Here is a 42,085-nt window from a genome sequence, read left to right as displayed (position 1 = left end):
ACGCCTTATCCGGCCTACGGATGGCGCGGGAATTTGTAGGCCTGATAAGACGCGTTAGCGTCGCATCAGGCATCTGCGCACGACTGCCGGATGCGGCGTGAACGCCTTATCCGGCCTACGGGTGGCGCGAGAATTTGTAGGCCTGATAAGACGCGTTAGCGTCGCATCAGGCATCTGCGCACGACTGCCGGATGCGGCGTAAACGCCTTATCCGGCCTACGGATGGCGCGGGAATTTGTAGGCCTGATAAGACGCGTTAGCGTCGCATCAGGCATCTGCACACGACTGCCGGATGCGATAAACGTCTTGTCCGGCCTACATTTCGCCCGTAGGCAGTCATTAAATAGTTCTGATTACGCGGCTGGCAATGTATCAGTCGCGATTCACCTGCACTCGCAACGAGGTTCATCTTATGTCGACTCGTACCCCTTCATCATCTTCATCCCGCCTGATGCTGACCATCGGGCTTTGTTTTTTGGTCGCTCTGATGGAAGGGCTGGATCTTCAGGCGGCTGGCATTGCGGCGGGTGGCATCGCCCAGGCTTTCGCACTCGATAAAATGCAAATGGGCTGGATATTTAGCGCCGGAATACTCGGTTTGCTACCCGGCGCGTTGGTTGGCGGGATGCTGGCAGACCGTTATGGTCGTAAGCGTATTTTGATTGGCTCAGTTGCGCTGTTTGGTTTGTTCTCACTGGCAACGGCGATTGCCTGGGATTTCCCCTCACTGGTCTTTGCGCGGCTGATGACCGGTGTCGGGCTGGGGGCGGCGTTGCCGAATCTTATCGCCCTGACGTCTGAAGCCGCGGGTCCACGTTTTCGTGGGACGGCAGTGAGCCTGATGTATTGCGGTGTTCCCATTGGCGCGGCGCTGGCGGCGACACTGGGTTTCGCGGGGGCAAACTTAGCATGGCAAACGGTGTTTTGGGTAGGTGGTGTGGTGCCGTTGATTCTGGTGCCGCTATTAATGCGCTGGCTGCCGGAGTCAGCGGTTTTCGCTGGCGAAAAACAGGCTGCGCCACCACTGCGTGCCTTATTTGCGCCAGAAACGGCAACCGCGACGCTGCTGCTGTGGTTGTGTTATTTCTTCACTCTGCTGGTGGTTTATATGTTGATCAACTGGCTACCGCTACTTTTGGTGGAGCAAGGATTCCAGCCATCGCAGGCGGCAGGGGTGATGTTTGCCCTGCAAATGGGGGCGGCAAGCGGGACGTTAATGTTGGGCGCATTGATGGATAAGCTGCGTCCAGTAACCATGTCGCTACTGATTTATAGTGGCATGTTAGCTTCGCTGCTGGCGCTTGGAACGGTGTCGTCATTTAACGGTATGTTGCTGGCGGGATTTGTCGCGGGGTTGTTTGCGACAGGTGGGCAAAGCGTTTTGTATGCCCTGGCACCGTTGTTTTACAGTTCGCAGATCCGCGCAACAGGTGTGGGAACAGCCGTGGCGGTAGGGCGTCTGGGGGCTATGAGCGGTCCGTTACTGGCCGGGAAAATGCTGGCATTAGGCACTGGCACGGTCGGCGTAATGGCCGCTTCTGCACCGGGTATTCTTGTTGCTGGGTTGGCGGTGTTTATTTTGATGAGTCGGAGATCAAGAATGCAGCCGTGTGCCGATGCCTGACGCGCCTTATTAAGCAGGGGCGAAAGGGACTTGCCCCCAATACACCCACGGCGTTTACAGGTATACTCGCTAAAAATTATTCAGCGGGTTTGGAAACAAAGATGGCAAAACTTACCTTACAAGAGCAGTTGCTCAAAGCAGGATTAGTCACCAGCAAAAAAGCGGCGAAGGTGGAGAGAACGGCGAAAAAATCGCGCGTTCAGGCGCGTGAAGCTCGGGCGGCGGTAGAAGAAAATAAAAAGGCACAGCTTGAGCGTGATAAACAGCTTAGCGAACAGCAAAAACAAGCGGCGTTGGCGAAAGAATATAAAGCCCAGGTGAAGCAGCTCATTGAAATGAACCGAATCACCATTGCCAATGGCGATATTGGTTTTAACTTCACTGACGGCAATCTGATTAAGAAGATTTTTGTCGATAAGCTCACACAGGCGCAGTTGATTAATGGTCGTCTGGCGATTGCCCGCTTGTTGGTCGATAACAATAGCGAAGGTGAATACACCATTATTCCCGCCAGTGTTGCCGATAAAATTGCTCAGCGTGATGCCAGCAGTATTGTGTTGCACAGCGCGCTCAGTGCCGAAGAGCAGGATGAAGACGATCCGTATGCCGACTTCAAAGTGCCTGATGATTTGATGTGGTAAACATAGATAAGTCGTGCGCAGATGCCTGATGCGACGCTATGCGCGTCTTATCAGGCCTACGGTTTATGGGCGAAGTGTAGACCGGATAAGGCGTTCACGCCGCATCCGGCAGTCGTGCGCCATGCCTGATGCGACGCTTTGCGCGTCTTATCAGGCCTACGGTTTACGGGCGAAGTGTAGGCCGGATAAGGCGTTCACGCCGCATCCGGCAGTCGTGCACTATTATCAACGCATATTCAGTTTATTGGCGTGGTAGGCAATATGCTCGCCAATAAAACTGGAGACAAAATAATAGCTGTGATCATAACCCTCGTGATAACGGATTAACGTCTTGATATTCATCTCCTGGCAGATCTTTTCAAGATTTGGAGTCCGCAGCTGTTCTGCGTAAAAATCATCACTCAACCCCTGATCAACCATGATTTCCGCAACGCGTTGACCTTGTGAAATAAGACTCACCGGGTCGTAATCCAACCAGGCATCTTTATTTTCAGCAAGATATGCAGCAAAGGCTTGCTGTCCCCACGGCACTTGCGATGGGGAGACAATGGGCGAAAACGCCGAGACGCTGACATATTCATCTGGGTTACGTAACGCCAGCACCAGCGCGCCCAGCCCGCCCATAGAATGACCAGAGATAGACTTTTTGGCCGTTGCCGGAAAATGATGCATCACTAAATCCGGCAGCTCGTTGCGGATATAGTCATACATTTTGTAATGTTCATTCCACGGCGCTTGCGTCGCGTTCAGGTAAAACCCGGCACCTTGCCCGAGATCGTAACGGTCAGCATCTGCGACATGACTGCCTCGCGGACTGGTGTCCGGCGCAACAACAATAATGTTGTGCTCAGCCGCGTAACGCTGCATCCCCGATTTAGTAATGAAATTCTGCTCGTTGCAGGTCAGGCCTGAAAGCCAGTACAGCACCGGCAATTTTTCATTCGCGGCTTTTGGTGGGAGATAGACGCCGACATTCATTTCACATTTCAGTGATTGGGAATAATGCCGATACACATTTTGCCAGCCGCCAAAGCTGGCATGTTTTTCAATGAGTTCCATCAGTCATTATCTCACGGTTAATCCCCCGGACGGCTGCCCGGGGAGAGTATTAAGAACCCCGTCTGAAGTGGACGGGTATACCTGCGGGAAATCAGTAACGAATTACGGTTCGAATGGATTTGCCTTCATGCATCAGATCGAAGGCGTCATTAATTTCATCCAGGCTCATGGTATGCGTGACAAACGGTTCCAGATCGATATCACCTTTCATCGCATCTTCAACCATGCCCGGTAACTGGGAACGACCTTTCACGCCGCCAAACGCGGAACCTTTCCATACGCGACCGGTGACCAACTGGAATGGTCGGGTGGAGATTTCCTGACCGGCACCTGCTACCCCGATGATCACCGACTGACCCCAGCCGCGGTGCGCACTTTCCAGCGCCGCACGCATCACGTTGACGTTACCGATGCATTCAAAGGTATGGTCGATACCCCATTTGTTGATATCCAGCAGGACATCTTTAATCGGTTTGTCGTAGTCATTCGGGTTAATGCAGTCGGTAGCACCGAAGCGACGCGCCAGATCGAATTTCTTCGGGTTCGTATCAATAGCGATAATCCGACCCGCTTTCGCCTGACGCGCGCCCTGAACCACTGCCAGACCAATCGCGCCAAGACCAAACACGGCAACAGAATCACCTGGCTGGACTTTAGCTGTGTTGTGCACCGCGCCAATACCGGTGGTCACGCCACAGCCCAGCAGGCAGACGTGTTCATGGTTTGCTTCTGGATTAATTTTGGCCAGAGACACTTCCGCGACCACGGTGTATTCACTGAATGTAGAGCACCCCATGTAGTGATAAAGCGGCTGCCCGTTGTAAGAAAAACGGGTGGTGCCGTCTGGCATCAAGCCTTTACCCTGGGTTTCGCGAACCGCAACACAGAGGTTAGTTTTGCCAGAACGACAGAACTCACACTCGCCGCACTCCGCGGTGTAAAGCGGGATCACATGGTCGCCAGGTTTGACGCTGGTTACGCCTTCACCGACTTCAACCACAACGCCGGCCCCTTCGTGACCGAGAACCACCGGGAATACACCTTCCGGGTCATCCCCGGAGAGGGTAAATGCGTCGGTATGGCAAACGCCGGTATGGGTGACTTTAATCAGCACTTCACCTTTTTTCGGTGGTGCAACGTCAATTTCAACGATTTCCAGCGGTTTACCGGGAGCAAATGCAACGGCAGCACGTGATTTCATCTCTCGCTCTTCCTCAATATGGTAATAGATTCAGCTATTTAAGATAGGCTCGAACCAGTTCAATAGTGTCGTCAACGGATTGGCTGACTTCGCGGCTGTAGCAGTCATTTCGGTCAAACGTTTCCCGGATATGGCTTTCAAGCACTTCTGCCATCAGCCCATTAGCCGCGCCCCGAACGGCAGCGATCTGTTGGAGTATGGCACGGCATTCGGCATCACCCTCCAGCGACCGTTCCAGAGCATCAATCTGCCCTCGAATACGACGAACTCGAGTAAGGACCTTTTTCTTCTCTTCCGGAGTACTGGGCATTTCGCACCTCATTATCTGCACGCAATATACTATAGGGGGGTATGCTATATGTCAATGCATACCCCCCTATAGTATATAACACTGGAGAATAAAATTTATCCGGTGAATGTGGTCGGAAAACAAAGAGGAAAGGGGGGGGGCTAATCGGCAGGGAAGGCCGCCCCGGATAGCGGGCGGCAGAAGGAATCAGAATTTCCAGGTCAGATGGGCTGCAAGTTGCAGACCGTTATAATCATCGGTTGGGGTGTCGTACCACACTTTACCTGCCGTCAGCCCGAGATTAAGTTGCTCAGTCAGCGGTTGAATACGTTGCAGACTGACGCTCTTCATGCTGCCGTAGCGTGTTTCTGGCGTCCAGTCATAGGTGTAAGCGCCTGTTCCGCGGCTTAGCCATAGTTGCGTATAACCAGTGCCGCGCGGGTCATTCAGACGCACGGAAATCATATTGCTATAACTACCACCTGCATCGCTGGAGTCATAATGGGTATAGCGGTAGCTGGTGATCACCGGGCCAGTATAGAGTGATACGCCGCCTTGCCAGACATCGACTTCGACATCATCGTAATATTTAGTGTAGCGATAACCGGTCGTGAAAAGCGTTTTTGGCAACAGGGCCAGGTTAATATCCTGACGAAAATCCTGGCGGGCAAAGACCGGCGTATTATCCGCAAAGGCAATACCCGTTCGGGTTGTCAGCCAGTTATTCCATTTATACCAGACCGCACCCTGACCGCGAGTGGCATTGAAATGTTCAGTTTCATAATCACGACGCCCCTGGGAAAGATTAAAAAGCAGCGTTGCGTTTTCAACTTTCGCCACCAGTTCAGCATACGCTAAATTACGGTTGCCATGATCGCCAGAATAATCGGTAAAATCGTAGCCCGCGGTAATGGAAGTTAACCCGGAATAAGCGGGCAATGCGCTAAAAATGGCCGCCGCTAATAACGTCCGTTTTATCATTTTAATCTCCTGTACGGATAAGTTCTTGTCGGAGTGAATAAGTTCCGGCAGGTAAATTACGTTCTACAATCACGCGCGGGCCAAGTTGCGTGTTCGGGGAAATAATTCGCCCAGGCAAAATTATAACTTGTACGCCAAGGCGTGAACGCTGCCCGATATAACAACCTAATTTATCGCATCCGGTAGCGATAATTCCCTCTGGAGTTCGAACAGACACAGGCTGTTCATCCAGACGATGATTACTGGTACGTACTTGTGCGCCCAAATATGCCTGGTTTGCAACTACCGAGTCGGCAATAAAACATTGCGGACCAATCGTTGCTTCCGCTTCAATAACCGCATTTTTAATTTCGGTGGCAAAACCAATTTTTACACCATTGCTGATTATTGTGCCAGGACGAATAAACGCATAATTACCTATCAGGCAGTTTGCGCCAATCACTACCGGACCCTGAATAACGGCACCATGACAAATACGGGTATTCGCGCCGATAACAACTTCACCTGCAGTTTCATCAATAATTACCTGGTCTGCAATCTGAATATTTTTCTCTTTAACATTAAGCTTCAGATAGTTTTTCAGTTCCTGTGACAGAAGGTTGGGAATAAGCGGTTGACGCTTCCACCAGTGCGGAATGCGGGTGGGTTTGTCGCGCTGAGGTTCGCGTCCAGTAAAAAAGGCAATAAGTCCATAAATAATCCAGATGGCATAAGCTAATAATACATACACAACGGAAAGCGGCGCTAAAGGCACCAACAACCAGCAACGATGAAACCAGGCGCTAAAAGCACCAATAACACAAACTACGCCGACCCAAATAAGCGGAAACATTGCCAACACCACACCATGCGGCCCGGTGGTGATGAATTCATTAAACCAGGTAGTGAGATAAATCCCAACGCCATAAATCACAACCAACAGCATAGGAAATATACTGAAGATACCGAAGCGGCTAAATAAAAGCCTTTTATGCAGGCGCATACAGACCGCGTAGCCCACAATCCAACGCCGCCAGCGACGCCACTCCTCACGCGGACTGTTGCATTCCTGTGGGTATACGATGCAGCGATTCGCCTGCCGAATACGGTAGCCGTTTGCCACTAATGTCCAGGTGAGATCAAGGTCTTCGACTTTAGTACGATCTGAGAAACCGAACTTACGCAATACATCAGTACGGAACATTCCGCAGGCACCGCTGATAATAAACGGTGCGCCGCCCAGGAGCTGCTGTAGCGTGCGCTTCATAACAATCATCGGCAACTTTACGGTCGCGCGGATGTGCGGTAACAGCCCCGCGCCTTTCAACGCAGTAGAGGGAATGCCGCCTACGGCATCAGCACCGCGCTCAATTTCTGCCAGCATATAGCCCATTCCGTCTTGATCGGGCGGAACATAGGTGTCGGCATCACTTAAAAAAACCTGGTCGCAGGTGGCATAATTGAGGCCATTCATCAGCGCACCACCTTTACCGGTATTTTTTTGCGTGACGGCAACAAAGCGGTCGCCCCATTTGCGTTTGACTTCCGCCATGACCGCTTCGGTATTGTCCGTGGAGCCGTCGTTAACGCAAATTACCCGGCAAAAATAAGGGTTACGCAGTAGATTATCCAGTGACTGCGCCAGACACGGGCCTTCGTTATACGCAGGTATAATGGCGTCAATACAGCCTTTCTTTTGACTGGGTTTACGTCTTAGCGTACTTAAAAACCATAGCAACATTGCTATGGACATACAGATAAATATCCAGGTTTTCATGCAATTTGCTCAAAGAATCATTTTATGAATTACAAAGCCTTCACCCAGATCGCTATTGACCTGTTGCCCGCGAAATTGTGCAACTGCACGCAGGCGATCATGACGCATATAATCGCGTCGTTCCTGGCTTTTATGTTTTTTTAATGCAGCAAGTTTGACTGTGAAATATTCTTCTTTAACGGATTCAAAAAACTGAGGCATAAATGAAAGCCAGGTACTTGGGGTTTCGTAGCCGAGAATTTGTGGAATAGTGCGGCAGGCAACCATTGAAGCTTGATAAACAGCGAGATGATCCTGATGGCGGTCGGCATCATGCATGGTATATACCCGCATGATTTCAACATCAGAAGGAATTTGATTTTTAATGATGTCTTCCAGGGCGGAAATCATATCATTGAGCTGTAAATGAGCGCGGGTGTCAGCAAAATTAAGATGAATAGTTTGGTGGCACCCTAATATCTTTAGGGCGTTGCGCGATTCTTCATGGCGATCGATTATTCCATCTGTGCCAGAGTTGCCGGTAGTCATCACCACGGCTGCGATATAAATTCCTTTTTGCGCAAGACGAGCAAGCGATGCGCCACAGCCTAATTCTATATCGTCAGGATGTGCGCCAATAGCAAGGATACCCTTTCTTTTATTTGCCGAAGAAAGGAGGGCTGAATCTAAAACCTTATCCACTTAATGACACTCCATTTTATTTATTATACTACAAGCACAACGATGCACTCAGAGACGTAATCTCTGGCGCAGCCAGATGTTAATTTATAAATGTTAAATGTTGCTAATAACTGAAAAGCAAGGGCTTTCAGACCCGCGGGTTCGACTGGGTAATGTTTCTATGCAATTCATATGTTAAGTGTTTGTATGTTTGGTATGTATAGTTATTTTGTTTTATACATTGTATTTAGATGTGATTTAGTTTGTCAATTAATTGCATTTAAAAAATATGTTCTGTGAACAAGCATTGTTTATATACATTATGTGAATGTAATATGCGAGTGATTGAGAATGATACAGTGATATATACAATGCGAATATAATAGTTTTATTATATGTATTGATATTGATAGAAATAATGAAGTAATAAATCTCGTAATGTGGTTGTTTATGCATCACTAAAATGAAGTGTAGTAATTTTCCCAATTGTTAGAACGGAGTAATTGCATATTTAATCTTTCCTTAGCCGTTTTTTTGCTAAGAATAAAATCATCTGTGCGATAACGACTAATTCTTTTAATGAATGTTTTTATTCCTGAATACTGCTCCCATAACAAGACAGGGGAGCAGACAATCATGGCAATTTCATCGCGAAACACACTTCTTGCCGCACTGGCATTCATCGCTTTTCAGGCACAGGCGGTGAACGTCACCGTGGCGTATCAAACCTCAGCCGAACCGGCGAAAGTGGCTCAGGCCGACAACACCTTTGCTAAAGAAAGCGGAGCAACCGTGGACTGGCGTAAGTTTGACAGCGGAGCCAGCATCGTGCGGGCGCTGGCTTCTGGCGACGTGCAAATCGGCAACCTTGGTTCCAGCCCGTTAGCGGTTGCAGCCAGCCAACAGGTGCCGATTGAAGTCTTCTTGCTGGCGTCAAAACTGGGTAACTCAGAAGCGCTGGTGGTAAAGAAAACTATCAGCAAACCGGAAGATCTGATTGGCAAACGCATCGCCGTACCGTTTATCTCTACCACCCACTACAGCCTGCTGGCAGCGCTGAAACACTGGGGCATTAAACCTGGGCAAGTGGAGATTGTGAACCTGCAGCCGCCCGCGATTATCGCTGCATGGCAGCGGGGAGATATTGATGGTGCTTATGTCTGGGCACCGGCGGTTAACGCCCTGGAAAAAGACGGCAAAGTGCTGACCGATTCTGAACAGGTCGGGCAGTGGGGTGCGCCAACGCTGGACGTCTGGGTGGTGCGCAAAGATTTTGCCGAGAAACATCCTGAGGTGGTGAAAGCGTTCGCCAAAAGCGCCATCGATGCTCAGCAACCGTACATTGCTAATCCAGACGCGTGGCTGAAACAGCCGGAAAACATCAGCAAACTGGCGCGGTTAAGCGGCGTGCCTGAAGGTGACGTTCCGGGGCTGGTGAAGGGGAATACCTATCTGACGCCGCAGCAACAAACGGCAGAACTGACCGGACCGGTGAACAAAGCGATCATCGACACCGCGCAGTTTTTGAAAGAGCAGGGCAAGGTCCCGGCTGTAGCGAATGATTACAGCCAGTACGTTACCTCGCGCTTCGTGCAATAAAAGGAGGCGCAGATGCTGCAAATCTCTCATCTTTACGCCAATTATGGCGGCAAACCGGCACTGGAAGATATCAACCTGACGCTGGAAAGCGGTGAGCTACTGGTGGTGCTGGGGCCGTCCGGCTGCGGTAAAACCACCCTGCTGAATCTGATTGCCGGTTTTGTGCCTTATCAGCACGGCAGCATTCAACTGGCGGGTAAGCGTATTGAGGGGCCGGGAGCAGAGCGCGGCGTGGTTTTTCAGAATGAAGGGCTGCTACCGTGGCGCAATGTCCAGAACAACGTGGCGTTCGGCCTGCAACTGGCAGGTATAGAGAAAATGCAGCGACTGGAAATCGCGCACCAGATGCTGAAAAAAGTGGGGCTGGAAGGAGCAGAAAAACGCTACATCTGGCAGCTCTCCGGCGGTCAACGTCAGCGGGTGGGCATTGCTCGCGCGCTGGCGGCAAATCCCCAGCTGTTATTACTCGACGAACCGTTTGGTGCGCTGGATGCCTTCACCCGCGACCAGATGCAAACCCTGCTGCTGAAACTCTGGCAGGAGACGGGCAAGCAGGTGCTGTTGATTACCCACGATATAGAAGAAGCGGTGTTTATGGCGACTGAACTGGTTCTGCTTTCACCCGGCCCTGGCCGCGTGCTGGAGCGGCTGCCGCTCAACTTTGCTCGCCGCTTTGTTGCGGGAGAGTCGAGCCGCAGCATCAAGTCCGATCCACAATTCATCGCCATGCGCGAATATGTTTTAAGCCGCGTATTTGAGCAGCGGGAGGCGTTCTCATGAGTGTGCTCATTAATGAAAAACTGCATTCGCATCGGCTGAAATGGCGCTGGCCGCTCTCGCGTCAGGTGACCTTAAGCATTGGCACGTTAGCGGTTTTGCTCACTGTATGGTGGGCAGTCGCAGCGCTGCAACTGATTAGCCCGCTGTTTTTGCCGCCACCGCAACAGGTACTGGCAAAACTGCTCACCATTGCCGGGCCGCAGGGATTTATGGACGCCACGCTGTGGCAGCATCTGGCCGCCAGCCTGACGCGCATTGTGCTGGCGCTACTCGCGGCGGTGGTAATCGGTATTCCGGTCGGGATCGCCATGGGGCTAAGCCCGACGGTGCGCGGCATTCTGGATCCGATAATCGAGCTTTATCGTCCGGTGCCACCGCTGGCTTATTTGCCGCTGATGGTGATTTGGTTTGGTATTGGCGAAACCTCGAAGATCTTACTGATCTATTTAGCGATTTTTGCGCCGGTGGCAATGTCGGCGCTGGCGGGGGTGAAAAGCGCGCAGCAGGTTCGCATTCGTGCCGCCCGGTCGCTGGGTGCCAGCCGTGCGCAGGTGCTGTGGTTTGTCATTTTGCCCGGCGCGCTGCCGGAAATCCTCACCGGATTACGCATTGGTCTGGGTGTGGGCTGGTCTACGTTGGTGGCGGCGGAGCTGATTGCCGCAACGCGCGGTTTAGGATTTATGGTTCAGTCAGCGGGTGAATTTCTCGCGACTGACGTGGTGCTGGCGGGGATCGCGGTGATTGCGATTATCGCCTTTCTTTTAGAACTGGGTCTGCGCGCATTACAGCGCCGCCTGACGCCCTGGCATGGAGAAGTACAATGAGTGAACGTTTGAGCATTACCCCGCTGGGGCCGTATATCGGCGCACAAATTTCGGGTGCCGACCTGACGCGCCCGTTAAGCGATAATCAGTTTGAACAGCTTTACCATGCGGTGCTGCGCCATCAGGTGGTATTTCTGCGCGATCAAGCTATTACGCCGCAGCAGCAACGCGCGCTGGCCCAGCGTTTTGGCGAACTGCATATTCACCCTGTTTACCCTCATGCCGAAGGGGTTGACGAGATCATCGTGCTGGATACCCATAACGATAATCTGCCGGATAACGACAACTGGCATACCGATGTGACATTTATTGAAACGCCACCCGCAGGGGCGATTCTGGCAGCTAAAGAGTTACCTTCGACCGGCGGTGATACGCTCTGGACCAGCGGTATTGCGGCCTATGAGGCGCTCTCTGTTCCCTTCCGCCAGCTGCTGAGCGGGCTGCGTGCGGAGCATGATTTCCGTAAATCGTTCCCGGAATACAAATACCGCAAAACCGAGGAGGAACATCAACGCTGGCGCGAGGCGGTCGCGAAAAATCCGCCGTTGCTACATCCGGTGGTGCGAACGCATCCGGTGAGCGGTAAACAGGCGCTGTTTGTGAATGAAGGCTTTACTACGCGAATTGTTGATGTGAGCGAGAAAGAGAGCGAAGCCTTGTTAAGTTTTTTATTCGCTCATATCACTAAACCGGAGTTTCAGGTGCGCTGGCGCTGGCAACCAAATGATATTGCGATTTGGGATAACCGCGTGACCCAGCACTATGCCAATGCCGATTACCTGCCACAGCGACGGATTATGCATCGGGCGACGATTCTTGGGGATAAACCGTTTTATCGGGCGGGGTGATACGAGAGTGGACGGTCACCTCGAGCGGCGAAAGAACGGTGATATAGATGAAGCGAGCACGGACAGTCCCTTCGCCCCCTTGGGGAGAGGGTTAGGGTGAGGGGGCGTTCACCGTACTTTCAACAGGTTAACTCCCCCTTTCTGAGAGGAAACAAAATTAACGCAGAATCTTCTTCTCAGCCAAATCCATCGCAAAGTAGCTGAAAATCAGATCCGCACCCGCACGCTTAATTGAACCTAAGCTTTCGAGCACGACTTTCTCTTCATCTATAGCACCCGCCAGCGCGGCGAACTTAATCATCGCGTACTCACCGCTCACCTGATACGCGCCAATCGGCAATTCAGTACGTTCACGCAGCTCACGCACGATGTCGAGGTACGCTCCGGCAGGTTTAACCATCAGACAGTCTGCGCCCTGGGCTTCATCCAGCAGTGACTCACGAATCGCCTCACGACGGTTCATTGGGTTCATCTGATAGCTTTTGCGGTCGCCTTTTAATGCGCTTCCGGCAGCTTCACGGAACGGACCATAAAAGGAAGAGGCGAACTTGGTCGAATACGACATAATCGCCGTATCTTTAAAGCCCGCAGCGTCCAGCGCCTGGCGAATCGCCTGTACCTGGCCGTCCATCGCGGCAGAAGGGGCGATGAAGTCTGCGCCTGCAGCAGCTGCAACCACGGCTTGCTTGCCTAAATTTTCCAGAGTCGCGTCGTTGTCGACGCCATGCTCGCACAGCACACCGCAGTGACCGTGAGATGTGTATTCGCAGAAGCAGGTGTCTGACATGACGATCATTTCTGGCACGGTCTGCTTGCAGATGCGCGACATTCGCGCCACCAGTCCATCTTCCCGCCAGGCATCGCTGCCGGTTTCATCGGTATGGTGAGAGATGCCGAAAGTCATCACGGAACGAATACCGGCGTTGGCGATGCGTTCAATTTCGCGTGCCAGATGTTTCTCTGGAATGCGCATCACACCTGGCATGGCTTCAACGGCTTTGTAGTCGTCAATTTCTTCTTCAACAAAGATCGGCAACACCAGGTCGTTAAGGCTAAGTGTTGTCTCTTCAAACATAGCGCGCAGCGCAGGAGATTTGCGCAGGCGACGAGGGCGTTGGATTAAGTCTGTCATGGTCTGCCTGATGTTTGTGGAATTAAGGTGCACAGTATACCTGAAGCGGGGCAGGAGTGTTTTACGAAAGTTGTCGTGATGTTGACAAGAAGAGAATGAAAGAGAGACCAGGACATCTTTGTAATAGAAATAGCAATAATTTCATATTCACTGAAAATATTTTTAATCTTTATTTATAGCTCTTGGTTATTATTTTTTTTTGCGTTTGGTTGTGCTGCTATAAATTGAATAATTAAAACTTTGTTGCATATTGATAGGATATTTGTCTGGTTTGTGTCTGTGATATTTATGATGCGTATGTTTCAAAAATAACATTATCTGCAACATATTGAAATATGGTGTTTTTATCAATTTGATGTGTATTTTTCTCCATAAATTATATATGTCCACATTCGGACTTAGGGGAAAGAATAATTGAACCATTCGTCTGTAACGCAGCATAATCGTTAGCGCGAAACATAATATGTTTTCTATGCATTGATAATTGATGGATCAACTTATTACGTCCCTGAGGAGGGATGACAAATGCACTCCTGGAAAAAGAAACTTGTAGTATCACAATTAGCATTGGCTTGCACTCTGGCTATCACCTCTCAGGCTAATGCAGCGACCAACGATATTTCTGGTCAAACTTACAATACTTTCCATCACTACAACGACGCCACCTATGCTGATGACGTTTACTATGATGGTTATGTAGGCTGGAACAACTATGCCGCTGATAGTTATTACAACGGCGATATCTACCCGGTCATTAATAACGCTACTGTTAACGGCGTGATTTCTACCTACTATCTGGACGACGGTATTTCTACCAATACCAACGCCAATAGTCTGACAATCAAAAACAGCACTATTCACGGTATGATTTATTCCGAGTGCATGACAACTGATTGTGCTGAACGTGCGAATGATTATTACCATGACCGTCTGGCGCTGACTGTTGATAATTCAACGAGCGACGACAACTACGAACACTACACATATAACGGCACCTACAATAATGCCGCTGACACTCATGTTGTAAATGTATTTAACATCGGTACTGCCATCACTCTGGATCAGGAAGTTGATCTGTCCATCTCTAATAACTCTCACGTAGCGGGTATTACGCTGACTCAGGGTTACGAGTGGGAAGATATCGACGACAACACGGTTAGCACTGGTGTTAACAGCAGCGAAGTGTTTAACAACACCATCACTGTTAAAGACTCTACTGTGACCTCTGGTTCATGGTCTGATGAAGGTACTACTGGTTGGTTCGGTAATACAGGTAATGCCAGCGATTATAGTGGTAAATCTAACTTTGTCACCGTAGATACTGACGGAGATGGTGTTGCTGATAGCACTATTGCAAGCTGGGATGATGTTGCATTAGCTGTAGTTGCACATCCGAATGCTGATAATGCTATGCAGACCACCGCTGACTTTAGTAACTCTACTTTGATGGGCGATGTAATCTTCTCTAGCAACTTTGATGAAAACTTCTTCCCACGTGGTGCAGATAGTTATCGCGATGCTGATGGTGAAGTAGACACCAACGGTTGGGATGGAACAGATCGCCTGGATCTGACATTAAATAACGGTAGTAAATGGGTAGGGGCAGCACAATCTGTTCATCAAACTGGTTCTATTGATGTTGATGGAGATGGTAAAGGTGACATCGCTACATACGGTGTTGGCACCGAGGCAACTGCAACTCTGATTGATATTGAGGATAATAGCCTGTGGCCGTTATCAACCGTTGGTGTTGAAAACGATGATACAAGTTACAGTGAATTCGATCATATTACTGGTAATCAGGTTTACCAGAGCGGTCTGTTCAATGTGACCCTGAATACCGGTTCACAGTGGGATACCACCAAAACTTCTCTGATTGATACTCTGAGCATCAACAGTGGTTCAACTGTTAATGTTGCTGATTCAACGCTGATTTCTGACTCTATCTCTCTGACAGGTCTTTCTGCGCTGAACATCAACGAAGATGGTCATGTTGCAACTGATTCACTGACTGTCGACAACAGTACCGTAACCATTTCTGATGAAGTTTCTGCTGGTTGGGCTGTAGGTGATGCTGCTCTGTATGCCAACAACATCAAAGTGACTAACGACGGTATTCTGGATGTAGGTAACACTGCGTCGAATGCTCTGCAGGTTGATACTCTGAACCTGACCAGCACTACTGATACCAGTGGTAACATTCACGCTGGTGTGTTCAACATCGAAAGCAACCGCTTCGTACTTGATGCAGACCTGACCAACGACCGTACCAACGATACTACCAAGTCAAACTACGGTTATGGCTTAATCGCAATGAACTCTGATGGTCACCTGACCATTAACGGTAACGGCGATAACGACAACACTGCTTCTATCGAAGCTGGTCAGAACGAAGTTGATAACAACGGTGACCATGTTGCAGCTGCAACCGGTAACTACAAAGTTCGTATCGACAACGCTACTGGTGCTGGTTCTATCGCTGACTACAACGGCAACGAGCTGATCTACGTCAACGACAAAAATAGCAACGCGACCTTCTCTGCTGCTAACAAAGCTGACCTGGGTGCATACACCTATCAGGCTGAACAGCGCGGTAACACCGTTGTTCTGCAACAGATGGAGCTGACCGACTACGCTAACATGGCGCTGAGCATCCCTTCTGCGAACACCAATATCTGGAACCTGGAACAAGACACCGTTGGTACTCGTCTGACCAACTCTCGTCATGGCCTGGCTGATAACGGCGGCGCATGGGTAAGCTACTTCGGTGGTAACTTCAACGGCGACAACGGCACCATCAACTATGATCAGGATGTTAACGGCATCATGGTCGGTGTTGATACCAAAATTGACGGTAACAACGCTAAGTGGATCGTCGGTGCGGCTGCAGGCTTCGCTAAAGGTGACATGAATGACCGTTCTGGTCAGGTAGATCAAGACAGCCAGACTGCCTACATCTACTCTTCTGCTCACTTCGCGAACAACGTCTTTGTTGATGGTAGCTTGAGCTACTCTCACTTCAACAACGACCTGTCTGCAACCATGAGCAACGGTACTTACGTTGACGGTAGCACCAACTCCGACGCTTGGGGCTTCGGCTTGAAAGCCGGTTACGACTTCAAACTGGGTGATGCTGGTTATGTGACTCCTTACGGCAGCATTTCTGGTCTGTTCCAGTCTGGTGATGACTACCAGCTGAGCAACGACATGAAAGTTGACGGTCAGTCTTACGACAGCATGCGTTATGAACTGGGTGTAGATGCAGGTTATACCTTCACCTACAGCGAAGACCAGGCTCTGACTCCGTACTTCAAACTGGCTTACGTCTACGACGACTCTAACAACGATAACGATGTGAACGGTGATTCCATCGATAACGGTACTGAAGGGTCTGCGGTACGTGTTGGTCTGGGTACTCAGTTCAGCTTCACCAAGAACTTCAGCGCCTATACCGATGCTAACTACCTCGGTGGTGGTGACGTAGATCAAGATTGGTCCGCGAACGTGGGTGTTAAATATACCTGGTAATATTCTTCACTCCGAAGAAATTCTGGTAATTTAATCTAAATAATGCCCGTCAAGGATTTGACGGGCATTACTGCAAAGGACGCGCAAATGTTATCTGTAGTTAAACCTCTTCAGGAATTTGGTAAGCTCGATAAATGTTTGTCCAGATACGGTACGCGCTTCGAGTTTAATAATGAAAAGCAAGTTATATTTTCCAGTGATGTCAATAGCGAAGATACTTTCGTTATTTTAGAGGGAGTTATCTCTCTGCGTAGAGAAGAAAACGTACTTATCGGTATTACCCAGGCTCCTTATATTATGGGGCTGGCTGATGGTTTAATGAAAAACGATATACCATACAAATTAATATCAGAAGGAAATTGTACGGGATATCATCTACCAGCCAAACAAACCATTACGCTTATTGAACAAAATCAACTCTGGCGAGACGCTTTTTACTGGTTAGCCTGGCAAAATAGAATTCTGGAATTACGCGACGTGCAGCTCATTGGGCATAATTCCTACGAACAAATCCGCGCAACATTATTATCAATGATTGACTGGAATGAAGAATTGCGATCACGTATTGGTGTGATGAATTATATCCATCAACGTACACGCATATCGCGTTCTGTCGTCGCAGAAGTTCTCGCTGCTTTGCGTAAAGGCGGCTATATCGAAATGAATAAAGGCAAACTGGTCGCTATCAACCGTTTGCCTTCAGAGTATTAATCAGGATGCGGGGATAACCAACGGTTTATTCCCGCTTAGCTCGGTCACCAGATCATTGATGCCATCGCTCATATTTTTAAAGCGCGTCAACGGCGAACGAGTGACCACCACAAACGCGCCAATATTCTTCTGCGGGATCATCGCCATATAGGTAATGAAACCGCCACCACCGCCTGTCTTCTGAATAATCCCCGGACGACCCTCTTTCGGGGCCATATATACCCAGCCTAAACCAAGCGCATCCGCTTTGCCGGGGACATCCATGCCAATCACTTTCGTAAACTGCGCGCGCGGATAAATCAACGTCTGCATGCGATCTGCCTGGTTACTGCGCTGATAAAAATCAGATGACAAATACTGCTGCATCCAGCGCATCATATCGCCAGGCGTGGAATAGACGCCGCCGCTGCCAATTGCCGCCAGCGTGTTATTGCACGGACTGGCACCGCGCTCAGCAACCATTAAACGGCGGCACTGATCCGGTGAGGGGGTGTAGGTGGTGTCTTTCATCCCCAATGGACGGGTAATCTGCTCTTCAAACAACTGGGTATAAGGCTTGCCGGACGCATTCGCCAGTGCATCTGCCAGCAGGTCGAACGCAAGGTTAGAGTACGCCGCCTGACTGCCTGGCGCGGCTTTCAGCTTCGCCGTAGAAAGGTATTTCCAGCGTTGCTCGCGCGTTGGCCAGACAAACACCGGACGATGTGCCGCGCCACCGGGCTGTTCACGGGGCAGGGCGCTGGTATGGGTTGCCAGATTCACTAGGGTAATGGGCGTCCCATTGTAGGTCGGCACGCGTGCGCCTGGCGGAGCATATTTACTTAGCGGATCGTTTAACTTTACGGTCCCCTGGTCGAGCAATTTCACCAGCATTTCACTGGTCATTAGTTTGGTGAGGGAAGCAATACGCACGACCGAATCCAGCTGCGGGCGAACGTTATTACCAGGTCGCGTTTCGCCATAACTACGAAAGACGCGCTGGTTACCGTCGATAACAACCAGCGCCATCCCCGTGGCACCGCTGCCGTAAAAAATATGATCGGCATAACGATCGACAATATCAGAGGCAAACTCCGGTTCAGTGATCGGCTGCGCCGCATGGACGGAGGTCAATGACGCCGCACACAGCACGGCAGAAAAAAGCAGACTACGTTTCAACGGTGGTGTCCATAAATTGAATGAAGGTAACTGAGCGTATTTATACTACTCATTGATGGATTGCAAAGGGCGAATTAGTGCAATAATAGTGTTAAAAACGTAACGGCGCGTAAACACGATCTTTTTCCTGCTCACCAATGCCTGCATTTGTGATCCTGCGCGTGTTAATCCGCTTATGTAAACAATCTTTGGTTTGTGAAATCCGTCGAAACAATTCTTATGGTCAGGCTGGCGAACTAAGCACCTTGCTATGGGTCACAATGGGCGGTTTCATTTGGCTGACGCTTTGTAGTGGTCATGCGGTTAATACACAGCAGTTGTTAAAACGATAAGAAGTTAGCAGGAGTGCATATGTTTAAGTCTTTTTTCCCAAAGCCGGGAGCGTTTTTTCTCTCGGCCTTTGTTTGGGCATTGATTGCCGTTATCTTCTGGCAAGCCGGTGGGGGAGACTGGGTGGCGCGTATCACTGGCGCTTCCGGGCAGATCCCGATTAGCGCCGCGCGTTTCTGGTCGTTGGATTTCCTGATTTTTTACGCTTACTACATTGTTTGCGTAGGACTTTTTGCATTTTTCTGGTTTATCTACAGCCCGCACCGTTGGCAATACTGGTCAATACTCGGTACTGCACTGATCATCTTCGTCACCTGGTTTTTGGTGGAAGTCGGGGTCGCCGTCAACGCCTGGTATGCACCGTTCTATGATCTGATTCAAACCGCGCTAAGTTCGCCGCATAAAGTCACTATCGAACAATTTTACCGCGAAGTGGGCGTCTTTCTGGGGATTGCGCTGATCGCTGTGGTGATCAGTGTGCTGAACAACTTCTTTGTCAGTCACTACGTGTTCCGCTGGCGTACGGCGATGAACGAATATTACATGGCGAACTGGCAACAACTGCGTCATATCGAAGGGGCCGCACAGCGTGTGCAGGAAGACACCATGCGTTTTGCTTCAACGCTGGAGAATATGGGCGTCAGTTTTATCAACGCCATCATGACGTTGATCGCCTTCCTGCCGGTGCTGGTAACGCTCTCCACGCATGTGCCGGAGCTGCCGATTATCGGGCACATTCCGTATGGTCTGGTGATTGCCGCTATCGTCTGGTCGCTGATGGGGACCGGATTGCTGGCAGTGGTAGGGATCAAACTGCCGGGGCTGGAGTTTAAAAACCAGCGAGTAGAGGCCGCCTACCGTAAAGAGCTGGTTTATGGTGAAGACGATGCCACGCGTGCGACGCCGCCTACGGTACGCGAGCTGTTTAGCGCCGTGCGGAAAAACTATTTCCGCCTCTATTTTCACTATATGTATTTCAACATCGCCCGCATTCTCTATTTGCAGGTCGATAACGTTTTCGGTTTGTTCTTGCTGTTTCCGTCAATTGTTGCCGGTACGATTACGCTCGGCCTGATGACGCAGATTACCAACGTTTTTGGTCAGGTTCGCGGTGCTTTCCAGTACCTGATTAACTCATGGACCACACTGGTTGAGTTGATGTCTATCTACAAACGTCTGCGCAGCTTTGAACATGAACTGGATGGTGACAAAATTCAGGAAGTAACCCATACCTTGAGCTAAAAAGGAGAAGTAATGTCGCGCGTCAATCCTCTATCTTCGCTGTCATTGTTGGCGGTTCTGGTTTTAGCGGGGTGTAGTAGTCAGGCTCCGCAACCGTTGAAAAAGGGCGAAAAAGCGATAGATGTGGCGAGCGTCGTGCGGCAGAAGATGCCTGCGAGCGTGAAAGACCGCGATGCCTGGGCGAAAGATCTCGCCACCACCTTTGAAAGTCAGGGGCTGGCACCGACGCTGGAAAACGTCTGCTCGGTGCTGGCGGTGGCGCAGCAGGAGTCAAATTATCAGGCAGATCCGGCCGTTCCGGGCTTAAGCAAGATCGCCTGGCAAGAGATTGACCGTCGTGCTGAACGGATGCACATTCCTGCTTTTCTGGTTCATACCGCGCTAAAAATCAAATCGCCAAACGGCAAAAGTTATAGCGAACGGTTAGATTCGGTGCGTACAGAAAAGCAATTGAGCGCGATTTTTGACGATCTGATCAGCATGGTACCAATGGGGCAGACGCTGTTTGGTTCGCTTAATCCGGTGCGCACCGGTGGGCCGATGCAGGTCAGCATTGCTTTTGCCGAACAGCATACCAAAGGGTATCCGTGGAAAATGGACGGTACAGTTCGTCAGGAAGTCTTCAGTCGCCGCGGCGGGTTGTGGTTTGGTACTTACCATTTACTGAATTATCCCGCCAGCTATAGCGCACCGATATACCGCTTTGCTGATTTTAACGCTGGCTGGTACGCCAGCCGTAATGCCGCGTTTCAGAACGCAGTCAGTAAGGCCAGCGGCGTGAAGCTGGCACTGGACGGTGATTTAATTCGTTACGACAGTAAAGAACCCGGGAAAACCGAACTGGCAACGCGCAAACTGGCGGGAAAACTGGGGATGAGCGACAGCGAAATTCGCCGTCAGTTAGAGAAAGGTGACAGCTTCTCTTTTGAGGAGACGGCGCTGTACAAGAAAGTTTATCAACTTGCCGAAGCGAAAACGGGTAAATCACTACCCCGCGAAATGTTGCCTGGCATTCAACTGGAAAGCCCGAAAATCACCCGCAACCTGACTACGGCCTGGTTTGCGAAGCGCGTAGACGAACGGCGGGCGCGTTGTATGAAACAGTGATCAAACAGGAATGTCATGCCAGATAAGGCGTTTTAGGCCGTATCTGGCAACGTAAATCTTACTGGCGGCGATGTCGCCAGTGCAGCCATAGCGCCACCACTGCAAAAATGAGGCAGCCTACTAAAAACGGGATCAGCCCGAAAATGGTGCCGACACCTAAACCAATTTCCACCCGTGGGCGACCTGTTTCCTGGACCTGCATTAAACGCTCATAGACGCCGGGCGCATGCACTAACAGGTTCAGCAATTGCGCCCCAGCCCAAAAGCAAAACAGCACAAACAACGCATAGGCAATGTTGCCAGGCGTTGAAGAGGCATTGCGATATTTTCCGCTAAACAGCGATTTTGACAGGGTGAAATCAGCCATAAAAACCTCCGGAAGTCATCTGCTTCTCTTCTGGTGTGATACCAGCGGCTTATGGCAAGTCTGACAGGTCATTTAGATTGTCAATATCAGAATCATGGTAAATTGATGTTGGGAATATTCCCGAAGCGTGAATCTTCGTTGTGAGTCACAAAATGGCAACCTTAAGTTAAATTTATTAACAATTACGAAAATGTTGTCTACACCACAGACGGTTGTTACAGAATATGCAAGGATGTTGTTTTTCGTTAACGGAGCTGCCATGAATCTGCCTGTAAAAATCCGCCGTGACTGGCACTACTATGCGTTCGCCATTGGCCTTATATTCATTCTTAATGGCGTGGTGGGGTTACTGGGATTTGAAGCAAAAGGTTGGCAGACCTATGCCGTCGGTCTGGTGACGTGGGTGATTAGTTTCTGGCTGGCGGGGTTGATTATTCGTCGTCGCGATGAAGAAACTGAAAACGCCCAATAAGAATATTATCGGGCGTTAAAATATTACATTGTGGTTTTCAATGCGTTATCCGCAGCGTGACGCTCCAGCGCCAGCTCAATCAAACGTGTGATCAGATCGGTGTAACCCAGACCGCTGGCTTGCCACAGCTTCGGATACATACTGATGTTGGTGAAGCCAGGCAGTGTGTTGATCTCGTTGATCACCACTTCGTTCTCTGGGGTTAAAAACACGTCTACACGCGCCATGCCTGCGCATCCCAACGTCTGATAAGCCTGAACGGCAATCGCCCGGATCTTATCGTTGATCTCTGGTGCAATGGCTGCCGGAACTACCACTTTCGCGCCATCTTCGTCAATGTACTTGGTGTCGTAGGCATAGAAATCGCTGGTGAGTACGATCTCGCCACAGGTGCTGGCTTGCGGATTGTCGTTGCCCAGAACTGCGCATTCGATCTCACGACCTTTGATCCCTTGCTCAACGATCACTTTATGATCGAACTCGAACGCCAGATCGACGGCAATTGCGTATTGTTCTTCACTGGTTACTTTGCTGACACCAACAGAAGAGCCCTGATTAGCCGGTTTTACAAACAGTGGTAACCCCAGTTTAGACTCCACTTCGGCAAAACTGATGTTGTGACGATTAGCGCGCGTCAGGGTAATAAATGGCGCAATGTTCAGCCCGGCATCGCGTAGCAGACGTTTGGTGACATCTTTATCCATACAGGCTGCTGAAGCCAGAACATCAGAACCTACAAACGGTAAATTGGCGACCCGCAGCATTCCCTGCAAGGAACCATCTTCGCCCAGCGTACCGTGGACAATCGGGAAAATGACATCCACCGTCGGCAACGGCTGACCGTTTTGCGCGTCGATAAGCTGATGCTCATGTTTACCTGGCACCTGCGCAAGGCTGGTCGCCGAAGGGCGCAACGCAATATGGGCAGGATCGTCTGCATTTAGCAGATAATTGCTGGCATCGCTGACGTGCCATTGCCCTTGTTTATCAATGCCCAGCAGCACAACGTCGAAGCGACTTTTATCAATGGCATCGACAATGTTTTTTGCCGATTGCAGAGACACTTCATGTTCCGCTGATTTACCACCAAAAACGATTCCTACCCGCAGTTTTTCCATCTTAAAAACCTATCCCGTCTAACACAAAGTGCATACATTACCACGACAAAACGGGGGATTCGCGGCCTTCTGAAAGATTGTTGCAATCTTCTGCTGACAAAGCGTGCAACGTACTGGTGAAGAAACTGCGTTATCTCAAAGATGTGCGCAAGATCACAAAAATGATGAACGGGAAGCTAATTTATTCCTGGCTTAAATGGCAATGCGGTGAGTTTTTTTCTCTTAATTATAAGTTAACGAAGAGAATATATTTCATAACTTTTATTTATAATAAAGGTTGATAATTAAAAGCCTATATTTTGTGTGGGTAGTTATTTAAATAAGAGAAACGTTTCGCTGGTAATCAAACAAAAAATATTTGCGCAAAGTATTTCCTTTGTCATAAAAATAATACTTCCAGACACTATGAAGTTGTGAAACATAATGTTAACTTCTCCATACTTTGGATAAGGAAATACAGACATGAAAAATCTCATTGCTGAGTTGTTATTTAAGCTTGCCCAAAAAGAAGAAGAGTCGAAAGAACTGTGTGCGCAGGTAGAAGCTTTGGAGATTATCGTCACTGCAATGCTTCGCAATATGGCGCAAAATGACCAACAGCGGTTGATTGATCAGGTAGAGGGGGCGCTGTACGAGGTAAAGCCCGATGCCAGCATTCCTGACGACGATACGGAGCTGCTGCGCGATTACGTAAAGAAGTTATTGAAGCATCCTCGTCAGTAAAAAGTTAATCTTTTCAACAGCTGTCATAAAGTTGTCACGGCCGAGACTTATAGTCGCTTTGTTTTTATTTTTTAATGTATTTGTACATGGAGAAAATAAAGTGAAACAAAGCACTATTGCACTGGCACTCTTACCGTTACTGTTTACCCCTGTGACAAAAGCCCGGACACCAGAAATGCCTGTTCTGGAAAACCGGGCTGCTCAGGGCGATATTACTGCACCCGGCGGTGCTCGCCGCTTAACGGGTGATCAGACCGCCGCTCTGCGTGATTCTCTTAGCGATAAACCTGCAAAAAATATTATTTTGCTGATTGGCGATGGGATGGGGGATTCGGAAATTACTGCCGCACGTAATTATGCCGAAGGTGCGGGCGGCTTTTTTAAAGGTATCGATGCCTTACCGCTTACCGGGCAATACACTCACTATGCGCTGAATAAAAAAACCGGCAAACCGGACTACGTCACCGACTCGGCTGCATCAGCAACCGCCTGGTCAACCGGTGTCAAAACCTATAACGGCGCGCTGGGCGTCGATATTCACGAAAAAGATCACCCAACGATTCTGGAAATGGCAAAAGCCTCAGGTCTGGCGACCGGTAACGTTTCTACCGCAGAGTTGCAGGATGCCACGCCCGCTGCGCTGGTGGCGCATGTGACCTCGCGCAAATGCTACGGTCCGAGCGCGACCAGTGAAAAATGTCCGGGTAACGCTCTGGAAAAAGGCGGAAAAGGATCGATTACCGAACAGCTGCTTAACGCTCGTGCCGACGTTACGCTTGGCGGTGGCGCAAAAACCTTTGCTGAAACGGCAACCGCCGGTGAATGGCAGGGAAAAACGCTGCGTGAACAGGCACAGGCGCGTGGTTATCAGTTGGTGAACGATGCCGCCTCGCTAAATGCGGTGACGGAAGTGAATCAGCAAAAACCCCTGCTTGGCCTGTTTGCTGACGGCAATATGCCAGTGCGCTGGCTAGGACCGAAAGCAACGTACCATGGCAATATCGATAAGCCCGCAGTCACCTGTACGCCTAATCCGCAACGTAATGACAGTGTACCAACCCTGGCGCAGATGACCGACAAAGCCATTGAATTGTTGAGTAAAAATGAGAAAGGCTTTTTCCTGCAAGTTGAAGGTGCGTCAATCGATAAACAGGATCATGCTGCGAATCCTTGTGGGCAAATTGGCGAGACGGTCGATCTCGATGAAGCCGTACAACGGGCGCTGGAATTCGCTAAAAAGGAGGGTAACACGCTGGTCATAGTCACCGCTGATCACGCCCACGCCAGCCAGATTGTTGCGCCGGATACCAAAGCTCCGGGCCTCACCCAGGCGCTAAATACCAAAGATGGCGCAGTGATGGTGATGAGTTACGGGAACTCTGAAGAGGATTCACAAGAACATACAGGCAGTCAGTTGCGTATTGCGGCGTATGGCCCGCATGCCGCCAATGTTGTTGGACTGACCGACCAGACCGATCTCTTCTACACCATGAAAGCCGCCCTGGGGCTGAAATAAAACCGCGCCCGGCAGTGAATTTTCGCTGCCGGGTGGTTTTTTTGCTGTTAGCAACCAGACTTAATGGCAGATCACGGGCGCAAACGCTCATGGTTAAAACATGAAGAGGGATGGTGCTATGAAAATAACATTACTGGTTACCTTGCTTTTTGGTCTGGTTTTTTTTACCACTGTCGGCGCTGCCGAGAGAACTTTAACCCCACAACAACAGCGTATGACCTCCTGTAATCAGCAGGCGACGGCGCAGGCGTTGAAAGGGGATGCTCGTAAGACCTACATGAGTGATTGCCTGAAGAACAGCAAGTCTGCGCCTGGCGAAAAAAGTTTGACGCCACAGCAGCAAAAGATGCGCGAATGTAATAATCAAGCAACGCAACAATCTCTGAAAGGGGATGATCGTAATAAGTTTATGAGTGCCTGCCTCAAGAAAGCCGCCTGATACCTGATAGTGCTAACGGGTGAGCTACGAAAATGGCTCACCCGAAATTTCATACTTCTGCCTTTAGCTCCGTCTCTATAATTTGGGAAAATTGTTTCTGAATGTTCCCAAAAATAATGAATGATGAAAACTTTTTCAAAAAAGCGGCGGCGCATGGGGAGGAACCTCCTTTAACTCCTCAAAACGAACATCAGCGGTCCGGGCTGCGCTTCGCCCGTCGCGTCAGACTACCCCGCGCGGTTGGCCTGGCTGGCATGTTCTTACCGATTGCTTCAACGCTGGTTTCACACCCGCCGCCGGGCTGGTGGTGGCTGGTGTTGGTCGGCTGGGCGTTCGTCTGGCCGCATTTAGCCTGGCAGATAGCGAGCAGGGCCGTCGATCCGCTTAGCCGGGAAATTTACAATTTAAAAACCGATGCAGTATTAGCGGGAATGTGGGTAGGCGTAATGGGCGTAAACGTGCTGCCTTCCACCGCGATGTTGATGATTATGTGTCTGAATTTGATGGGGGCAGGCGGCCCCCGTCTGTTTGTCGCGGGTCTGGTGTTGATGGTGGTTTCCTGCCTTGTCACCCTCGAGCTGACGGGCATTACCGTGTCGTTCAATAGTGCGCCGCTGGAATGGTGGCTCTCCCTTCCCATTATTGTCATTTATCCTCTGCTGTTTGGCTGGGTCAGCTACCAGACGGCAACCAAACTGGCGGAACATAAACGCAGGTTGCAGGTCATGAGTACCCGCGACGGCATGACGGGCGTGTATAACCGACGTCATTGGGAAACTATGTTACGCAATGAATTTGATAACTGTCGGCGACATAATCGCGATGCAACGTTACTGATTATCGATATCGACCATTTCAAGAGCATCAACGATACCTGGGGCCATGATGTGGGCGATGAAGCGATAGTGGCGCTTACCCGACAGTTACAAATTACCCTGCGCGGTAGCGATGTGATTGGTCGGTTTGGCGGCGATGAGTTTGCAGTAATCATGTCCGGTACGCCAGCTGAGAGCGCTATTACCGCCATGTTACGGGTGCATGAAGGGCTAAATACATTACGTTTGCCGAATACGCCACAGGTAACTTTACGGATTAGTGTGGGGGTTGCGCCGCTGAACCCACAAATGAGTCACTATCGTGAGTGGTTGAAATCGGCAGATTTGGCGCTTTACAAAGCAAAGAAAGCCGGACGTAACCGCACCGAAGTGGCGGCCTGACGTCCGGCGAAAGTCATCAGGATTTGCTGAGTTTTTCTGATTTTTCCATACACTTCGTCATCGCTTCGATCACTGCGGCACGGAAGCCTTTCTCTTCCAGTACGCGTACCGCTTCAATGGTGGTGCCTCCCGGTGAGCAGACCATATCTTTCAGTGCCCCCGGATGTTCTCCCGTTTCCAGCACCATTTTTGCGGAACCCATTACTGCCTGAGCGGCAAATTTATACGCCTGGGCGCGTGGCATCCCGCCCAGCACGGCGGCGTCGGCCATCGCTTCGATAAACATAAATACGTAGGCTGGCGAAGAACCGCTCACACCGACCACCGGGTGGATCATCGGCTCAGCAATCACTTCCGCTTCGCCAAAGCAGCGGAAAATATTCAGCACATCAGCGGTATCTTCTGGGGTTACCAGCGCGTTTGGCGTTACGGAGGTCATCCCGGCATTAACCAGCGCGGGAGTGTTCGGCATGGCGCGGATAATTTTCCGGTCATGGCCCAGCGCGCGGGCAAGTTGGTCGAGCGTGACACCTGCAGCAATAGAAACGACCAGAGAGTCTTTATTCAGGCTGGAGGTGATTTCGCTAAGCACTTTAATCATGATGCCAGGTTTAACGGCAGCAAAAATGATGTCGGCGATTTGCGCCACTTCTTGCGCCGATTCTGCGGCGTTGATGCCGAACTGGTCATGCAGGGCGGCGACTTTATCCGGGGAGGGGGTATATACCCAGATTTGCCCTGGAAGCACCTGACCGCTGGCAATCAGACCGCCGAGAATGGCTTTTCCCATATTGCCGCAGCCAATAAAACCGATTTTCTTTTCCATTGCCTCACTCCTGCCGTGAAATTCATTGTTTTGATAATCGCTGGCAGAAGCATAAACAGAACTATGCCGGAAGGCAAAAGCGCGACACAATAGAGGATTACCCAACAAAGGATGACTTTATGACAATTTGGGTGGATGCCGACGCGTGTCCCAATGTAATTAAAGAGATTTTGTATCGCGCGGCGGAACGTATGCAGATGCCGCTGGTACTGGTAGCAAACCAGAGTTTACGCGTGCCGCCATCGCGATTTATTCGTACGCTGCGCGTCGCGGCAGGTTTCGACGTTGCCGATAACGAAATTGTCCGGCAGTGTGAAGCGGGCGATTTGGTGATCACCGCAGATATACCTTTGGCTGCTGAAGCCATCGAGAAAGGCGCTGCGGCGATTAATCCGCGCGGCGAACGTTACACGCCAGCGACCATTCGTGAGCGCCTGACGATGCGCGATTTTATGGATACCTTACGTGCCAGTGGGATCCAGACCGGCGGACCAGATAGTCTTTCACAACGTGACCGCCAGGCCTTTGCTGCGGAGCTGGAGAAATGGTGGCTGGAAGTGCAACGTAGTCGCGGCCAAATGTAATTTATTATTTACACTTCATTCTTGAATATTTGTTGGTATAGTAAGGGGTGTATTGAGATTTTCACTTTAAGTGGAATTTTTCCTTTACAATCGAAATTGTACTAGTTTGATGGTATGATCGCTATTCTCATGACACCGGCTTTCGCCGCATTGCGACCTATTGGGGAAAACCCACGATGACACAACCTCTTTTTCTGATCGGGCCTCGGGGCTGTGGTAAAACAACGGTCGGAATGGCCCTTGCCGATTCGCTTAACCGTCGGTTTGTCGATACCGATCAGTGGTTGCAATCACAGCTCAATATGACGGTCGCGGAGATCGTCGAAAGGGAAGAGTGGGCGGGATTTCGCGCCAGAGAAACGGCGGCGCTGGAAGCGGTAACTGCGCCATCCACCGTTATCGCTACAGGCGGCGGCATTATTCTGACGGAATTTAATCGTCACTTCATGCAAAATAACGGGATCGTGGTTTATTTGTGTGCGCCAGTATCAGTCCTGGTTAACCGACTGCAAGCTGCACCGGAAGAAGATTTACGGCCAACCTTAACGGGAAAACCGCTGAGCGAAGAAGTTCAGGAAGTGCTGGAAGAACGCGATGCGCTATATCGCGAAGTTGCGCATATTATCATCGACGCAACAAACGAACCCAGCCAGGTGATTTCTGAAATTCGTAGCGCCCTGGCACAGACGATCAATTGTTGATTTTCGAGCGCCTATACTTAACGTTCATCCCGTGAAATAAGGAAGAACGATGCCAACGAAACCGCCTTATCCTCGTGAAGCATATATAGTGACGATTGAAAAAGGAAAACCAGGACAGACGGTAACCTGGTACCAACTCAGAGCCGATCATCCTAAACCAGACTCGTTGATCAGTGAACATCCGACCGCTCAGGAAGCGATGGATGCGAAAAAACGCTATGAGGACCCTGACAAAGAGTGACCGCATCAGACTGCTTGGAAGGGATTCTGAGTGCCACTACAAGGGATCTGCGTCACATTTTTCATAATTCATGTTTTTCTAATAATTAGAATATTAAACAATAACAATCCATTACTGGAATCATTTGGAATCTTTACATTATGCCGTGCACGTCTGCTGCTACGCTTTTTGTCATTTGTAGCACAAGTAAGTGTCAGCAGTGGTGCTTCACACTTGCCCGGTAATTAACGACGAAAGAAAAGTAAGGTGGATGAACAATGAGTGCGTCGTTGGCGATCCTGACCATCGGCATTGTACCTATGCAGGAGGTTTTGCCGCTCCTGACGGAATACATTGACGAAGATAATATTTCCCATCATAGCCTGCTGGGGAAGTTAAGTCGTGAAGAAGTGATGGCGGAGTACGCGCCAGAAGCAGGCGAAGACACCATTCTCACATTATTAAATGACAACCAGCTGGCCCATGTTTCGCGTCGCAAAGTGGAGCGTGACCTGCAAGGTGTGGTTGAAGTACTCGATAATCGGGGTTACGACGTCATTATATTAATGAGTACGGCAAACATTAGTAGTATGACTGCGCGTAATACGATCTTTCTTGAGCCGTCGCGGATATTGCCACCGCTGGTTTCCTCTATTGTTGAAGATCATCAAGTGGGGGTTATCGTTCCGGTTGAGGAGATGCTGCCCGTTCAGGCGCAAAAATGGCAAATTTTGCAGAAATCGCCGGTATTTTCATTGGGTAACCCCATTCATGATTCAGAACAAAAAATCATTGATGCCGGGAAAGAATTACTGGCAAAAGGAGCTGATGTCATCATGCTGGATTGTTTAGGATTTCACCAACGTCATCGCGATTTACTGCAAAAACAGCTCGATGTTCCTGTCTTGCTGTCTAACGTATTGATTGCACGGCTGGCTGCGGAATTACTGGTGTAATTTTGCGTGACAGTCAGCGCCTCTGGCCCCTATAGTGAAGTAGATATTCAACTACCAGACAGGGCCAGTTTATGCTTCAAAGTAATGAGTACTTTTCCGGCAAAGTGAAATCGATCGGCTTTTCCAGCAGCAGCACTGGTCGCGCCAGTGTGGGTGTTATGGTTGAAGGCGAATACACCTTCAGCACCGCTGAGCCGGAAGAGATGACGGTAATCAGTGGCGCGCTGAATGTGTTACTGCCTGACGCGACCGACTGGCAGGTGTATGAAGCCGGTTCGGTGTTTAATGTTCCCGGTCACAGTGAGTTTCATCTGCAAGTTGCCGAACCCACCTCTTATCTGTGCCGCTATCTGTAATTCCTCGCCTTCCCCTTGAACGGGAGGGCATTTTTCTGAAATATCCTTTCTTTAACCCATAATAATATTTCCTTTGCTGCGATTTTTTCAATTTCCGATATATTCATAATTTATCAAGGTTGATATAAATATCAGTGAAGATCTCCAGATATTGTTGCGGAACTGGCTACGATAAAAGATAAATCAGATGATGAATGGTGGCGTGCATTGCTGCAAAGTCGCAATGATCATTTACGCCAAACGGCATTGCGCAACGCACATACCCCGGCGTTGTTGTTAACGACATTGACTGAGCCTCAGGATCGGTCGCTGGCTATTAATAATCCACAGCTGGCTGCCGATGTGAAAACGGCGTGGTTAAAAGAGGATCCATCATTACTCTTATTTGTCGAACAACCCGATCTTTCGCTGTTACGTGATTTAGTGAAAACCGGGGCAACGCGGAAAATTCGCAGTGAAGCGCGTCACCGGCTTGAGGAAAAACAATGACACAACGTTCATGGAGCAAGTTACAGCGTAAAACGCATAATATTGCTGCGCTAAAAATTATTGCTCGCCGTAGCGAATAATTATATGCCTGGTGTGGCTTCGTACGCCGGATAAGACGCGGCAGGCGTCGCATCCGGCATTAAAGGAAAATCAGCAATTAACGTTGTGCTTCGCCACCTAATCCTTCAATCAGGTTTTGAATTAACGCTGCCAGTTCACCAGTCATCAGGATGAAATCGGCATCAAAACGCTGGGCGAAATCTTCACGGTCGATATCTTCGTTTTGATCGCGCAGCTCGTCGCAGAACTTCAGACGCTTGAGCGAACCATCGTCGCACATCACAAACTGAATGCGCTGCTGCCAGTCGAGCGCCAGTTTAGTCACCACTTTTCCGGCTTCAATGTGATTGGTGATCTCTTCGCTGGTCAGATCTTGTTTCTTCGCGCGGATCACGCCGCCATCTTCCAGCAACGATTTCAGCTCGGCTTCATCAAGCAGCTGGAAGCCCTGTGCCGCACTACCGGAGCGAACCCATTCGGTCAGCGTCAGTTCAATCGGGTTTTCCATGCTCAATGGTACAACCGGTAACGACCCCAGGCTTTTACGCAGTAATGCCAGCGTATCTTCCGCTTTTTTGGCACTGGCGCAGTCCACCATAATCAAACCGTTAACCGTGTCGATCCACATCATTGTCTGGCTAAAACGGCTGAAAGCACGCGGCAGCAGAGAGTGCAGCACTTCGTCTTTCAGCGAATCTTTTTCGGTTTTCTTCAGCTTACGCGCCTGTTCCGCTTCCAGTTTGGCGATTTTCGCTTCCAGCGCCTGTTTAATCACCGGAGACGGGAGGATTTTTTCTTCTTTGCGCGCGCAGATAACAATTTGACCATTGGCAACGTGCGTTAACGCATCGCTGTGCGATCCCATCGGAGGAACCCAGCCCATCTTCGCCATGTCCTGGCTGCCGCATGGGGTAAATGCCATCGAGGCTAGCTGTTTTTCCATCTCTTCTGCACGCAGCGAAATCTCGCGGCTAAGACGGTAAACCATTAAATTTTTGAACCACAGCATGATAATTTCCACGGCCTTGTCGTTAAATTTAGCGGGCATGATAACGAATTGTCGGCGGCCTTGCATTGCCAATCCGGTTGTCCGTCTCTACGCTATTGATATTGAAAAAAATAAGGAGAGTACCGTGCGTATAGGTATCGATTTAGGCGGCACCAAAACTGAAGTGATTGCACTGGGCGATGCAGGGGAGCAGTTGTACCGCCATCGTCTGCCCACGCCGCGTGATGATTACCGGCAGACTATTGAAACGATCGCCACGTTGGTTGATATGACGGAGCAGGCGACGGGGCAGCGCGGAACGGTAGGTATGGGCATTCCTGGCTCAATTTCGCCTTACACCGGTGTGGTGAAGAATGCCAATTCAACCTGGCTCAACGGTCAGCCATTCGATAAAGACTTAAGCGCGAGGTTGCAGCGGGAAGTGCGGCTGGCAAATGACGCTAACTGTCTGGCGGTTTCAGAAGCAGTAGATGGCGCGGCAGCGGGAGCGCAGACGGTATTTGCCGTGATTATCGGCACGGGATGCGGCGCGGGCGTGGCATTCAATGGGCGGGCGCATATCGGCGGCAATGGCACGGCAGGTGAGTGGGGACACAATCCGCTACCGTGGATGGACGAAGACGAACTGCGTTATCGCGAGGAAGTCCCTTGTTATTGCGGTAAACAAGGTTGTATTGAAACCTTTATTTCGGGCACGGGATTCGCGATGGATTATCGTCGTTTGAGCGGACATGCGCTGAAAGGCAGTGAAATTATCCGCCTGGTTGAAGAAAGCGATCCGGTAGCGGAACTGGCATTGCGTCGCTACGAGCTGCGGCTGGCAAAATCGCTGGCACATGTCGTGAATATTCTCGATCCGGATGTGATTGTCCTGGGGGGCGGGATGAGCAATGTAGACCGTTTATATCAAACGGTTGGGCAGTTGATTAAACAATTTGTCTTCGGCGGCGAATGTGAAACGCCGGTGCGTAAGGCGAAGCACGGTGATTCCAGCGGCGTACGCGGCGCTGCGTGGTTATGGCCACAAGAGTAAAAAACGTAGGCAATTGGCGCATCATGCCTGATGCGACGCTTGCCGCGTCTTATCAGGCCTACAAAAGGTGCCAGAACCGTAGGCCGGATAAGGCGTTCACGCCGCATCCGGCAATAAGCAACGCGCACCGTGACAGTAATCTACCCCAGTGGTTTCGCCAGCACCGGAGTATCCGCCGCTTGCTGGCGCTTATAGCGACCATACAGCAGCAACGACGACATCGCAGCAAACGAAAGCAGGGCGGCAGGCAGCGCCACGTAATTATATGCCAGCCCCAGCGTCAGCATCATACCTCCGCAATATGCGCCGACGGCGCTACCGAGGTTAAACGCTATTTGCCCACCTGCGGCACCTAATAACTCTCCGCCTTTGGCGTTTTGTAGTAACAATATTTGTAGCGGTGCTGAAAGGGCAAATAATCCCGCGCAACAAATAAAAGCAAAAATAAGCGACGTTGTTTTCATGCCGCCGCAGAAAAAGAGCATCAGCAGTGCCAGTACAATTATAAAGTCAGTCACTGCTGCAATGCGCAGTGGTGAATAACGTCCTGAAATCCTGCCACTTAGCATATTTCCCAGCACCATCCCTAGCCCAACTAACATCATAATAAAGGTCATCGCCGTTTCCGAAAAACCGGAAATAAACATCATGTATGGCTTTACGTAGCTGAACCAGGCAAACACACCTGCGTTGCCAAACATCGTGGCGGCGAAAATTAACCACGGGGCCGGGCTGCGCAAAAAGTGAAATTGTTCGCGCAGATTTCCTTTCGCCTCGTCGCGAATATCTGGCACCCAAAAATAGACCGATGCCATCACCGCAATATTAAAAACAGCGATCAATAAAAAGGTGTAACGCCAGCTAAATTCCTGACTTAAATACGTTCCCAGCGGAATGCCCAGCAAATTGGCGACTGTCATCCCGGAAACCATCCCCGCCACGGCGGCGGTGACTTTTCCGGGTTTGATAATTTTTGATAACACGATCGCTCCGACGCCAAAAAATGCGCCATGCGGAAAGCCGGATACCAGCCGACCAATGGCGAGCATCAGGTAAGACGAAGAGAGCGTGAACATGGCGTTGCCAATGACGCACAACGCCACCAGAAACAACAAGATATGTTTGAGTGAGTAGCGGCTGGAAAAGAGTGCGATGATTGGCGCACCGACCACCACCCCCAGTGCATAATACGAGATCATATGCCCGGCGGCAGGAATCGAAATTCCTACGTTATGCGCCAGCTCCGTGAGCACGCCCATAATGCCAAATTCGGCCATCCCCAAACCAAACGTGCCCAGAGCCAAAGATAAAATGACTTTTTTCATACCACCATCACAACCACCAGAACGGCTACCAATCACCGTAGCCAATAAAGTGATAGCTTGCAGGATAACGACCAGCAAGGCCAAGAGATAATTCGCCCCTCTGTATTCATTATCCTGCTGAATAGTTATTTCACTGCAAACGTACTTTCCAGTTTGCTGTAGCCCAGGCCGTTGATCTTTTTCACTTTGATCTGCACCGGAATACGCTCTTTCATCGCTTCTACGTGGCTAATCACACCGATGGTTTTGCCACTGGCGTTCAGGGCATCCAGCGCATCAAGGGCGGTATCCAGCGTTTCGCTATCCAGCGTGCCAAAACCTTCATCAAGGAACAGCGAGTCAATACGTGTTTTATGGCTGACCAGATCCGAAAGCGCCAGCGCCAGCGCCAGACTAACGAGGAAACTTTCGCCGCCGGAAAGGGTACGGGTATCGCGTACCGCATCTGCCTGCCAGGTATCAACAACCTCGACTTCCAGCGCCTCGCTGGCTTTGCGCTGTAACAGATAGCGCCCGTGCAGCCGGGTAAGTTGCTGATTAGCGAGATGGACTAAATTATCCAGCGTCAGCCCCTGGGCAAACTTGCGGAATTTATCGCCCTCTTTGGAACCTATTAGCGAATTCAGATATCCCCAGTCCTCAACCTGCTGCGTCATTTGAGCAATTTGCTGCATTAAGGTTTGTTGTTGCTGACGGTTATCTGCATCCTGCTTCAGCTGCTGGCGAATCTCGCCTTGACTCGTGGTGTTTTCACGCAACTTTTGGTGAGTTTGCGCTAACTCTTGCTGAATCTGCTCCACCGTCACAGTGAGAGCCAACCCGTCAGGTCGGTGTTGTTGATGCTGTGCCAGCGTTTCTGCTGTCTGAGTGACCAGCGTTTGCGCCTGACGGCGCTGGTTTTCCAGATTCTGCTTGAGCTGTTCCAGCTGCGTTAGTGTTTGTTCATCCATTAGCGCCGCAAGGAACGCCTGCTGATCGTCAAAGACGCTGGCCTGTAGCGCGGTGTCAAACTGCGCCTGGGCTTTTTGCAGACTTTGCGCCGCCAGAACATCCTGTTGCTGTAACGTCTGCTGCTGGCTGTGTAATGCGAGACATTGTTCATGAACCTGCCGCCAGTTATCCAGCGCCACAGTTTCTTCGCTGTGCGGGAGATCATCACTTTGCGGCAACGTTTCCAGAATCGGCGTCAGCTGCTGAATACGGTTTTGCAGCGCGGTTAATTCGTTCTGGCGTTGCTGCCAGCTCTGCGCTTCTTGCTGACGTGTCGCCAACCAGCTCTCTTCTTCATCTTCCTGTGGCAATGTCAGTGCATAACCCGCCAATGCCGTTAAGAGCTGCTGCTGGCGTTGTTCAATTTGCTGTTGATACTGGATAATTTGCTGATTATGCGCGGCAATCTGCCCTTGTAATTCATGTCGTTGGCTGAGTAACCGCAGCTGGCGTTCGTGCTCATCTTGTGCATCCAGCCACGGTTGAATATCGTCCTGTGGCTGCAAGGTGATATTGAGGCTGGCCGTGACGGCTTGCCATTGTTGAGTAAGTGCTTGCTCATCTTGTCGGAGGCTTTGCGCTTCGTTTTCATCGCGCTGAAGCTGCTTTGTTAAGGCGTCCAGTTGCCCGCGCAGCGCCGCACCTTCTTCGCCGAGCTTTTTAACTTCGTTTTCCAGCGCCAGTAATCGAGACTGATTAACACCAGGCTCCAGCGCCTGATACGCCTCGACCGCCGGGTGGCTGGTGGAACCACAAAGTGGACAAGGCTGACCCGCCTGTAACTGTGCACGTTGAGCTTCCAGCGTTTTGATGCGCGCTTCCTGCTCGCAAATGGTTTTCACATCGGCAAGTTGCTGCGTCTTTTCTTTATAACGCTGGCGCATTTCGTTAAGTGCGGCGTTACGTTGCGTCTGTTCTTGCGTGACATTCTGGATAGCGACCTGTAACTGCGCCAGACGTTTTTGTTGGGGAACAATCTGTCCATGTAGCGCGACCAGGTGCTGACGCAGTGGGCGTTGCTCAGCATGTTGCGCCAGGGCGGTAGCAACTTCATCGGCGGTTAACGTCAACGTGATCGCCGCAAGCGCATTAAGTTTTTGCTCAGCATGGGTTAACTGTTGCTGCCATTGCCGCAGATGCTCGCGATCGCTGGTTTGTTGGGAGAACTGCGCACGCCAACCCGCCAGTTCGTTGTTCCACTGACGGAAGCGGTCGTGTTCCTGTAACCAGGTATTCAGGCTTTGTTGCTGCTGCTGTAATTCTGCTGACTGCTTCGCCGCGTGGTGGCGAATGCTCGCGCGAAGCGCCATTGTGCTCTGTAAGCGAGTATTTACTTCTTCAATCTGCTGGCGAGTATGCGCCAGCGCCGCGCTGTGTTCTGCGATGCGTTCCCAGTGCGGACGAAGATTTCGTGCCGGTTGTGCCAGACTGAGCGCCGCCAGTTGAGGTTGCGCTTTTTCTTCTTCGGCTAACGCCTGTTGCAAGGCCTGCTGACGGCGGCTGGCTTCTTGCTGCAATTCGTCCAGACGCGTTAACCAGTTTAGTGATTGTTGTTCTTGCTGCTGCGCGGTAAGTAACTGTTTTTCTTCGTCAGTAAGTACCTGCAAACTCGCTGTCAGCGATTGCACTTGTTCCGGCGTGAGCAACGCGACGCCGCTGGCCTGCGCTTGCAGCTTCTCCAGCTCTGTGCGGGCCGATTTGTGCTGCTCAAAAACCATCGCCGAGATTTGCCCGTAGATTTCAGTGCCTGTTAACTCCTCGAGCAATTCCGCGCGTTCTTTGGGTTTGGCATTCAGGAAGGCAGCAAATTGCCCCTGCGAAAGCAGCATCGAACGGGTGAAGCGCCCGTAATCCAGCCCGGTTAACGTCGCTGTCAGTTCCAGCTTATCTTTCACTTTGTCGGCGAGAATTTTGCCGTCGGCGCAGCGCGCCAGCTCTACGCGTGGCACCTGCAAATTACCGTCGGGTTGGTTACGCGCCCGATTCTGGCTCCAGAATGCACGGTACGCTTCACCTTTCACTTCAAACTCCACCTCCGCCAGACATTCGGCGGTATCGCGGGTCATGAGATCATTTTGCGATTGTGAAACGTTAGAGAGACGCGGAGTTTCGTGATACAGCGCCAGACAAATGGCGTCCAGCAGGGTGGTTTTCCCCGCACCTGTTGGGCCGGTAATAGCAAACAGCCCGTTGCTGGCGAACGGCTCGCGGGTGAAATCAATCTTCCATTCGCCTTTTAATGAGTTCAGGTTTTTCAGGCGCAGGCTGAGAATTTTCATGCTTCGTGTTCTCCGGCGAGGGTATGCAACGTCGTGGTGAAAAGATGCTGCAGACGTTGCTGCTGCGATTCATCCAGTTCTTCCAGTGCCAGACGGCGATTGAACACCTCTTCGACGCTGAGTTCGCTGAGGGTTTCACGCTGTTGGCTGGCTAACACACGCTCGCGCTGTTCACGACTCCGACGTACCAGCAATACTTCGACAGGCAATGATTCGGTTAATGCCTGGATTTTGCGCTGAATATCATGCAGATACTCATCAGTAGTGATTTCGATATCCAGCCAGACAGGTGGCTCCTGCGATACATCGCGCCACTGTTCCAGCTGTGCGGTAATCGACGCCAGATCGCCTTTCAGCACTGCCATGGGTTGCGTTACCGGTACGTTCAGGTTTTCTACGCTCTCTAATTTGCCGTTTGAAAATGTCACCAGATGGACATATTTACTCTTACCGCATTCATCAAAACTCAGCGGAATGGGGGAGCCGCAATAGCGAACATGTTCCATGCCGCCAATAATCTGTGCGCGGTGAATATGCCCGAGCGCGATGTAGTCGGCTGGTGGAAAGTTTTGTGCCGGAAACGCGTCCAGCGTGCCAATATAAATGTCACGCACGGCGTCACTTTTACTGGCCCCCACGGTCGTTAAATGTCCCGTGGCGATGATGGGCAGAGGCTGATCGCCGCGCAGTTTGCAGGCATCGGCATAGTGTTGTTGGTAATAATCGGTAATCGCTGCCAGTAAATGCTGCTGTTTTTCAATACCGTTAAGCCCCGCCTGGCTGGTAATAATGTCACGCGGACGTAAAAACGGAATGGGGCACAGCACTGCGCCTGGCGTCCCGTCGCGACGAGGCAAGATTTGCGGCGCATGTCCGGCGCTGGCGACCACGGTAGTATTGAGGAACGCCATGATATCGCGCGATTCATTCAGCGTGGCGACCGAGTCATGGTTTCCTGCCAGTACCACCAGATGACAGCCAGTTTGCTGTAAATTGACAACAAAACGGTTGTATAACGTGCGGGCGTAACTGGGCGGCGAGCCGGTATCGAAAACATCACCGGCAACAATAATCGCATCCACCTGATGGGTTTGTGCTGTCTCCAGCAGCCAGTCAAGAAAAGCCTGATGTTCAGCTTCGCGGCTTTTACTGTAGAAGTTCTGGCCGAGATGCCAGTCTGAGGTGTGAAGGATGCGCATAACGGTTCCCTGGCGAAAAAGCATGGGCGCGATTATACCCAAACAGATGTGCCATTTGCTTTTTTCTGCGCCACGGAAATCAATAACCTGAAGATATGTGCGACGAGCTTTTCATAAATCTGTCATAAATCTGACGCATAATGACGTCGCATTAATGATCGCAACCTATTTATTACAACAGGGCAAATCATGGCGAGACGTATTCTGGTCGTAGAAGATGAAGCTCCAATTCGCGAAATGGTCTGCTTCGTGCTCGAACAAAATGGCTTTCAGCCGGTCGAAGCGGAAGATTATGACAGTGCTGTGAATCAACTGAATGAACCCTGGCCGGATTTAATTCTCCTTGACTGGATGTTACCTGGCGGCTCCGGTATCCAGTTCATCAAACACCTCAAGCGCGAGTCGATGACCCGGGATATTCCAGTGGTGATGTTGACCGCCAGAGGGGAAGAAGAAGATCGCGTGCGCGGCCTTGAAACCGGCGCGGATGACTATATCACCAAGCCGTTTTCGCCGAAGGAGCTGGTGGCGCGAATCAAAGCGGTAATGCGCCGTATTTCGCCAATGGCGGTGGAAGAGGTGATTGAGATGCAGGGATTAAGTCTCGACCCGACATCTCACCGAGTGATGGCGGGCGAAGAGCCGCTGGAGATGGGGCCGACAGAATTTAAACTGCTGCACTTTTTTATGACGCATCCTGAGCGCGTGTACAGCCGCGAGCAGCTGTTAAACCACGTCTGGGGAACTAACGTGTATGTGGAAGACCGCACGGTCGATGTCCACATTCGTCGCCTGCGTAAAGCACTGGAGCCCGGCGGGCATGACCGCATGGTGCAGACCGTGCGCGGTACAGGATATCGTTTTTCAACCCGCTTTTAACGCCTTGCTCATCGGACGCAGAGCAGGGCTTATGATTTCTTAACTGGAGTATCTTACGTGCTGGAACGGCTGTCGTGGAAAAGGCTGGTGCTGGAGCTGCTACTTTGCTGCCTCCCGGCTTTCATCCTGGGTGCATTTTTTGGTTACCTGCCCTGGTTTTTGCTGGCATCGGTAACAGGACTGCTTATCTGGCATTTCTGGAATTTATTGCGCCTTTCATGGTGGCTGTGGGTGGATCGCAGTATGACCCCGCCACCGGGGCGTGGTAGCTGGGAACCGCTACTATACGGCTTACACCAGATGCAGCTGCGAAATAAAAAACGCCGCCGTGAACTGGGCAATCTGATTAAACGCTTTCGTAGCGGCGCGGAGTCGCTGCCCGACGCGGTGGTGCTGACCACGGAAGAGGGCGGTATTTTCTGGTGTAACGGTCTGGCGCAACAAATTCTTGGTTTGCGCTGGCCGGAAGATAACGGGCAGAACATCCTTAACCTACTGCGTTACCCGGAGTTTACGCAATATCTGAAAACGCGTGATTTTTCTCGCCCGCTCAATCTGGTGCTCAACACCGGGCGGCATCTGGAAATTCGCGTCATGCCTTATACCCACAAACAGTTGCTGATGGTGGCGCGTGATGTCACGCAAATGCATCAACTGGAAGGGGCGCGGCGCAACTTTTTCGCCAACGTAAGCCATGAGTTACGCACGCCATTGACCGTGTTACAGGGTTACCTGGAGATGATGGATGAGCAGCCGCTGGAAGGCGCGGTACGCGAAAAAGCGTTGCACACCATGCGCGAGCAGACCCAGCGGATGGAAGGGCTGGTGAAGCAATTGCTGACGCTGTCGAAAATTGAAGCCGCGCCGACGCATTTGCTCAATGAAAAGGTTGATGTGCCGATGATGCTGCGCGTTGTTGAGCGCGAGGCTCAGACTCTGAGTCAGAAAAAACAGACATTTACCTTTGAGATAGATAACGGCCTCAAGGTGTCTGGCAATGAAGATCAGCTACGCAGTGCGATTTCGAACCTGGTCTATAACGCCGTGAATCATACGCCGGAAGGCACGCATATCACCGTACGCTGGCAGCGAGTGCCGCACGGTGCCGAATTTAGCGTTGAAGATAACGGACCGGGCATTGCACCGGAGCATATTCCGCGCCTGACCGAGCGTTTTTATCGCGTTGATAAAGCGCGTTCCCGGCAAACCGGCGGTAGCGGATTAGGGTTAGCGATCGTGAAACATGCGGTGAATCATCACGAAAGTCGCCTGAATATTGAGAGTACAGTAGGAAAAGGAACACGTTTCAGTTTTGTTATCCCGGAACGTTTAATTGCCAAAAACAGCGATTAATCCGCCTTTGTCATCTTTTATTGCCATAAGCCAGTCGATGCTGGCTTATTTTCTTTGCAGTCAAAATACGGGCGTTAGATTTTACAACGGCTGGTGATTTTTTGTTCGCATGATTAGCCATGTCTTTTTCACGGAAATAGTGTTTTATACTGGTTGGTGATTTCTTATCGCTATATACCTCTGGTTTTTAGATCCCTCCTTGCTTTAAAACGTTATAAGCGTTTAAATTGCGCTTCAGGTGCTGTCATACTGACTGCATTAACGCGGTAAATCGAAAAACTATTCTTCGCCGCGCCTGGTTGGGAGTATTTCCCGCTAAAATTGTTTAAATATACCGCTGTATCATCCCCAGGGATTGGCACAAAAATTTAACGTTACAACACCACATCCACAGGCAGTATGATTTATGACCCATCAATTAAGATCGCGCGATATCATCGCTCTGGGCTTTATGACATTTGCGTTGTTCGTCGGCGCAGGTAACATTATTTTCCCTCCAATGGT

41 protein-coding genes and 2 pseudogenes (1 of these 43 only partly in view) are annotated in these 42,085 nt (G+C 50.5%); 27 read left to right on the top strand and 16 right to left on the bottom strand.

Going from position 1 to position 42,085, the window contains the following annotated elements:
* Nucleotides 1–412 precede the first annotated feature (412 nt).
* Both mhpT and RTW80_RS06560 read left to right on the top strand, forming a co-directional pair.
* Nucleotides 413–1,624, top strand: a complete 1,212-nt coding sequence (mhpT, locus tag RTW80_RS06565; protein WP_000107624.1) for a 3-(3-hydroxy-phenyl)propionate transporter MhpT — start codon at nucleotides 413–415, stop codon at nucleotides 1,622–1,624.
* A 101-nt stretch (nucleotides 1,625–1,725) separates the two neighbouring features.
* Nucleotides 1,726–2,265: a DUF2058 domain-containing protein gene (locus RTW80_RS06560; RefSeq protein ID WP_001096707.1), complete on the top strand. Its 540-nt coding sequence runs from the start codon at nucleotides 1,726–1,728 to the stop codon at nucleotides 2,263–2,265.
* Nucleotides 2,266–2,490: 225 nt separating this feature from the next.
* On the opposite strand, the gene fghA is transcribed toward RTW80_RS06560, so the two are convergent.
* The 7 genes and pseudogenes from fghA to RTW80_RS06525 form a co-directional block, all read right to left on the bottom strand.
* Nucleotides 2,491–3,324 carry an S-formylglutathione hydrolase gene (gene fghA / locus RTW80_RS06555; protein WP_000419042.1) on the bottom strand — a complete coding sequence of 278 codons (834 nt, stop codon included), beginning with the start codon at nucleotides 3,322–3,324 and terminating at the stop codon, nucleotides 2,491–2,493.
* Between the two features lie 91 nt (nucleotides 3,325–3,415).
* The gene (gene frmA, locus RTW80_RS06550) at nucleotides 3,416–4,525 is read right to left on the bottom strand and encodes an S-(hydroxymethyl)glutathione dehydrogenase (protein ID WP_000842100.1); all 1,110 of its coding nucleotides are present in this window, start codon (nucleotides 4,523–4,525) and stop codon (nucleotides 3,416–3,418) included.
* Between the two features lie 34 nt (nucleotides 4,526–4,559).
* Entirely contained in the window at nucleotides 4,560–4,835 is a 276-nt protein-coding gene (gene frmR / locus RTW80_RS06545) for a formaldehyde-responsive transcriptional repressor FrmR (RefSeq protein ID WP_001141271.1), read from the bottom strand.
* Nucleotides 4,836–5,021: 186 nt separating this feature from the next.
* Complete coding sequence (locus tag RTW80_RS06540; RefSeq protein ID WP_312718711.1) at nucleotides 5,022–5,795, bottom strand: YaiO family outer membrane beta-barrel protein; 774 nt, start codon at nucleotides 5,793–5,795, stop codon at nucleotides 5,022–5,024.
* A gap of 1 nt (nucleotide 5,796) precedes the next feature.
* Complete coding sequence (locus tag RTW80_RS06535; RefSeq protein ID WP_024194469.1) at nucleotides 5,797–6,378, bottom strand: acetyltransferase; 582 nt, start codon at nucleotides 6,376–6,378, stop codon at nucleotides 5,797–5,799.
* Nucleotides 6,356–7,551: pseudogene (locus tag RTW80_RS06530) on the bottom strand (glycosyltransferase). Before RTW80_RS06530 ends, RTW80_RS06535 begins: the two are co-directional and overlap by 23 nt.
* 9 nt (nucleotides 7,552–7,560) lie before the next feature.
* On the bottom strand, nucleotides 7,561–8,232 hold the full coding sequence (locus RTW80_RS06525; protein WP_000362027.1) for a PIG-L deacetylase family protein: 672 nt from the start codon (nucleotides 8,230–8,232) through the stop codon (nucleotides 7,561–7,563).
* A gap of 615 nt (nucleotides 8,233–8,847) precedes the next feature.
* Here RTW80_RS06525 and tauA point away from each other — a divergent pair.
* Genes tauA through tauD form a run of 4 tightly spaced genes read left to right on the top strand, consistent with a single transcriptional unit; the run spans nucleotide 8,848 to nucleotide 12,262 of the window.
* Nucleotides 8,848–9,810 carry a taurine ABC transporter substrate-binding protein gene (gene tauA, locus RTW80_RS06520; RefSeq protein WP_001018416.1) on the top strand — a complete coding sequence of 321 codons (963 nt, stop codon included), beginning with the start codon at nucleotides 8,848–8,850 and terminating at the stop codon, nucleotides 9,808–9,810.
* A gap of 12 nt (nucleotides 9,811–9,822) precedes the next feature.
* Nucleotides 9,823–10,590, top strand: coding sequence for a taurine ABC transporter ATP-binding subunit (tauB, locus tag RTW80_RS06515; RefSeq protein WP_000939399.1), 768 nt, complete (start codon nucleotides 9,823–9,825; stop codon nucleotides 10,588–10,590).
* The gene (tauC, locus tag RTW80_RS06510; protein WP_000114586.1) at nucleotides 10,587–11,414 is read left to right on the top strand and encodes a taurine ABC transporter permease TauC; all 828 of its coding nucleotides are present in this window, start codon (nucleotides 10,587–10,589) and stop codon (nucleotides 11,412–11,414) included. Before tauB ends, tauC begins: the two co-directional genes overlap by 4 nt.
* Nucleotides 11,411–12,262: a taurine dioxygenase gene (gene tauD, locus RTW80_RS06505; protein WP_063119226.1), complete on the top strand. Its 852-nt coding sequence runs from the start codon at nucleotides 11,411–11,413 to the stop codon at nucleotides 12,260–12,262. Before tauC ends, tauD begins: the two co-directional genes overlap by 4 nt.
* Nucleotides 12,263–12,419: 157 nt before the next feature.
* Here the strand turns inward: tauD and hemB are convergent, their stop codons facing one another.
* Complete coding sequence (hemB, locus tag RTW80_RS06500) at nucleotides 12,420–13,394, bottom strand: porphobilinogen synthase (RefSeq protein ID WP_001300813.1); 975 nt, start codon at nucleotides 13,392–13,394, stop codon at nucleotides 12,420–12,422.
* 525 nt (nucleotides 13,395–13,919) lie between these two features.
* On the opposite strand from hemB, the gene ehaB reads away from it, so the two are divergent.
* Both ehaB and iprA read left to right on the top strand, forming a co-directional pair.
* On the top strand, nucleotides 13,920–16,922 hold the full coding sequence (gene ehaB / locus RTW80_RS06495; protein WP_033549268.1) for an autotransporter adhesin EhaB: 3,003 nt from the start codon (nucleotides 13,920–13,922) through the stop codon (nucleotides 16,920–16,922).
* An 87-nt stretch (nucleotides 16,923–17,009) separates the two neighbouring features.
* Entirely contained in the window at nucleotides 17,010–17,633 is a 624-nt protein-coding gene (gene iprA, locus RTW80_RS06490) for a hydrogen peroxide resistance inhibitor IprA (protein WP_001295817.1), read from the top strand.
* Here iprA and ampH read toward each other — a convergent pair whose 3' ends face one another.
* Complete coding sequence (ampH, locus tag RTW80_RS06485) at nucleotides 17,634–18,791, bottom strand: D-alanyl-D-alanine-carboxypeptidase/endopeptidase AmpH (RefSeq protein ID WP_000830738.1); 1,158 nt, start codon at nucleotides 18,789–18,791, stop codon at nucleotides 17,634–17,636.
* Nucleotides 18,792–19,142: 351 nt separating this feature from the next.
* On the opposite strand from ampH, the gene sbmA reads away from it, so the two are divergent.
* Together sbmA and yaiW are read left to right on the top strand one after the other, a co-directional pair.
* Complete coding sequence (gene sbmA, locus RTW80_RS06480) at nucleotides 19,143–20,363, top strand: peptide antibiotic transporter SbmA (protein ID WP_000477009.1); 1,221 nt, start codon at nucleotides 19,143–19,145, stop codon at nucleotides 20,361–20,363.
* Nucleotides 20,364–20,375: 12 nt separating this feature from the next.
* Nucleotides 20,376–21,470, top strand: a complete 1,095-nt coding sequence (gene yaiW, locus RTW80_RS06475; protein ID WP_000092069.1) for a surface-exposed outer membrane lipoprotein YaiW — start codon at nucleotides 20,376–20,378, stop codon at nucleotides 21,468–21,470.
* A gap of 58 nt (nucleotides 21,471–21,528) precedes the next feature.
* Here the strand turns inward: yaiW and RTW80_RS06470 are convergent, their stop codons facing one another.
* Complete coding sequence (locus tag RTW80_RS06470; protein WP_000763151.1) at nucleotides 21,529–21,837, bottom strand: YaiY family protein; 309 nt, start codon at nucleotides 21,835–21,837, stop codon at nucleotides 21,529–21,531.
* 259 nt (nucleotides 21,838–22,096) lie between these two features.
* On the opposite strand from RTW80_RS06470, the gene RTW80_RS06465 reads away from it, so the two are divergent.
* On the top strand, nucleotides 22,097–22,309 hold the full coding sequence (locus tag RTW80_RS06465; RefSeq protein ID WP_001295334.1) for a DUF2754 domain-containing protein: 213 nt from the start codon (nucleotides 22,097–22,099) through the stop codon (nucleotides 22,307–22,309).
* Between the two features lie 23 nt (nucleotides 22,310–22,332).
* Here RTW80_RS06465 and ddlA read toward each other — a convergent pair whose 3' ends face one another.
* On the bottom strand, nucleotides 22,333–23,427 hold the full coding sequence (ddlA, locus tag RTW80_RS06460; RefSeq protein WP_000413677.1) for a D-alanine--D-alanine ligase: 1,095 nt from the start codon (nucleotides 23,425–23,427) through the stop codon (nucleotides 22,333–22,335).
* Nucleotides 23,428–23,504: 77 nt separating this feature from the next.
* Between ddlA and RTW80_RS06455 the strand changes: the two genes are divergently transcribed.
* From RTW80_RS06455 to adrA, 5 genes are all read left to right on the top strand, one after another.
* Complete coding sequence (locus tag RTW80_RS06455) at nucleotides 23,505–23,708, top strand: hypothetical protein (RefSeq protein WP_074152910.1); 204 nt, start codon at nucleotides 23,505–23,507, stop codon at nucleotides 23,706–23,708.
* A 181-nt stretch (nucleotides 23,709–23,889) separates the two neighbouring features.
* The gene (gene iraP, locus RTW80_RS06450) at nucleotides 23,890–24,150 is read left to right on the top strand and encodes an anti-adapter protein IraP (protein WP_000792970.1); all 261 of its coding nucleotides are present in this window, start codon (nucleotides 23,890–23,892) and stop codon (nucleotides 24,148–24,150) included.
* A 100-nt stretch (nucleotides 24,151–24,250) separates the two neighbouring features.
* Nucleotides 24,251–25,666, top strand: a complete 1,416-nt coding sequence (gene phoA, locus RTW80_RS06445; RefSeq protein ID WP_001741291.1) for an alkaline phosphatase — start codon at nucleotides 24,251–24,253, stop codon at nucleotides 25,664–25,666.
* A 118-nt stretch (nucleotides 25,667–25,784) separates the two neighbouring features.
* A complete protein-coding gene (gene psiF, locus RTW80_RS06440) occupies nucleotides 25,785–26,105 on the top strand; it encodes a phosphate starvation-inducible protein PsiF (RefSeq protein WP_032247502.1) in 321 nt (106 codons plus the stop codon).
* Nucleotides 26,106–26,206: 101 nt separating this feature from the next.
* Nucleotides 26,207–27,322 (top strand): diguanylate cyclase AdrA, encoded by a 1,116-nt coding sequence (gene adrA, locus RTW80_RS06435; RefSeq protein ID WP_000484048.1) that lies wholly within the window; start codon nucleotides 26,207–26,209, stop codon nucleotides 27,320–27,322.
* Between the two features lie 16 nt (nucleotides 27,323–27,338).
* On the opposite strand, the gene proC is transcribed toward adrA, so the two are convergent.
* Nucleotides 27,339–28,148: a pyrroline-5-carboxylate reductase gene (gene proC, locus RTW80_RS06430; protein ID WP_001295331.1), complete on the bottom strand. Its 810-nt coding sequence runs from the start codon at nucleotides 28,146–28,148 to the stop codon at nucleotides 27,339–27,341.
* A 119-nt stretch (nucleotides 28,149–28,267) separates the two neighbouring features.
* On the opposite strand from proC, the gene RTW80_RS06425 reads away from it, so the two are divergent.
* The 7 genes and pseudogenes from RTW80_RS06425 (at nucleotide 28,268) to RTW80_RS06395 (ending at nucleotide 31,534) form a co-directional block, all read left to right on the top strand.
* Complete coding sequence (locus RTW80_RS06425; protein WP_000158153.1) at nucleotides 28,268–28,732, top strand: YaiI/YqxD family protein; 465 nt, start codon at nucleotides 28,268–28,270, stop codon at nucleotides 28,730–28,732.
* Nucleotides 28,733–28,908: 176 nt separating this feature from the next.
* Nucleotides 28,909–29,433: a shikimate kinase AroL gene (gene aroL, locus RTW80_RS06420; protein ID WP_000193393.1), complete on the top strand. Its 525-nt coding sequence runs from the start codon at nucleotides 28,909–28,911 to the stop codon at nucleotides 29,431–29,433.
* 49 nt (nucleotides 29,434–29,482) lie between these two features.
* Nucleotides 29,483–29,674 carry a protein YaiA gene (gene yaiA, locus RTW80_RS06415; protein ID WP_001142439.1) on the top strand — a complete coding sequence of 64 codons (192 nt, stop codon included), beginning with the start codon at nucleotides 29,483–29,485 and terminating at the stop codon, nucleotides 29,672–29,674.
* A 257-nt stretch (nucleotides 29,675–29,931) separates the two neighbouring features.
* Nucleotides 29,932–30,609 (top strand): AroM family protein, encoded by a 678-nt coding sequence (locus RTW80_RS06410; RefSeq protein WP_001276425.1) that lies wholly within the window; start codon nucleotides 29,932–29,934, stop codon nucleotides 30,607–30,609.
* Between the two features lie 71 nt (nucleotides 30,610–30,680).
* Nucleotides 30,681–30,965 carry a pyrimidine/purine nucleoside phosphorylase gene (gene ppnP, locus RTW80_RS06405; protein ID WP_000941942.1) on the top strand — a complete coding sequence of 95 codons (285 nt, stop codon included), beginning with the start codon at nucleotides 30,681–30,683 and terminating at the stop codon, nucleotides 30,963–30,965.
* Between the two features lie 147 nt (nucleotides 30,966–31,112).
* A pseudogene (locus tag RTW80_RS06400) lies at nucleotides 31,113–31,454 on the top strand (DUF2773 domain-containing protein); the annotation flags it as partial.
* Complete coding sequence (locus tag RTW80_RS06395) at nucleotides 31,451–31,534, top strand: hypothetical protein (RefSeq protein WP_122990581.1); 84 nt, start codon at nucleotides 31,451–31,453, stop codon at nucleotides 31,532–31,534. The pseudogene RTW80_RS06400 and the gene RTW80_RS06395, both read left to right, overlap by 4 nt.
* A gap of 77 nt (nucleotides 31,535–31,611) precedes the next feature.
* On the opposite strand, the gene rdgC is transcribed toward RTW80_RS06395, so the two are convergent.
* A complete protein-coding gene (rdgC, locus tag RTW80_RS06390; RefSeq protein WP_001298537.1) occupies nucleotides 31,612–32,523 on the bottom strand; it encodes a recombination-associated protein RdgC in 912 nt (303 codons plus the stop codon).
* Nucleotides 32,524–32,647: 124 nt separating this feature from the next.
* On the opposite strand from rdgC, the gene mak reads away from it, so the two are divergent.
* Nucleotides 32,648–33,556, top strand: a complete 909-nt coding sequence (mak, locus tag RTW80_RS06385; protein WP_032247501.1) for a fructokinase — start codon at nucleotides 32,648–32,650, stop codon at nucleotides 33,554–33,556.
* A gap of 140 nt (nucleotides 33,557–33,696) precedes the next feature.
* Here the strand turns inward: mak and araJ are convergent, their stop codons facing one another.
* From araJ to sbcD, 3 genes are all read right to left on the bottom strand, one after another.
* Nucleotides 33,697–34,881, bottom strand: a complete 1,185-nt coding sequence (araJ, locus tag RTW80_RS06380; protein ID WP_001326926.1) for an MFS transporter AraJ — start codon at nucleotides 34,879–34,881, stop codon at nucleotides 33,697–33,699.
* Between the two features lie 125 nt (nucleotides 34,882–35,006).
* Entirely contained in the window at nucleotides 35,007–38,150 is a 3,144-nt protein-coding gene (sbcC, locus tag RTW80_RS06375; protein ID WP_000698907.1) for an exonuclease subunit SbcC, read from the bottom strand.
* Entirely contained in the window at nucleotides 38,147–39,349 is a 1,203-nt protein-coding gene (gene sbcD / locus RTW80_RS06370) for an exonuclease subunit SbcD (protein WP_001221319.1), read from the bottom strand. Before sbcD ends, sbcC begins: the two co-directional genes overlap by 4 nt.
* A 189-nt stretch (nucleotides 39,350–39,538) precedes the next feature.
* On the opposite strand from sbcD, the gene phoB reads away from it, so the two are divergent.
* From phoB to brnQ, 3 genes are all read left to right on the top strand, one after another.
* Nucleotides 39,539–40,228 carry a phosphate response regulator transcription factor PhoB gene (gene phoB, locus RTW80_RS06365; RefSeq protein ID WP_000113933.1) on the top strand — a complete coding sequence of 230 codons (690 nt, stop codon included), beginning with the start codon at nucleotides 39,539–39,541 and terminating at the stop codon, nucleotides 40,226–40,228.
* 57 nt (nucleotides 40,229–40,285) lie between these two features.
* On the top strand, nucleotides 40,286–41,581 hold the full coding sequence (gene phoR, locus RTW80_RS06360) for a phosphate regulon sensor histidine kinase PhoR (RefSeq protein WP_000893603.1): 1,296 nt from the start codon (nucleotides 40,286–40,288) through the stop codon (nucleotides 41,579–41,581).
* A gap of 406 nt (nucleotides 41,582–41,987) precedes the next feature.
* A protein-coding gene (brnQ, locus tag RTW80_RS06355) for a branched-chain amino acid transporter carrier protein BrnQ (RefSeq protein WP_000149639.1) crosses the window boundary here: on the top strand, nucleotides 41,988–42,085 show its 5' end (the start). It continues 1,222 nt past the right edge of the window; the window shows 98 of its 1,320 coding nt (coding positions 1–98); the start codon lies at nucleotides 41,988–41,990; the stop codon falls past the right edge of the window.

The sequence above is a fragment of the Escherichia sp. AM3 genome (assembly GCF_032029835.1).
GTDB lineage: Bacteria > Pseudomonadota > Gammaproteobacteria > Enterobacterales > Enterobacteriaceae > Escherichia > Escherichia coli.
The sequence above is the reverse complement of the archived record's forward strand: the minus strand, read 5'-3'. Positions and strand labels throughout refer to the sequence as shown.

Bases quoted from the DNA above. Each gene is read 5' to 3' on its own strand.
- mhpT (WP_000107624.1), top strand. From the start codon at position 413: ATGTCGACTCGTACCCCTTCATCATCTTCATCCCGCCTGATGCTGACC.
- RTW80_RS06560 (WP_001096707.1), top strand. From the start codon at position 1,726: ATGGCAAAACTTACCTTACAAGAGCAGTTGCTCAAAGCAGGATTAGTC.
- fghA (WP_000419042.1), bottom strand. From the start codon at position 3,324: ATGGAACTCATTGAAAAACATGCCAGCTTTGGCGGCTGGCAAAATGTG.
- frmA (WP_000842100.1), bottom strand. From the start codon at position 4,525: ATGAAATCACGTGCTGCCGTTGCATTTGCTCCCGGTAAACCGCTGGAA.
- frmR (WP_001141271.1), bottom strand. From the start codon at position 4,835: ATGCCCAGTACTCCGGAAGAGAAGAAAAAGGTCCTTACTCGAGTTCGT.
- RTW80_RS06540 (WP_312718711.1), bottom strand. From the start codon at position 5,795: ATGATAAAACGGACGTTATTAGCGGCGGCCATTTTTAGCGCATTGCCC.
- tauA (WP_001018416.1), top strand. From the start codon at position 8,848: ATGGCAATTTCATCGCGAAACACACTTCTTGCCGCACTGGCATTCATC.
- tauB (WP_000939399.1), top strand. From the start codon at position 9,823: ATGCTGCAAATCTCTCATCTTTACGCCAATTATGGCGGCAAACCGGCA.
- tauC (WP_000114586.1), top strand. From the start codon at position 10,587: ATGAGTGTGCTCATTAATGAAAAACTGCATTCGCATCGGCTGAAATGG.
- tauD (WP_063119226.1), top strand. From the start codon at position 11,411: ATGAGTGAACGTTTGAGCATTACCCCGCTGGGGCCGTATATCGGCGCA.
- hemB (WP_001300813.1), bottom strand. From the start codon at position 13,394: ATGACAGACTTAATCCAACGCCCTCGTCGCCTGCGCAAATCTCCTGCG.
- ehaB (WP_033549268.1), top strand. From the start codon at position 13,920: ATGCACTCCTGGAAAAAGAAACTTGTAGTATCACAATTAGCATTGGCT.
- iprA (WP_001295817.1), top strand. From the start codon at position 17,010: ATGTTATCTGTAGTTAAACCTCTTCAGGAATTTGGTAAGCTCGATAAA.
- sbmA (WP_000477009.1), top strand. From the start codon at position 19,143: ATGTTTAAGTCTTTTTTCCCAAAGCCGGGAGCGTTTTTTCTCTCGGCC.
- yaiW (WP_000092069.1), top strand. From the start codon at position 20,376: ATGTCGCGCGTCAATCCTCTATCTTCGCTGTCATTGTTGGCGGTTCTG.
- RTW80_RS06470 (WP_000763151.1), bottom strand. From the start codon at position 21,837: ATGGCTGATTTCACCCTGTCAAAATCGCTGTTTAGCGGAAAATATCGC.
- RTW80_RS06465 (WP_001295334.1), top strand. From the start codon at position 22,097: ATGAATCTGCCTGTAAAAATCCGCCGTGACTGGCACTACTATGCGTTC.
- ddlA (WP_000413677.1), bottom strand. From the start codon at position 23,427: ATGGAAAAACTGCGGGTAGGAATCGTTTTTGGTGGTAAATCAGCGGAA.
- iraP (WP_000792970.1), top strand. From the start codon at position 23,890: ATGAAAAATCTCATTGCTGAGTTGTTATTTAAGCTTGCCCAAAAAGAA.
- psiF (WP_032247502.1), top strand. From the start codon at position 25,785: ATGAAAATAACATTACTGGTTACCTTGCTTTTTGGTCTGGTTTTTTTT.
- adrA (WP_000484048.1), top strand. From the start codon at position 26,207: ATGTTCCCAAAAATAATGAATGATGAAAACTTTTTCAAAAAAGCGGCG.
- proC (WP_001295331.1), bottom strand. From the start codon at position 28,148: ATGGAAAAGAAAATCGGTTTTATTGGCTGCGGCAATATGGGAAAAGCC.
- RTW80_RS06425 (WP_000158153.1), top strand. From the start codon at position 28,268: ATGACAATTTGGGTGGATGCCGACGCGTGTCCCAATGTAATTAAAGAG.
- aroL (WP_000193393.1), top strand. From the start codon at position 28,909: ATGACACAACCTCTTTTTCTGATCGGGCCTCGGGGCTGTGGTAAAACA.
- yaiA (WP_001142439.1), top strand. From the start codon at position 29,483: ATGCCAACGAAACCGCCTTATCCTCGTGAAGCATATATAGTGACGATT.
- RTW80_RS06410 (WP_001276425.1), top strand. From the start codon at position 29,932: ATGAGTGCGTCGTTGGCGATCCTGACCATCGGCATTGTACCTATGCAG.
- ppnP (WP_000941942.1), top strand. From the start codon at position 30,681: ATGCTTCAAAGTAATGAGTACTTTTCCGGCAAAGTGAAATCGATCGGC.
- RTW80_RS06395 (WP_122990581.1), top strand. From the start codon at position 31,451: ATGACACAACGTTCATGGAGCAAGTTACAGCGTAAAACGCATAATATT.
- rdgC (WP_001298537.1), bottom strand. From the start codon at position 32,523: ATGCTGTGGTTCAAAAATTTAATGGTTTACCGTCTTAGCCGCGAGATT.
- araJ (WP_001326926.1), bottom strand. From the start codon at position 34,881: ATGAAAAAAGTCATTTTATCTTTGGCTCTGGGCACGTTTGGTTTGGGG.
- sbcC (WP_000698907.1), bottom strand. From the start codon at position 38,150: ATGAAAATTCTCAGCCTGCGCCTGAAAAACCTGAACTCATTAAAAGGC.
- sbcD (WP_001221319.1), bottom strand. From the start codon at position 39,349: ATGCGCATCCTTCACACCTCAGACTGGCATCTCGGCCAGAACTTCTAC.
- phoB (WP_000113933.1), top strand. From the start codon at position 39,539: ATGGCGAGACGTATTCTGGTCGTAGAAGATGAAGCTCCAATTCGCGAA.